Genomic DNA, 55,612 nt, shown 5'->3' with positions numbered 1-55,612 from the left:
TGCTCAATGCCAGGAAGAAACCGGCAATCGAGGCAGACATCAGGTTGGAGAGCGTGCCTGCCAGCACGGCTTTCACACCAAACCGGGCAATCTCCTTGCGGCGGGTCGGGGCAATGCTGCCCAGGCCACCGAGCAGAATGGCAATCGACGACAGGTTGGCAAAACCACACAAGGCAAATGACAGGATGGCCATGGTGTGAGGCGTCATCAATTGACCCGTGGCAGCCACCACCTGTTCCCCTTCAATGTAGGGAGCCAGGTTGATAAAGGCCACGAACTCGTTGACCACCAGCTTCTGGCCGATGAACGAGCCCGCCAGGGTGGCTTCTTCCCAGGGCACGCCCAGCAGGAAGGCCAGCGGGGCAAACAGCCAACCCAGAATCAGCTCCAGGCTCAATGCCTCGAAACCGAACCAACCGCCCACGCCGCCCAGAATACCGTTGACCAGCGCGATCAAGCCGATGAAGGCCAGCAGCATGGCACCCACGTTGGCTGCCAGCATCAGGCCGGAAGTCGCGCCAGAAGCCGCTGCATCCAGCACGTTGGCGGGCTTGTCGTCCTGCTCTTTCAGCTCTTCATCGACCTTGGAAACGCTGTCGCTATCTTCCACGTTCTGGGTTTCCGGCATGATCAGCTTGGCGAACAGCAGGCCGCCAGGCGCCGCCATGAACGAGGCCGCCACCAGATACTCCATGGGAATGCCCAGCGCGGCATAGCCCGCCAGCACCGAACCCGCCACGGAAGCCAGGCCACCACACATCACCGCAAACAGCTGCGAAGGGGTCATGCGGGCAATGAACGGACGTACCACCAGCGGTGCCTCGGTCTGGCCCACGAAGATGTTGGCCGTGGCCGAAAGCGACTCGGTGCGCGAGGTGCCCAGTGCTTTCTGCAATGCGCCACCCAGAATCCGGATGACCCACTGCATGATGCCGACATAGTAGAGCACGGCAATCAGCGAGGAGAAAAAGATGATGACCGGCAGGACTTTGATGGCGAAGACGAAGCCGACATTGTCCACGTCAGCCAGCCCGCCAAACAAAAAGCCGATACCGTCATTGGCGTAAACCAGCACCTGGCTGACGCCTGCCGAAATGGCCTGCAGAACGGCCTGGCCAAACGGTACGTAGAGCACGAACGCACCGATACCCGCCTGGATCGCGAAGGCACCCAGCACGGTACGCAGGCGAATCGCCTTGCGGTCATAGGAGAAAACAAGCGCAATGGCCACCAGAGTGACCATGCCAACCAGGCTCATGATGAGGGTCATGGGAGTACCTTCGGAGCGTGAGGAGTGGGAGCGATTACAGCAAGTTTAGCTTGACTGAGTAAATCATCGCGTTCTGATAGGCGTCGGGTGTACCCAGCTTGTTCTCTGAGTAGCGATACTGCACGCCGGTGGTGATCAAGTCAGACGGGTGCCACCAAAGGCTCAATGCGCCGTTGGTCCCCACGCTCCCTGCGGTACCGTTGACGTAGTTCTGGGAAAGGTAGTCGCTGTCGCGACCGAAGGTCTGCTCGTGCCAGTTGGTCACACTGAAGTTCTGGTCCAGCGCGGTGAAGTCATAGCCCGCGACCCAGCCAGCCATGTAGCCGTTCATGCCCGTATAGCCATCACTTTGAACCCTGGCAGCACCGATGAAGGGCTTGAACCACAGGCCGTTGGCGAACGTCGTGCGGTAGCCCAGGCCGAGAATCTGGTCCTGCTCGCGGCCATTGAAGCCGTAGTCGCGGAAGTCATAAACGTGGGCGTAAAGCGACAGCGGGCTGTCACCCAGGTAAATGTGCGAGGTCACTTTGCCTGCGGTACGGAAGTTGTCCTTGCCGCCACTGGCTTCGTCGAACTGGTCGTTGGTCGGGTTCTCGAAATCGAAGAAGCCGTAGAACTCGCCCCAGCTAAAGCCGACGCCGCCTTCGATTTCAACGAACGTGAAGTCGCTCTTGGCGGCATTGCTCGCCGTGCGCGCTTCGGTGCCGTTGGACCAGTCCAGGTAGTTCAGGGAAACGTTGGCAAACGACCAGTGCGGGGTCATTGGGCCACTCGCTGCGTCATTGGCAACGGCCGGGGCTGCGGCCAGCGCACCAGCCAGGAAAACGCCAGCGCCAAGCGTGACGAGCGAAGAAACGTGAGAGGGGGATAAAGCGGTCATGAAAGCCTCAACAAAGGTTGTTACGGTGCCACGAGAGGTGGCATACCGACGTTGTGGGTCGTGCGGGCTGGCGTTGATGTTAAAATTATAACATCGAGTGTTATTTTTTTAACGTTGATTTGCAAGTATTGTCACATCAACGCTGCCAGGGTGTTTCATGCGCCTCATGGCGGCAAACAGAGTGGTAGGGGAGTGGAAATTCGCGGGGCGCTGGCTCAGCATAAGCGTTACCTGAGCGCTGAAACCCGATAACAAGATGAATCACAAGGAGATGCCTGTGAATGACCGGAGTGCCCAGCGCCTGGCCATGCTGCAAGAAGCCCTGGCAGGCGGGGGAACCCTGCACCTGCGCGATGCCGCCGAGCTGTGCGGAGTGTCGGAAATGACCATTCGCCGAGACCTCGCCACACAGCCATCTCCCTTGAGCCTGCTGGGGGGGCGGCTGGTGATGGCCAGCTACCCCGGCGTGACGCCGGTCTACGACCTCACCGAGCAGCAGGCCAGCCACTACCATGTCAAACATCGCCTGTGCCAGCGTGCCGCCAGTTTCATCGACGAAGGCGACACGCTATTCATCGACTGTGGCTCCACGCTGATTCCCTTGCTGAGCCAGCTCAGCCACTTCCGCGAGCTGACCGTGGTGACCTACGCGCTTAACGTGGCCAACACGGTCGCCGCGTTGCCCAACGTGCGGCTGGTGCTGCTGGGGGGGCTGTTTCACGCCTCGTCGCAATCCTTCGGCAGCGACGGCATGCGGGACGCCATCGAACGCCTGGGCATCAACAAGGCGCTGATTTCAGCGGCAGGGGTAGACTGCGAACGTGGAGTGAGCTGTTTTCACTTCCATGAAGTAGCCCCGAAGCAAGCGGCGATTGCTACCGCCATGCAGCGGTTGCTGGTGGTCGATGCCAGCAAGTTCGGCATCGTGCGGCCCGCCTATTTTGCCTCGCTGGCCGATTTCGACGTGGTGATCACCGACGACGAACGCGCCCCTGGCCTGCTGGAAAACCATCCCGCCAGCTCCCTCAGCATCAGCGTTGCCTAAAGCGTTGCTTAACACATTTGGCCGCACCTGGGGTGCGGCAAAGCGCCTCTTTCTGATTGACGGAGATCAATAGAAAATACTTTAGTCTTAATTTATACACGCAACGTGTGGTTAAGACTCGCTACCTACCCCTCCCGGTAGCGCATACCTTTCCCGGAGCACGTCAACCCTCGACGGTTTTGGGAAATGTATGGGGTAATAGTTAGCTTGCTACTTAGCTGGCTAGTTAGCCAGCCAGCAGCAGGCTGTATCAGCCACTCTCTCACGAGACTACACCCATGCAATTACCTACCCTTTGGCGCAGACGAGGCATTCTTGTGCTCGTTGTGCTGTGCCTGCTGTTGGCGGGCTGCAGTTCTGCATTGCTGGACCCAAAGGGGCAGATTGGCGTCGAGCAGCGCTCGCTGATTCTGACCTCCTTTGGGCTGATGCTGATTGTGGTGATCCCGGTGATCGTCATGACGCTGCTGTTTGGCTGGCGTTACCGGCGCAGCAACAGCGTTGCCAAGTACCTGCCTGACTGGGCCCACTCCAATGCCATCGAGGCAGCGGTGTGGAGCGTGCCTTGCGTGATCATCGCCGTTCTCGCCTTTCTTACCTGGAAAACCTCGCACTCCCTTGACCCCCACAAGCCCATCGAAAGCAGCGTAGCGCCCATGGAAATACAGGCGGTGGCGCTGGACTGGAAATGGCTGTTCATCTACCCCGAGCAGGGCATTGCCAGTGTCAATGAAGTGGCTTTCCCGGTGGATACGCCGGTGCGCTTCAGGGTCAGCTCTGGTTCGGTGATGAATGCGTTCTTCATTCCCCACCTGGGTAGCCAGATTTACGCCATGGCGGGCATGGACAACGACGTGCACCTGATCGCCGATGAAGAGGGCGTCTACCCAGGCCGCTCCACCAACTACAGCGGAGCCGGTTTCTCCGGCATGACCTTCGACGCCCACGTGACCTCGCCAGCCGACTTCGATGCCTGGGTGGCCAACGTGCGTGAAGCAGGTCAGACCCTGAGCTACCCCGAGGGCTACAACGCCCTGGCGGCCCCCAGTGAATACCACCCGGTCGAACACTACTCGGCAGTGGCACCCGCCCTGTACGAAACGATTCTGACCAGCTTCCACGGGGGTGGCGAAGGCCACGGCGGCCATGGTGGCCACAGTGACCATGCGGCACATAGCGACGCCCTAGGTGAAGCCCACGACAGCCATGGCGAAAGCGGTGAACTCGAGAGTGCCCAGGTGGCCTCCCATCACGCTGCCTATGGCCACGTTACCAATCAGCACGCTAGCGATGAGCACGCCATGGGCGGCCATCCTGACAGCGTAGAAGCCGGGGGTTGAACATGTTTGGAAAATTGACGCTCGACGCCATTCCGTATCACGAACCGATCATCATGGTCGTGGCGGCGTTCATGGCGATTGGCGGTGCGGCGCTGCTTGGCGCGCTCACCTATTACCGCAAGTGGGGCTGGCTGTGGAACGAGTGGTTCACCTCCGTCGACCACAAGAAGCTCGGTATCATGTATTTTGTGGTGGCCCTGGTCATGCTGCTGCGTGGCTTTGCCGATGCCATCATGATGCGTACCCAACTGGCCATGGCGGCCGGGGGTGCCGCAGGTTATCTCCCTCCTGAACATTACGATCAGATCTTTACCGCCCACGGTGTGATCATGATCTTCTTCGTTGCGATGCCCATGGTCATCGGCCTGATGAACCTGGTGGTGCCACTCCAGATAGGCGCCCGCGACGTGGCTTTTCCGTTTCTCAACAACTTGAGCTTCTGGCTGTTTGCGGTCTCTGCAGTGCTGGTGAACATCTCACTGGTGGTGGGGGAGTTCGCCAAGACCGGCTGGCTCGCGTATGCGCCTTTATCGGGGATAGAGTTCAGCCCTGGGGTGGGGGTCGATTACTGGATATGGGCCTTGCAGATATCCGGGATAGGCACGACGCTCACCGGCATCAACTTCTTCGTCACGATCCTGAAAATGCGCACCAAAGGCATGACCCTGTTCCGCATGCCGATCTTCACCTGGACATCGCTGTGCGCCAATATCCTGATCATTGCCTCGTTCCCCATTCTGACCGCGACCATTGCCCTGCTGACGCTGGATCGCTACTTCGGCATGCACTTCTTCACCAATGACTTTGGCGGCAACATGATGATGTACGTCAACCTCATCTGGGCCTGGGGCCACCCGGAAGTGTACATTCTGATCCTGCCCGCCTTTGGCGTGTTCTCGGAAGTCATCGCGACCTTCGCCCGTAAGCGCCTGTTCGGTTACAAGACCATGGTGTGGGCCACCGTGGCCATCACGCTGCTGTCGTTCATCGTCTGGTTGCACCACTTCTTCACCATGGGCGCCGGGGCCAACGTCAATGCCTTCTTCGGCATCATGACCATGGTCATCGCCATCCCCACCGGGGTGAAAGTGTTCAACTGGCTGTTCACCATCTTCCGTGGCAGCCTGGAGCTGACCTCGCCGGTGCTATGGACCCTGGGGTTCATCATCACCTTTACCCTGGGCGGCATGACCGGCGTGATGCTGGCGCTGCCAGCAGCCAACTTCGTCCTGCACAACAGCCTGTTCGTGATTGCCCACTTCCACAACGTCATCATCGGCGGCGTGGTGTTCGGCATGATGGCGGGCCTGACCTACTGGTTCCCCAAAGCGTTCGGCTTCACGCTGAGCGAAAAGTGGGGCAAGCGCTCGTTCTGGTGCTGGTTCATCGGTTTCTACGTCGCCTTCATGCCGCTTTACGTGCTGAGCTTCTTCGGTGCCGTGCGTCGCATGCAGTCCTACGCCAACCCCGAATGGCAGCCCTGGATGATTCTGGCCTGGGTGGGTGCCGTGATCATCATGATGGGCATTGCCTGTACCGTGATTCAGTTCTGGGTCAGCGTGCGCGACCGCAAGCTCAATGCCGACCTGACCGGCGACCCCTGGGATGGCCGTACGCTGGAGTGGTCCACGTCTTCCCCCGCGCCGTTCTACAACTTTGCCCGTTTGCCGGCAGTGGGCGACATCGACAGCTTCTGGTCGCAAAAACAGCGCAGTAACGAACAGCTCGAAGACGCGCCCTACACCGATATCCACATGCCCCGTAATACGGTGGCAGGCCCAGTGATCAGCCTCTTCGCACTGGTGCTGGGTTTTGCGCTGGTGTGGCACATCTGGTGGCTGGCGGGCGTCGGTGCGCTGGGCGTGGTGGTGAGTTTCCTCGCCCGTGTGTTCAACGATGACATCGACTACTACGTGCCCGCTGCCGAAGTGGAGCGTATCGAGCGTGAACATCAGCGCCGCAAAACCTCGGCACCCAGCAGTGCTGTCGATAGCGAACAAACCAACTATGTGGAGGCGCGAGCGTAATGGCCACGGATACCTTGCATCACGGGGCCACTGCAGAGCCCCACGAACACCACGATGCCGCAGGCACCAAGGTCTTCGGCTTCTGGGTCTACCTGATGAGCGACCTGGTGATCTTCGGGTCACTGTTTGCCACTTATGCCGTGCTCATGAAGGGCACGGCGGCGGGGCCTACGGCTGCCGATATTTTCGAGCTGCCGTTCGTGCTGGTCGAAACCTTTCTGCTGCTGTTCAGCAGTTTCACTTTTGGCATGGGCGTTTTGGCCATGAATGCCGAGCGGGTGGGGCAGGTCAAGGCGTGGCTGGCGGTCACCTTTGCCCTGGGGGCTGCCTTCGTCGGCATGGAAGTGTATGAGTTTCATCACCTGATTCATCAAGGGTATGGGCCAGACCAGAGCGCGTTTCTGTCGTCTTTCTTTACCCTGGTGGGCACCCATGGCCTGCACGTCACGGTGGGGCTGGTATGGATTCTGGTGATGCTGGTGCAGCTTTCCACCAAAGGCCTGACGCCCATGACGCGCCCGCGTATCCTGTGTCTCAGCCTGTTCTGGCACTTCCTGGATATCGTGTGGATCTGTGTGTTCTCGTTCGTCTACCTGATGGGGGTGCTTTGACATGAGCCAATCGTCATCACATTCAGCAGCGCATTCAACGACTTCCCATGGAAGCGTTAAATCGTATGTTGTCGGGCTTCTGCTATCTTTAGTGCTAACCGTGATTCCGTTTGCGGTTGTCATGAGCGGTGCGCTAAGCACCGCCACGACGGTGGTGGTCATCGCTGTAACAGCCGTGCTGCAGATTCTGGTCCAGCTGGTCATGTTTATGCATATGAATACCAAAGCCGACGAGGGGTGGAATCTGATGTCCTTCGTTTTCACACTGACGATACTCGTCCTGGTGGTAGGGGGCTCTTTATGGATCATGCAGCATCTGCATCTCAACATGATGATCGGCTGAACGTGGCACCGAGCCGCTGGCGAGACCTGCTGGCGCTCACCAAGCCGGGCATCATTGGCGGTAACTTGATCGCCACGCTGGGGGGCTATTTTCTGGCCGCCCACGGCACCTTCGATATCGTCACGTTTGCCTCGGTGATGCTGGGCATTGCGCTGGTCATTGCCTCGGGCTGTGCCTGCAACAACGTCATCGACCGGGATATCGATGCACTGATGGCGCGTACGCGCCATCGCCCGCTGGCCAAGGGCCGCATCTCGATCACCCAGGCGCTGGGGATTTCAGCGCTGTTGGGGGTGGCCGGCGTGGTCTGTTTGGCGCTAGGTACTAACGGTTTGACGGTGGCGCTGGCAGTAATCGGTTGGGGCGTGTATGTGGGGGTGTATAGCCTTTATATGAAGCGCCACTCCGAGTACGGCACGCTGGTGGGCAGCCTTTCCGGCGCGATGCCGCCGGTGGTGGGCTACTGCGCGGTCACGGGGCAGTTCGACAGCGGCGCGTTTATGCTGCTAGTGATTTTCTGCTTGTGGCAGATGCCGCACTCCTACGCTATCGCGATTTTCCGCTATGCGGATTACCGTCGCGCCTCCATCCCGGTGCTGCCGGTGGTGCACGGCATTAAGCGGGCCAAGCACCATATTCTGGGCTATATCGTGGCGTTTATTCCTGCGTCACTGGCGCTGGTGCTGGCTAGCCAAGCAGGCGCAGGCTACCTATGTGTAGCGCTGACCATGGGCGGCTACTGGCTTTATCTGGCGCTATGCGGCTACCGGTTAGAGGACGACGTGCGCTGGGCGAAGAAGGTGTTCGGCGTCTCGATTCTGACCATTACCGCCATGAGCTTAGTGATGGTGCTGGAAGCCATGGTGCCCATGTGGGCGTAATACATCCTAACGATTCAACCTGACGCAAAACCTAAAACGCCCCGAACAGTTCACTGTTCGGGGCGTTGCTTTTAGCGCGTATAGCACGCGGCGAGTGGCTAGCTTTCCCGCTGGCTGGCCTGAATCGCGGTGAGGGCGATGGTGTAGACGATGTCATCCACCAGTGCCCCGCGGGACAGGTCGTTCACCGGCTTGTTCAAACCTTGCAGCATCGGGCCCACGCTGACCACTCGGGCGCTACGCTGAACGGCCTTGTAGGTCGTGTTGCCGGTATTGAGGTCGGGGAACACGAACACGGTGGCCTTGCCCGCCACGGGGGAATCGGGAGCTTTCTGCTTGCCCACGCTTTCGATGGCGGCGGCGTCGTACTGCAGCGGGCCGTCGATGGCCAGGTGCGGCGCGCGCTCCTTGGCGATGCGGGTCGCTTCGCGGACTTTATCCACGTCGGCGCCGGTGCCGGAGTCGCCGGTGGAGTAGCTAATCATCGCCACCCGGGGCTCGATACCGAAGGCCTCGGCAGAGCGCGCGCTCTGCAGGGCGATTTCCGCCAGGGTTTCGGCGTCCGGGTCCGGGTTCACCGCGCAGTCGCCGTATACCACCACCTGCTCGGGCAGCAGCATGAAGAAGATCGACGAGACCTGATTGTACTCCGGGGCCGTCTTGATCAGCTGAAACGCCGGGCGAACGGTGTTGGCCGTGGTGTGTACTGCGCCCGACACCAGGCCGTCCACCTCATCCAGCTGCAGCATCATGGTGCCCAGCACCACGTTGTCCTGAAGCTGCGCTTCGGCGGTCAGCTCGTTGAGCTTGCCTCGGCGGCGCTCGACCATGGGGTCGATGTAGCTGGCGCGGGTGCTTTCCGGGTCGATGATGGTCAGCGTATCCGGCAGCGTCAGGCCACGGTGATGGGCCACGCTTTCGATGTCTTCCCGCTTGCCCAGCAGGACGCAGTCGGCAATGCCACGGCGCTGGCAGATGATGGCGGCTTCGATGGTACGCGGCTCGTCGCCTTCCGGCAGCACGATGCGCTTTTTGGCCTGTTGGGCCAGCTTCACCAACTGATGGCGGAACGCCGACGGCGAGAGGCGGCGGGTGTAGCCACGGCTCAGCTTGGCTTTCAGCCACTCCAGGTCCATGTGTGCCGCTACGTAGCGTGCCACCTGCTCGGCGCGCTCGAAGTCGTCCATGGGAATTTCGCTGCTGAGCTGGCTGAGGTTCTGGGCCGTGGTCAGGCTGTCGGTTTCCACCGCCAGCACCGGCAGGCCGGTCTTCAGCGCTGGGCGGCACATCTCGATCATGCCGTCGTTGGGAAGGAACCCATTGGTGAGCAGCACGCCCGCCAGCTGGGTGCCGTTCATGGTGGCCAGCGCCGAGGCCAGCACCACGTCGTCACGGTCGCCGGAGGCCACCACCAGGCTGCCGGGCGTGAAAATATGCAGCGCGTTGGCGGCGCTGCGGGCACACAGGCTGGTCGACAGCACGCGGCGCTGTGCGGCGTCACCTTCGTTGAGCACCTTGGCGTTCAGTGCCCGCGCTACGTCCAGTGTGCGCGGGGCGCTCAGGGTCTTGCTGTAGGGCACCACGCCAATCAGGTGGAAGCTGTCGGTGGCCAGCGCCGGGGAGTAGCGGCGCAGCTCGTTGAGTACCGGCTCTTCCAGCTGCGGCTTGATGGTGCCGGGGGCGGCGGAAAGGTCGTCCTCCTGCCCATAGGGCAGGTTTTTCATGCGCATCAGAATGCCGCCCAGGGTGCGGCTGGAGCTGACGCCGCCAAAGCTGCGGGCGTGCATGTCCAGCTCTTCCGCCAGGTGCTGGGGCTCGTTCAAGTCGCCGGTGCCCACCAGGATGATGCGGGCGTTCAGGGCATGCGCCAACTGCGCGTTGGTCTGGGTCGCGTAGGTGGTGTGCTGAGTCGGCACGACGCCTTCCACCACCACCAGGTCCAGAGCGCTGCCGTCACGGTACGCCTGCTGGGTGACCTGCTCGTAAAGCTCGACGACGTTTTCCATCAGCTCGTCGGTCTGGTCGTCGCGTAGCAGCCGCTCCAGGCGTGCCTGGGAAATAGGCGAGGGCGGGCGCTGGTTCAGCGTCCGCGAGACCAGCGCCGTCGAGCGGTCAAGGCCCGGGCCGTTCAGCTCGTTCTGCATGAACGGCTTCAGAAAGCCGGCTTTCAGGCCAATGGTGTCCAGCGCCTGAATCAGGCCCAGACAGGCCGAGGTCAAGCCTGCCCCCATGCTGGTAGGGACAAGCAGAATGGCTTGGGGTTGCTCGGAAGAGCTGTTCATTCAAGGGGTCTCCACGCAGTAGCGGGTTTCCATGGCAATGCGGCCCTCTTCGTCGGTGGGGATCACCCACACTTCAGGGCCGTTATGGCTCGCGGTGTCCAATTTGCCTTCCTTGCCGCGAATGGTCGCTTCGTTGGCGGCTTCGTCCATGCTGAAACCGAAGTGGGGCAGCAGCGCCAGCACTTCACGACGTACGATAGGCGAGTTTTCGCCAATACCGCCAGTGAAGATCACGCCGTCTAACTTAGGTAATGCACAGGACAGCGCCGCCAGCGACTTGGCGATGCGGTAGCAGAACACGTCCAGCGCCAGCTTGGCACCGGGGTGGCCAGCCACGGCCTGGTCTTCCACTTCACGCATGTCGTTGGTCAGGCCGGAAAGGCCCAGCAGGCCGCTTTGCTTGTTCAGGACGTTATCGATCTCTTCCACCGACCAGCCCAGTTGGCGATGCAGGTGGGCATGCAGGCCGGGGTCGACGTCACCGCTGCGGGTGCCCATCACCAGGCCTTCCAGCGGGGTAAGGCCCATGCTGGTATCCAGGCTCTGGTTGTTCCACACGGCGCTGGTGGAGCAGCCGTTGCCCAGGTGGGCGGTCAGCCAGCCGCCTGCACCACGGCTGCTCAGTTCCCCGGCGCGCTGGCTGACGAACGCATGGCTGGTGCCGTGAAAGCCGTAGCGGCGAATGCCATGTTCGGTATACAGCGCTTCCGGCAGCGCGTAGCGGTAAGCGCGGGGCGGCAGTGTCTGATGGAAGGCGGTGTCGAAGACGGCCACCTGGGGCAGCTCGGGAAACACCTTGCGCGTGGCGGCAATACCCGCCAGATTGGCAGGGTTGTGCAAAGGGGCCAGGGCTGCGGTGGTTTCGATGGCGGCAATCACGCTGTCGTCGATCAGTGCCGCCTGGGTGAAGTGCTCTCCTCCATGCACGATACGGTGGCCCACAGCACCGGGAACGCGGCCTTCCAGGCGCTCCAGAATGGCGCTTAACGCTTCGCCGTGGTCGGCGCCGGGCAGCGGCTGGGTGAAGCTCTCACCGGCGCTGTTCTTGCCTTTCAGGCGAGCGTCGTTGCTGCCCAGGCGTTCTGCCAAACCGGCTAGACGCGGTGCCTGAGGGTCTGAATCAATCAAAGCGTATTTAATGGAAGAAGAGCCACAGTTGATAACCAGCACCGGTGCGTTCATAACAACCTTTGTAAAGTAGTCAGGAGGAAAGGGGGATAGACTTTAGTTTAACATGCAGAGACTGAGAAAATCAGCGAAGAATTTAGTTAGCCTTCTATGTAAAATGTCGTCATCCTGTTCCTTATATAACCTAACGTGAGCCGTTTTGTTCCTATGTCGTCGATTTCCAGCCCCGCGCTTTTGCCCCGTCATCTCGCCATTCTGCTGATGATGTGTGTGGCCACCATGTTCGCCGCCAACCACGTGTCGGCGCGCCTGGCCTTCGATAACGGTACGGGGCTGCTGCTGGCGGTATTGATGCGTTCAGGGGTGGCCTGCGTGATCCTGCTGAGCCTGTTCGTGCTGCAGAAAAAGCGTTTCTGGCTGCCGCCCGGTGCCTGGCGCTGGCAGCTGGTGGTGGGGTTGTTGATCACTCTGCAAAGCGTCAGCCTGTATTCCGCCGTGGCTCGCCTGCCGGTGGTCATTGCCCTGCTGCTGGTCAACACCTTTCCCATTCAACTGGCGCTGCTTAGCTGGGCGCTGGGTGGCCCCAGACCTTCGCTGCGCAGCTGCCTGATCATGGGCACCATACTGATTGGCCTGCTGGTGGTGCTGGATATTCCCAGCTGGTTGGCCAACGCCGATGCCATGGGACCCGAGTGGTTGGCAGGCATTGGCTTTGGGCTGCTGGCCGCCTTTGCGTTTGCCTGTGCGCTATGGATCACTGAGCACCGCCTGGCAGGCGTAGGCAGTACCCTGCGTAGCCTGCTCACCATGCAGACCGTATTCGTGGCCATGATTCTTGGCGGGCTACTGGGGGCAGTGCCTGGCGGCATGAGCCTGCCCGACAACAGTAGCGGCTGGGCAGGGCTCATCATGCTGGCACTGCTTTACGGCAGTGCGTTTTCGGTGCTGTTCATCTTCGTGCCCCGCCTGGATATGGCGCGCAACGCCCCCGTGATGAACTTCGAGCCGGTGGCTTCGCTGCTGATCGGCTACTTGGTGCTGGGACAAATGCTCAGCCCCAGCCAACTGCTGGGCGGTGCGGTGGTGGTGGGGGGCATCGTGGTCCTCAGCCTGTCGAAAGGCCGCTAGCACCCGCCACCGAACGCCGAAAAAAGGAAATTATATGCAAAGCATGGGGCGACATTTGCGTTCTCTCGGGGGTTGAGCCACACTTGCTCAGCGTAAGGAAACACTGTTTCTTAACTGAGGTGAACCCCATGAAAACGTCCGTTCTTTCCCTTGCCTCTGCGGCACTGCTGGTAGGCGCCGGTACTTTTGCGGCATCAGCTCAGGCCCAACAATCTTTCCAATACCCACAAGGATACGTGGGTGGCGATGCCATGTTCTGGAGCCTGGATCCCGACCGCGGCTCATCCCGCGACGATGTAGGCCTGCGCCTGCGCGGTGGTGCTCAGTTCAACGAGTTTTTCGCTCTGGAAGGCCACCTGGGCACAGGCGGCTCTGATGGCAACGTAGAGCTCGATTATCTGGCCGGTGTCTACGCCAAGGGTATCCTGCCCGTCTCGCCGGATGTACGCCTTTACGGCCTGGCCGGTGTCACCGAGGTCGATTTCGACCGTGACCGTGAAAGCGGCTTCTCCTATGGCGCTGGCGCGGAAGTGGACATTGCCGACAACCTGGCACTGGGCGCCGACTACATGCGCTACCTGGACAAATCCGCGTATGACTTCGATGCCGCCAGCATCGGCCTACGCTATCGTTTCTGACGCTACGGCTGCTGGCATCACCATGTACAGGTAACGACCTGACAAACTCGTATCAAGGGAACCCCGCCCCGCTGATCTGCCGACACAGGCAGACAGCGGGGCTTTTTGTTGGTGGATAGCCACTTTGCTGAGTATGGGCACAGTTTTTCAGAGTTTCGGCCAAATGCTGCACCTGCGTAAATGATAAGGTCAAAATAAAGACAACAACGAAAATGGCCAGCGAACAAACCCATAACGCTCCATTGCAGAGGAAACATCATGAATAAAATCAGTAAATTGGCTTTGGTCGTAGGCCTTAACGCAGGGTTGGTGATGACGGCCGGAGCGGCTGAGATGAACTGGCGCATGGCGACCCCCTGGAGTGGTGGCCCTTGGCTCGAACGTGACGCCCAGATGTTTGCAGATCGCGTCAGTGAGCTTTCCAACGGCGAGATCGCCATCGAAGTGTATCCTGGCGGTACTCTGGGAAGCGCCTTGCGCGTCACCAATACGGTCAAGTCCGGCGTGGCTCAAATTAGCCATAACTACATCAACTATGACTACGGCACTGACCCCACGACGGCGCTGTTGGCCGGACACTCCAGCGGCCTGACGCCGGAAGAGTTCATGCTGTGGATGTATGAAGGGGGCGGGGTAGAGCTTTACGAAGAGTACCGCAGAGACGTGTTCGATGTAGTGGCCTTCCCCTGCGCCATCCTGGGTACCGAAATTTTCCTTCACTCGAACAAGCCAGTGCGTACTCTCGAAGATTTCCAGGGCCTACGCCTGAGAACCTCTGGCGCCTGGGCCGAGATCGCCTCCAGGCTGGGGGCTTCCACGGTGGTCATGGCCGGTAGCGATATCTACAGCTCTCTGGAGCGTGGCGTGATCGATGCTGCCGAGTGGGGTAGCCCGGAGATGAACCGGCCGACGGGTTTTCAGGAAGTTGCCCAGTACGTGGTCATTCCTGGTGTTCATCAGTCGGGAGGCTTCCTGGAGTGCCAGGTAAACAGCAATACCTGGGAAAGCTTGAGCGAGCAGCAGCAACAGATGCTGCGGCTGGCGGGCAAGATGTCCGTGTTCGAAACATGGTTGGCCAGCTCTTTTGCTGACCTGGATGCCTACCAGGAACTGGTCGATGGGCCGAACGAGATCATCGAGCTGGATCAATCGTTCATCGATGCCATCTATGCCGAAACAGAGCTTTGGGAAGATGAATACGCCGCCGAAAACGAATGGTTTGCCCGCGTTCTCGAATCCCAGCGCGACTTCAAGAATGACATGAACAACTGGTCCCAGTATCGCCTGCCAATTGGTGTGATGGGCCGCTGATCCCTTGGCACATGGATGAAACAAGGAGGCCTGACCAGGCCTCCCTTTTCGTTTGGCTGCCTATACGCTGAGAGTTGGTCATGAAACTGATTAAAGCAATCGAAGCGCTGACCCGCCTGTCGGGATGGTTGGGCGCATTACTGGTGTTTCCTCTTATCGGTGCCCTGATCGTGGAAGTGTTCAGCCGATATGTGGCGGGCAGGCCCACGCTCTGGGCATTCGAGGTGAGTTACATGGTCATGGGGGCCATGTTCATGCTGGGCATGGCCAATGCCCTGAGAATTGGCCAACACGTCAGTGTCGATATCATGGCGCTGAAGCTGAGCCCCAAGGCCAATGCGGCAATACGTGCGGTTGGCTACGTCATGTTCTTGCCCGTGCTGGCGTGGCTGGTGTGGGAGCTATCGAAATACGCGCTGGGTGCGTTTGAAGGCAACGAGCGCTCAGGCCGTTCGGCCTGGAACCCGGTGGTATGGCCAATCTTCACCGTCTGGTTCATTGGCTTTGCCATCCTGGCCCTGCAAGTGGTTGCCGAGTTTCTGAAATCCGTCTGCTTGATCAGTGGCAAGGCACCCGTGGAGGGCGGCAACCATGAGTAGTTATCTCGCGCTGCTAATGTTTCCGGCGCTGATGGCGCTGATTATCTCGGGCTTTCCCATCGCCTTTTCCATGATCCTGGTAGCCACCGGGTTCGGGATCGTTCAGTTTGGTGATGTGGCTGCCTACCAGCTGTTGACCAAAATCGAAGATACCGCTTCGAACTCCATTCTGGCGGCGGTGCCTCTGTTCATCTTCATGGGCGCCATGCTGGAAAGGTCGGGAATCGCCGAGCGGCTGTTCGAAGCCATTCACATGTGGACCCGGCGGCTGCCCGGCGGGCTGGGCGTCGGTGCCATCATCATGGGCACCCTGTTTGCCGCATCAAGCGGTGTGGTCGGCGCCACGGAAGCCGTCATCGGCATGCTGGCCATTCCCGTCATGCTCAAGCATCACTACAGTAAAAGCCTCATATCGGGCACCATTTGTGCCAGTGGCTCTTTGGGAACGGCGATTCCGCCATCCATCACCGTGGTCGTGCTGGGCCCCGTGGCAGGCGTATCGGTGGGGTCGCTGTTCAGTGGCCTGTTGATTCCCGGCTTCTTGATGGCGGTGATGTTCCTGGTCTACATCGTCGGGGTGGCCTATCTGAAGCCTGACATGGCCCCCAGGGTGCAAGAGCAGGAGCCTGACGTGGCTTGGGGGGAAAAGATCAAGGTCACCCTGGTGGCGTTGGTGCCGACCATGCTGCTGATCTTCATCGTGCTGGGCACCATCCTGATGGGGCTGGCAACGCCCACGGAAGCCGCTGCATGCGGGGCGCTGGGGTCCATCGTGCTGGCGGCGGCGTATCGCAACCTGACGCTGGAAGTGCTGTGGAACTCCGCAATCAAGACGGTCAATATCTCGGCCATGATTCTCCTGATCGTTCTGGGGGGAAGCATGTTCGCAGGCGTGTTCTTCGCTTCTGGGGGGATGGCGACCGTACAAGCCTTGCTGATGGACACGGGACTCAGCCCATGGATGATTTTGGGCCTGATTCTGCTTATCGCGTTCATCGCCGGTTTCGTTCTCGACCTGATTTCCGTGGTGCTCATCATCATTCCCGTGGCCATGCCGATCGTGCGGATGCTTGGGTTCGATGAAATATGGTTCTGCGTTGCGTTCCTGGTCGTGTTGCAGACCAGCTACCTGACGCCACCGCTGGCGCCTGCCATCTTTTACTTGAGAGCCATTACGCCGCCGGAGGTCACCCTCAGGCACATGTACATAGGGGTCGTGCCATTCATTCTGGCGCAACTGGTCGTGTTGGCGCTGGTGTTGGCCTTCCCGCAGCTGGCGCTATGGCTGCCGGATGTCATGGGTGGACCCTCCTGGCGCTGAACGTTTGGCGCTGACCAAGCCACCTGCCATTGACTGCCGCCGTAAGGCGGCAGTGTCGTTGTGGGGCACCTGTATTCTGCCCGCATAGCTGTGTTGTTAGCCTGCTAATTATTTTGTTAGACTAAAGTATTCCTTCTGATGCTTTCCTTGGGGCTTCCCGAGGGGCAGTGAGTGAGTACGCCAATGACTCCTGATCAACGTTTCAGCCGCTGGGTACGTATTGCGCTGGCGGCGTTTGCGGTGCTGTTCGTCTATTTTCTGGTGGCTGACAGCTTCATGCCGATGACCCCAGAGGCACGGGTAATGCGGCCGGTGACCCAGATAGCCCCGGAACTGGGGGCGCCCGTGGAGGCGGTGCTGGTGAACGACCACCAGCGGGTAGCCGCAGGGGACGTGCTGTTCCGGCTGGAGCCCGCGCCGTTCGAGCTGGCCCGGCAGCAGGCCTTGCTGAACCGCGAGCAGGCCGAGCAAGAGAACGCGCGGCTGCGGGCAGAGCTGGCGGCGGCCAGGGCATCGCTGGTGTCTGCCCAGGCGACTCTGGAGGAGCGTAGCGGTGAGCGTCGCCGCGCCGAGGCGCTGCTGGGGCGGCAGGGCATCTCCCGCCAGCAGTACGACCAGCAGGTGGCCGCCGAGCATACCGCCCAGGCGGCCGTGACCTCTGCCCAAGCACAAATCGATAGCCTGGAGGTGCAGTTGGGAGAGGTGGGCGAGGCCAATCTTCGCCTGCGCCAGGCCAACAATGCGCTGGCCCGCGCCGAGCTGGATCTGGAAAGAACCCAGGTACGCGCCCGCGAGGCGGGCGTGGTGGCCAACCTGCAGCTTCAGCCGGGAGATTATGTGCCAGCGGGGCAGCCGGTGATTGCGCTGGTGGCCGACCGAGCAGAGATCGTCGCGGACTTTCGTGAAAAGAGCCTGCGCCATGTGAACGTGGGCGACGAGGCCCAGGTCGTGTTCGATGCCTTGCCAGGGCACATTGCCAAGGGCCGCGTTACCGCCCTGGAGGCGGGCGTGCGCGAAGGGCAGCTGGCAGCCGATGGTCAGTTGACCAGCATTCCTACCTCCGACCGCTGGGTAAGAGACGCCCAGCGCATGCGCCTGCACATCGCGCTGGACGATCCCTTGACCACTGCCCTGGCCTCACTACCCCCCAGCGGAGCACGGGCCACGGTGCAGCTATGGCCGGGCCAGCATGCCCTGGCGGCGCCCTTCGCCTGGCTGCAAGCGCACCTGGTGAGCTGGCTGCACTATGTCTACTGATATGTCTACTGACATGTCTACTGATACGCCTAGGGGCAGGTCTATGGATCGGTTTACCAAACGGCTGACTCACCGATTCAAACAGCGTTTCCGTCATCCGCCCAAGGCGCGGCCCGCGAGCCGCCTGGACCAGAACGGCTTGCGCCAGTGCGTGCGCGTGGCTGGGGGCGGGCTGCTGGGGTTCGTGGTCAGCCAGTTGATGGGCTGGAACTACGGGGTGTTTTTCACCGTGTTCCCGATGTTCCTGCTGGGCATGGTGCCTGTATTGAATGCTGGCATCATCCGTCAGTTTCTGGCCAATGGCAGCCTCAACGCGCTGGAGGTCAGTGTGGTGGTGGGGCTGTTGAAGCACATGCCGGTGGTGATGACGCTGGTGGTGCTGGGGCTGTTTCTGCTGCGCTTCTCCTTGATGGCCAGAGGGCCGCTGTTTCTGTTCGGTGCCAACGGCGTCTTGACGCTGAGCATACTGCTGCACTTTGCCAGCTACCCCAGCGTAGACCTGGGCGATTTGCTGGCCAGCAACCTGATGGCCAGCGTGCTGGCCGTGTTCATCGCCATGCTGATGCATACCCTGTTCCCCGATACCGAGCCCCGCCAGCCGCCGCCCAGGGTGGCCAAGCCGCTTGCCCAGGTGCGCCATGAAACCCTGCTGGGCGGGATCACGGCCACGCTCTCGTTCGTGGTGTTCCAGGTGTTCGACTTGCAGGGGTCGCTGTCGGCGCAAATGGCCACCATCCTGATTCTGTTCACGCTGGGGTATCAGGGCGCTCGGGTGTCGGCGGCCAAGCGCGCCGTGGGCACCTTGCTGGGATGCAACCTGGCGCTGGCCATGCAGCTCGTCCTCTATACCCAAAGCCACCATTTCCTGCTGGTGGTACTGCTCTATTGGCTGGGCCTGATGCTGTTCGCCCGCGAGCACATTCTGGAAGGCGGCGGCTCTGGCATCGGGTTTGGCGGCTTGACCACGCTGGGCATTCTGTTCGGGCAGTCGCTGGGGCCTCAGCAGGACCTGGTGTACAGCGCGCTGTACCGCTTCTCTTCCATGAGCGTGGCGCTGGTGGCAACGCTGGTGGTGATGGCGTGCGTGCAGCGGGTGCTGAACCGCTTTGCGGCCACTCGGCTTGCTTGAAGGCCGCTTGAACAGGCACCAGGCCTTTGCAAAAAAGAAAATGGGCAACTTTGGCAATACCCGCTACGCTGATAACAGGCCGCACGGTCAGGTAGACCCGCAGTACAGCGGCCGCTTCCCTACTAACGGATTAGAGGTGTTCGTCATGGCAGGTACTTCAGATAAAGCAAAAGGCACAGCCAACAAGGCAGCAGGCAAAGTGAAAGAGGCGGCTGGCAAGGCGACGGGTAGCACCAAAACCGAAGCCAAAGGCAAAGCGCAGCAGGCCAAGGGCGAACTGCAAAAAGGCAAGGGAGAAGCCAAGGACAAGCTCAAGAAGTAATACGACAGCCACCGAGTATGTATTCGTTGCCGGATGGCTAGCCCCAGGGCCAACCGTTCAGGCTATCGATCCGGCGGCCAATACTCTTTCAATAACAACACCGGAGCCCTTGGGCTCCGGTGTTGTTTTGTGCGAGTCATAAAAGGGGCCAGCAGGCTTAGTGCCCGTGAGAGACGCCGGTGCCGCCCACCGCGACGATATTGAACGGCTTGCCTTCCAGGGCCATCTCATCGACCTTTTCGAAGGTTTCCGCACTGACGAAGTGCAGCGTTTCGGTAGCAGGGTCGGTGACCACGATATGCTCACCCGCCACGGCAATGCGTGGGCGCGGGTCGTTCCAGTGGCCATCCATGGAGTAGGGCTCGGTCAGGCGCAGCGACTGGGTCAGCTCGCCGTTCAGCACATCCAGTTGATGCAGCTGGCCATCTTCGGTGAACACGTAGGCGTAGCGGGCGCGAATCGGGTCCACCGCAAAGTGCACGCGACGGGTAGGCAGTTGCACCAGCTGGAAGCCTTCTTCACCTTCGGTGGGGTCGACCAGCAGCACGCGGTCTGGCCCGTAGTTACCCAGGAAGTACTGTAGCCCGGTGCCGCCCAGCAGGGTGGAAGCACTGCCTTCCGGCAGGGAGCTAGGGTAGGGCAGGTGGGTGATCTGGGGCGTGCCGTCTTCCGTGGCGATCAGCAGCAGGCCGGTGTGGCAAGCCAACGCATAGAGGCTGCCAGAGCCCGCCGAACCGTGCAGCCCAGGGCAGGCCACTTCATCGCCGACCAGGTGGCCGTCGCTATCCAGCACCTTGGCACCGACCGGGCGTTGAGACGCATCTTCCGGGTTGACCACCGTCACTACCGCATGCTGGTGGAAAGGCACGGCCACCCCGTGGTGCGCCGCCTCCACCGGCACCGTACGGACCTCGGGGGAGTCTGCCAACAGGCTGCTTTCGGTGAACAGGCGGGCTTCGTCTTCACCATCGAACCACTGGGCAATGTAGCCCTGGCGCTCGACGAAGTGGGCGGGGCGCTCTCCTTCCAGAACCGTGCTCAGCAGCGCCGGGGCGGCCACCTCGATATCGGCGTGGTCGCCGTGGTCATGGAAAGCGATGCCGGTATTGATCACCGACACCGTGTTTGCCGCCCCTTGCACGGCAAATACCGCCTCGCCGCTACGGGTGCGATGCAGCGCCGCCGGGCCTTCCAGCTCGAAGGTGTCCAGCAGCGACTTCTCCGTGGCGTCGATGACGTGGACCACGGCATCCTGCTGGTCGGCGACCACCAGCCGCCAGGCCGTGACGTTTTCATCGTCGCCATGGCTGTGGCTATGGCTATGGGAGTGGTCGTGGGCCTGCACGGCGGCACTGCCTACCGCGAAAGCGAGCGCGGTCAACGCTTTGCCTACAAACATCGGGGTCATCGTTTCTCTCTCCTTGAGCCCAGAAGGGGCGTGGTTAATCACCTGGGTGGCTACTGCAGCGCCGTCACAAGGGTGTCGACGTTATGGCGCATCATGTCGAGGTAGCTGGCCGCCGGGCCATCCTCCCGCGACAGCGCGTCCGAGTAGAGGGTGCCGCTGAGCGACAGGCCGGCCTCCTGAGCGATTTGCTCGACCAGCCGAGGGTTGGAAATATTTTCGGCAAATACCGCCACGGCGCTCTGCTGCTCGATGGCATCGATCAGCTTCGCCACATGAGCGGCTGTGGCTTCGGACTCGGTGGAGACCCCCTGCGGGGCCAGAAAGCGCACGCCGTAGGCCTCTTCGAAGTAGCGAAAGGCATGGTGTGCCACCACCACGGTACGCCGGGATTCGGGAATCCTGGCGATGCGCTCATGGATTTCCTGATCCAGCGCTTCCAGGTCCTGTTCGTAGCGCTGCTGGTTGGTGCGGTAGGCGTCACAGCCTTCCGGGTCCGCCTCGCAGAAGGCGTCGGCAATGCGCACTACATACGCCCTGGCATTGGGCACCGACTGCCACGCGTGGGGGTCGTAGGGCGCTTCATGGAACACCGCCCGGTCGCCATAAAAGTGGTAGTGCCCGCCCATGGGGTCTTCGAGATGCACCGCGTGCTCCGAGACGGTGACCACGCTGGCCTCGGTACCGCTGGCCTCGATCAGGCGAGTAAGAAAGCCCTCGAACATCAGGCCATTGATGAGCACCACGTCTGCCTGCGCCACCTGGCGAACGTCGGCGGGGGTGGGCTCGTAAACGTGGGCGTCGTCGTTGGCGCCCACGATGCTGGTAAGCGCGATGCGTTCGCCGCCGACCTGGCGGGCCAGGTCTTCGATGATCGAGAACGAGGCCACCACGTTCAGGGCGGGCTCATCGGCCATGGCGTTCAGGCTGCCCAGCGCCAACATGCCCGCCGCCAGCAGAGAAGGTACGCGTTTCAACAGACCCACGGTGAGGCTCCTTGATTAAATGTATATGTTATAACATAACAAAAAAGAAGCCGAACATCAAAGGGGCCGAACATCCAGTGGGTTGCTCCCCCCGCCCGCAGGCGGGGGGAGAGCGGTCACACCTCCTGGTACAGCTCGCTGCCTTCCCGGCGGAATTTCTCCGCCTGCTCCTGCATGCCCCGCTTCACCGCCTCAGCGTCGCTTTCAGCGGCGTTTTCCGGGGTGCGGTCGCGGTAGGTGTCGCGCACTTCCTGGCTGATCTTCATCGAGCAGAACTTCGGCCCGCACATGGAGCAGAAGTGGGCCACCTTGGCGGAATCCTTCGGCAGGGTTTCATCGTGGAATTCCCGGGCGGTGTCCGGGTCCAGGCCCAGGTTGAACTGGTCTTCCCAGCGGAACTCGAAGCGCGCCTTGGAAAGGGCGTTATCGCGCCGCTGCGCCGCTGGGTGGCCCTTGGCCAAATCCGCCGCGTGGGCGGCAATCTTGTAGGTGATGATGCCGGTTTTCACGTCATCCTTGTTGGGCAGGCCAAGGTGCTCTTTCGGCGTTACGTAGCAGAGCATGGCGCAGCCAAACCAGCCAATCATCGCCGCCCCAATGCCGGAGGTAATGTGGTCGTAGCCGGGGGCGATATCCGTCACCAGCGGGCCGAGGGTATAGAAGGGCGCTTCGTCGCAGTACTCCAGCTGCTTGTCCATGTTCTCTTTCACCAGGTGCATGGGCACGTGGCCGGGGCCTTCGATCATCACCTGCACGTCGTGTTTCCAGGCAATGTGGGTGAGTTCGCCCAGGGTTTTCAGCTCCGCCATTTGCGCTTCGTCGTTGGCATCCGCAATGGAGCCGGGGCGCAGGCCGTCGCCCAGCGAGAACGCCACATCGTACTGCTTGCAGATCTCGCAGATCTCCTCGAAATGGGTGTACAGGAAGCTCTCCTGATGGTGATACAGGCACCACTTCGCCATGATGGAACCGCCACGGCTGACAATGCCGGTGACGCGGTTGGCGGTGAGCGGCACGTAGCGCAGTAGTACCCCCGCGTGGATGGTGAAGTAATCCACCCCCTGTTCCGCCTGCTCGATCAGCGTATCGCGGAAGATCTCCCAGGTGAGGTTTTCGGCAATGCCGTTGACCTTCTCCAGCGCCTGATAGATGGGCACCGTGCCAATCGGCACCGGCGAGTTGCGGATGATCCACTCGCGGGTTTCATGGATGTTCTGGCCGGTTGAGAGATCCATGATGGTATCCGCACCCCAGCGGATGCCCCAGGTCATCTTGTCCACTTCCTCTTCGATGGAAGAGGTGACCGCCGAGTTGCCCAGGTTGCCGTTGATCTTCACCAGGAAGTTGCGGCCAATGATCATCGGCTCGCTTTCCGGGTGGTTGATGTTGTTGGGAATGATCGCCCGGCCACGGGCCACCTCATCGCGCACGAACTCCGGGGTGATCTCCTTGGGCAGGCTGGCGCCGAAGCTCTGGCCCGCATGCTGATGGCCCAGAATGCGCTCTACCTCTGCCGTACCCAACGCCTGGCGGCGCTGGTTTTCACGCAGGGCGATGAACTCCATTTCCGGCGTGATGATGCCCTGGCGGGCGTAGTGCAGCTGGGTCACGTTCTTGCCCGCTTTCGCGCGGCGGGGTGTGCGGGTCAAATCAAAGCGCAGCTGGGCAAGGGTGGGGTCGTTGGCGCGGCGCTGGCCGTACTGACTGGTGGGGCCATCCAAAAACTCGGTGTCGTTGCGCTCTTCGATCCAGGCCCGGCGCAGCTCCGGCAGGCCCTGGCGCAAATCGATGCGGGCGTTGGGGTCGGTGTAGGGGCCGGAAGTGTCGTACACCAGCAGCGGCGGGTTCTGTTCATCCACGCCGCTGGTTTTGGTGGGCGAGAGGGTGATTTCCCGAAACGGCACGCGAATATCCGGCCGCGAGCCTTCCACGTACACCTTGCGTGAGCCGGGCAGGGGTGCCACGGCGGCGGCATCGACCTGGGCGGTTTCGGCTAAAAAGTGCGCGGTTCTGCTTTTGACGGTCTTGGTCATGACGGTTGCTCTGTGTTGTAGGAGGTTATTCAGAAAGGTCGAGACCCATCTGCCAGAAGTCGATTTCCAGGCGGGTGGCATCGCGGAAGATCTTGCTCAGCTCAGCAAAACGGGCAGGGGTGACATCCGCCAGGCGGGCATCGAGCCACGCAAGCTCGGCCTGCATGGCGGCCTGGAACTCCTCGCCTTCGTACATGGCGATCCAGGCATCGAAGGGGTTTTGCGCGCCGCGCAGCGTAGAAGGTTGCGCGTTCAGCCAGTTGGCGATTTCGCCGTAGCCCACCAGGCACGGGGCCAGCGCCACGTGCAAATCGAGCAGGTCGCCGCGGTTGCCGGTATCCAACACGTAACGGGTGTAGGCCAGCGTGGCACGGGCTTCGGGGAGTTCGGCAAGCGCTTGCTCGCTGATGCCCCACTCCTGGCAAAAGCCCACGTGCAGGCCCAACTCCACATCCACAATGGCTTTTAAACCTTCGTGGGCCTGGCGCAAATCCGCCAGGGTGGGGCTTTTGTAGGCGGCCAGCGCGTAGGCGCGGGCGAAGTGGATCAAGAACAGGTAATCCTGCTTCAGGTAGTGGCGAAACGACGCCTCAGGCAGCGTGGCGTTGCCCAGCTGACGCACGAAATCGTGCTCGATGTAAGCGCGCCAATCGTTCTGGCAAGCGGTAGTGAGATCGGTAAAGCGGTAGCCCATATTGGATGCCTCCGGTGGTACAGCGAACCGGCGCACGGGCGAAAGGAGAGTGAGTTGGGGCAAGGAATCAGGTGAACATGGCGCACCCCAACCACCGCTTGATTCCTACGCCGGTACTAGCCGGATCAGGTTCAACGGGCCCCGCCGTGACGACTTGCTGCAGCAGCCAGCCGTATAGCGATCTCAGCCGGTTCCACCGGCACCCCGTCAAGCAGTATTCAGCGCAGTGTAGGAGGCGGGTGGGGGAGATGCAAGGGGGCGTTAACTTGATCGACCACGGGCTTCATGGAAGCATAACTGCCCTTCACTAACCCAATGGACTTCTGACACCCGCAAATCCATTGCCTAGCACATGGGTGTATATTTGGGTGGTTTCGATACTTTTATGGCCCAGCAGCTCTTGAACAGTGCGAATGTCAGTACCTTGGCTTAGTAGCTGAGTGGCGAAACTGTGCCGCAAAGAGTGGCATGAGCCAGGGCGTGTTAAAGAAGATGAGCGCATGGCATATTTGACGGATTTTTGGACGGCAGAGGCATGAATGTGATGTAGAACGACGCGCCCCCTCTCATCGAAGCAAGGCCTGGAGGAAGGGAAAAGCCACTGCCATGCAAGTGAAATACCCGCGTTCGGGTATTTACGGTCCAGAGCATATGGCAGTGACACAGGAATAGCGTTGGCTTCAAGGCGAGCGTTCAGTTGTTGTTCTGCCATTTGTATATGCGTATGTAATGGCTGGACGCAAGAAGGCGGCAGTAGCGTGGTGCGGTCTTTGTTGCCTTTGCCTGCATACACCGTGATGACTTGCCTTGAGAAATCAAAATCTTTGACGCGAAGCCGACAGGCTTCGGAGACACGTAAACCTGAGCCGTACATCAGTGAGGCCATGAGAAGCATAGAGCCAGACAAGTGCTGAAATACCTCCATTACTTCCTGATGAGAAAGCACCACTGGTAAGCGCTGAGGGCGCTTGGCTCGGCTAAATTGACCAATCTCGCCAAGCGGCTGGTCCAGCACATGGCGATAAAGGAAGACGATGGCATTGAGTGCTTGATTCTGTGTAGCCGCTGCCACGTGCCTTTCGATTGCCAGATACTCCAAAAATTGCCGTACTTCATGACCTGTTAGCGTGGCAGGGTGACGTAAATTATTAAACCGAATGTAAAATCGAATCCAGTAACAATAGGTTTTTTCGGTGCGTAAGCTATAGCGCTTGACCCTCATGGTTGCCTTGACGCGTTCCATCAGTTTCATGGGAGAATGCCTCAATAATGCTGTATGTAAAAACAGTATTATTGAGGCGAGCAAAACGCGCAAGCCCGCGAATTCTGGCTACATCGCCAAAATTCTCTTTGCACGCTGTAGAATCAATGAGGTAGATTCAATTTGGTGGCTATGAAACCTCAGTCATTGTGATGTCACGTTCATTGAGGTTTCATGGCAGGGCGTATAATCACTGTTAGAAGGTAAAGAAAATGCAGCGTACTTTCCCAAACATGTTGTTGCCACCAGAAATAGCGTACGAATTTCTTGGGACTTTTGCGCGCTGCGAGTACGCCCTCAAGGGTTCTGGGTTTGCACGCGGAAATGAAAACTCTGTAGATGCAAACTGGGATGCCTTTGCCATAAGTATAGATCAGAGCTTTCAATCCTTGGCAGATCCTGAGTTCCGTGAGGCGGTTGAATACCTCTTGACAGAACCACCGAGGAAGCAAATTCTTAATAATGGTCGGGTTGATTGGAAAGAATCTCCACCCGATAGAAATTTACCGCAGGCGCAACAAGTATTACTAATGGTTCGAAGGGTCAGGAACAACCTCTTTCATGGCGCTAAAATTTGGTCTCCTGAGTATAGTAATCGTGAGCGCGATATAAAACTTGTAAGAGCTGGGCTATTGGTTATGAAACGGTGTATTAACTTCAGCGACGAAGTTCATATGGCATACGAAGTAGGTGTCTTCTAACAATGCAAATCAGGCTGACGGCATTTCCGTTTCTTGTTTTGCGGTTCAACGCTACGCTACCGCAAAACAATCCACTTCAAAGCCGCAGCTGTTTGCGGCGTTAAATTTTTTGCCTACCCTCGCAGACTATGCTGTAATACATTGTAGTCACTAGGTATGAGGGGCATAATCATGAGCGTCACCACGGTTCGCCTTCAGGCAGAAGTTGAACAGCGTTTGGAAGCAATCGCCAGCAGGCTGCACCGTAGCAAAAGCTGGGTGATCAACCAGGCATTGTCGGAATACATAGAAAAGCAGCAGCTTGAGCAAGAGCGTTGGAAACAAACGCTAGATGCAATGGAGTCTGCTGCCCAAGGCAAGGTCGTTGATGCCAGCGAGGTTCACAATTGGCTTAATAGCTGGGGAACCGAAAACGAGCAGGATGCGCCGAGGTCAGGTAAGTGAAGCTGGTTTACACGGATGAAGCCATTGATGATTTGAAACGCCTCAGGGAGTTCGTTGCTGTGCACAACCCGTCGGCGGCAGCCAGGATTGCTACCGAACTGGTTGGCAAAATCGAATTACTTCCCGACTTCCCCAGAATGGGCACACCAGTTGAAATGGCACCGGTGCCTGACTCTGTTCGAGATATGGTTTTCGGAAAATACGTTGTTCGATATTCAGTTCATGCCAGTGCCATCATTATTCTCCGGGTGTGGCATGGCCTTGAGGGCGAACGATAGCAATTTAACCAAACGCGGCACTTGGACGCCCTTGTCTCCGCTTCGCTACGTCCTGGTCACGGGGGCACTTTGGGGTTAGCCCATCATATTGAGGGTTGTGTTCACGTGATATTGCGCATCGCTGTTGGTTTCTTGATCCTGTTCTCGGCATCTGGCTCGGCGAGCGAGCCGCATGCCCCGGCGCAGCCCAGCGAATCGGATGTTCGTTTGGAAACCGCCACCGGCACCCTTTTTGGTTCTTTGCTCCTGCCGCCCTCTACCGGGCCACATCCGCTTGTGTTGCTGCATGCCGGTTCCGGTCCCACGGATCGCAATGGCAACAGTGCTATTTTACCGGGGGCAAATGACAGCCTGAAGCTGCTTGCCGAGGCGCTTGCTGTGCGGGGGATCGCCTCGGTCCGCTATGACAAGCGGGGAGTGGCGGCCAGTGCAGCCGCTGCACCTTTGGAGAATGAGCTTCGCTTCGACACCTACGTAGAGGATGCCGCCGCATGGGTTCGTCAGCTTCGGACGGATTCTCGCTTTGGCACGATCACCCTGCTCGGGCACAGTGAGGGGGCGCTGATCGGTATGCTCGCAGCAAAGCAAGCGCGTGCGGATGCCTTCATCTCGGTTGCTGCACCGGCACGTTCCGCGCCAGAGATTATCCGCGATCAGTTGCGCCCGCAGCTTTCGGATGAGCTGTGGCAGGACAGTGAGCGCATTCTCTCCGAGCTGGAGCAAGGTCGCACGACAGAGGGCGTGCCGCCAGCGTTGGCCTCGTTGTTCCGTTCTAGCGTGCAACCTTACCTGATCTCGTGGTTTCGGTACGTGCCGACCGAGGAGATCCAGCATGCCCCCGGCCCGGTGCTGATCGTCCACGGCACCACGGACGTACAGGTCAGTCCGAGCGAAGCGGAGCCGCTCAAGCAAGCGCGTCCAAATGCAGAACTGTTGCTCGTGGAGGGAATGAACCACGTGCTCAAGATGGTTTCGACCAATCCGGCGCAGCAAAGCGCTTCGTACTCAGACGCGTCGCTGCCTGTAGCCCCACTGTTGGTGGAGCGCATCGTCGAATTCACCGACCGTGTGCAGCGTCTACCTTAGAAGCCCAACCAGCCTTATCGCCATTAAGGCGCTCCTGCCCTGGGCCGCTGGGGGCTGATATGTTAGGCCTTAAGTGGCTTATCCTAACAGCATCTGTTTGAAAAGCTGGTTGGTGATCTTACGAGGGCCTATCCACATTGAGGGAAAGCTCAGCGTTAAATCAGTAGTGATACCGCAGTTGGGCTACAAGCAAAGCGTCGTCCGTGAGCTTGTAAACGATGCGGTGCTCTTCGTTGATTCGCCGAGACCAGTAACCCGCGAGGCTGTGTTTAAGGGGTTCTGGCTTGCCGACTCCTTCAAATGGCGCTCGCTTGATTTCTTTGATTAGCTTGTTGATTCGGTTGAGAATCTTTTTGTCAGTTTTCTGCCAGTACAAATAGTCTTCCCAGGCGTTCTCGGAAAAGATGAGCTTCATTCAAGAAGCTCCTTTTCCTGACCGCCCCCTTGCTCCAACTCGGCAACGGATTCCAGTAAACGGCGGGCGTTTTTGGGCGCGCGCAGGAGGTAGGCTGTCTCTTGCAGTGCTTCATAGTCTTCGAGAGAGATCATGACCACGGATTGCGCCTTGTTGCGGGTGATGATCACAGGGGAATGGTCTTCACAGACCTGCTCCATGGTTTTTGCTAGGTTGGTTCTAGCGGCGGTGTAGCTGATGGCATCCATAAAGGGTACTCCTGTACGCGATCTTGTTAATGTACAGAATAGCGTACAGGGTTGGGTTTGCCAATTGGCTTCGCCGCGTTCGGTTTTCTCCGCTTTAAAACAGCGGTTGAGCCGGTGATGCCCACGAATCGTATCCCACGCTAAGCCGTTGATAGGCGATTGCTCACACCATCATTAAGCCCTGCTTGCGTGTTGGCGGCGGATAGGCGGCATCCATCTGTGCCAGGTCCTCGTCATCGAGCCGGACCTTATCTGCATCAGCGTTCTGTTTGAGGTGGTCCAGGCTCACGGCTTTAGGAATCGCGATCACGCCGGGGTGGCGCAGTGCCCAGGCAAGCGCGATTTGCGCGGGAGTGGCGCTGTGTTTGTCGGCGATGCGTTGCAGGGTGCGGTCTCGAAGTAGTGCGCCGCCTTGCCCGATGGGGCAGTAGGCCATAAGCGGCATGTTTTGCTGGGCTTGCCAGGGCAGCAGGTCGTACTCGATGCCCCGTGCTTCGGGGTTGTAGAGGACTTGGTTAGTGGCGCACGCAGGCGCGTTTAGCTCTTCCAGGTCGTCAACGTCGAAGTTCGACACGCCCCAGCGCAGGATCTTGCCCTGCTCGCGTAGCCGCTCAAACGCTTCCACGGTGTCGCTCAGCGGGTATTGGCCGCGCCAGTGCAGCAGATAGAGATCAATCGTATCGGTGCCCAATCGGCGCAGGCTGCGTTCGCAGGCGGCTTGAACACCTTGGGCGCTGGCGTTGTGGGGGTAAACCTTGCTGACCAGATACGCCTGCTCGCGCCGCCCACGAATGGCTTCACCCACGATTTCTTCAGCCCCGCCCTCGGCATACATCTCGGCGGTATCGATCAGCGTCATCCCCCAATCCAGGCCTTCTCGCAGCGCCCTGACCTCAGCCTGCCGCTGCATGGCATCCTCGCCCATGTGCCAGGTGCCCTGACCAATACGGGGTACGCTGGTGCCGCCTAGCTCAATCGTCTGCATATCTTGCTCTCCTGGTGGCATTTCTGTTGCGATGTGGTTCTGACTGCCCTAGGCCATCGCCGTTCATGCACCCAGCGTAGACTATCCGTGTCGAAAGCGGTCTTCATTTGAAAGACCAACGCATGAGCTTGCAAAAATAGGGCAGGTGGTGACCCGTGAGAGATCATCGAGGTAAATTCTGAGATCATTGTAGATACTGGCTATGCCACCTTTGGTGGCAACTCTCTATGAAACCCGAGGAACCCTCATGGCCGAATACACCGCTTCCATTCACTGGGCCCGTGGGGCCGATGAAGCCTTTGTCGATCAGCGCTATAGCCGTGGGCACGAGTGGGTGTTCGATGGTGGCGTCCGCGTGGCGGCGTCGTCATCGCCCCATGTGGTGCCATTGCCCCACTCGGTGGAGGCCAACGTCGACCCGGAAGAGGCGTTCGTGGCTTCGCTTTCCAGCTGCCACATGTTGTTCTTCCTGGCCCTTGCCGCTCAGCAGGGCTTGGTGGTGGAAAGCTACGTGGACCACGCCGTGGGGGTAATGGAGAAGGGCAGCGACGGGAAAATTGCCATGACCAGGGTGACACTGCGGCCCAAAGCGCTGTTTGCAGCGCAAGCACCTTCAGTCGAGACGCTCGAACAGCTCCATCACGCCGCCCATGAAAAGTGCTTTATCGCCAACTCCGTCAAGACCGAGGTCGTGACCGAAATTCAGCGTTGAAGCGGGGCTGTAGGGGCTGTACAGGATGGCAAAACGTCCTGGCAGCGGTTAGCCTAAGCGGTTGATGGATACTCTCGGTAAGCGGATAGGCACTGCCATGGAACACTCCTCTAACGTCACGTTGGCGCTGGCCGACGCTTCGACATTCGATGCATTCAAGCAAGAACTCAAGGCCTCGTTCAGCGTGGCCGTGGAAGAGGCCTTTGGTGCGGTAGAGCCGGGTCTGATTCCATCGGATGATGATATCGACCAATCCCTGACCGCCCCCGATGCCGTGGTGCATCACATCCTTCTGGATGGTGAGAAAGTGGGCGGTGCAATTGTCACCCTGGAGGCATCGACCCAGCGCAATACTCTGGATCTGTTCTACCTCTTGCCCAACTCCCTCGGGCGTGGGGTGGGCTACCGTGCCTGGCAGGCTATCGAGCAGGCGTACCCCGCCACGCGGGTATGGGTGACCCACACGCCGTACTTCGAAAAGCGCAACATCCACTTTTATGTCAACAAGAGTGGTTTCAAGATCGTCTCTTTTTACCACCGTGACTACCCCGCTCCAGGCGACGAAGCGCGGGGCAGCAAGGTACACAGGCTAGAGTTTTTTGGTTTTGAAAAAGTCATGATGTAAGCCCGCAAGAAAAGGATTTTAAAGTGACCGTAAGAGCAGCAGAAAGAAGCGATATTGCCGCCATGGCCGAGGTGTATCAGGCCTGTTTCCCACGCGAGAAGAACCATGCCCAGTGGATCGAGGCATCGTTTAACGCCTACCCGCGGGGAGTGTACTACGTGGTAGAAGTAGCGGGCGTGGTGCGTGGCTATATCCTGTGGTGCGTAAAGAACGGCTTTCGGGAAAAAAGCATCATCGAGCTGGAGCAGATCGGCATTCATCCCGACGCGGCGGGCCAGGGGCTGGGTAAGCGGCTCATCGTGGAGTCATTGGCTCCGTTCAAGGCCCACGTGCGTGGCCTGGGCTGCGGTGTCGGGGCGGTGATGGTGACCACCTCGGAAGGCAACTTCGCGGAAAAACTGTATCAATCGACCCTGGGGGTTTCCCGCGCGGCGGTGGTCAGCGGTTATGGTGCCGGGGATGAGGTGATTCTGTATAACCCCAGCATGGCGTAGCCAGCGATGGCGTGCGGAGAATTTTCAAGGAGCAGAACATGAAGGGCGAGTGCCTGTGTGGGGAAGTGGCGTTCACGATCGAGGGTGAGCTACCTCACCTGTACCAGTGCCACTGTTCGTTATGTCGCAAGGCCACCGGCGCGGCGGCCAATGCGGCCACCTTCGTGCCGGGGGAGCAGTTTCAGTGGCGCTCAGGGCAGGGGAATGTTCGCTCGTATCAGCGGGAAAGCGGCTATCGCAGCGACTTTTGCGCCACCTGCGGTAGTCCGGTGCCGAATCAACTGCGCGGCAGCGACTGGATGTGGGTGCCTGCTGGGCTGTTGGAAGGCGAGACCGATGCCAGGGTGGCGGTGCATTTGCATGTAACCTCGGCGGCTACCTGGGAGCAAGAAACCAACCACTGCCAGCGTATCCAGGGCTCTCCCGAGAGCCTTCAGGCACTTCACGCTCTGCTTCAGTAGGCGTGCGGATGAGTGGCCAGTGTCCTGGCTATCATCGTACCTTGCAAAAGTCGCGCTACACTCATGTTGTCTATTTTCGCTTACTGCCCAGGAAGGTTACCCATGAATCACCGCCAACCACGCTGGATGCGTGCTGCGCTGTCGGCGTGCGTGCTGTTTGCTTCGTCTGTTGCGATGGCGCAAGACGAACCCATTACCGCCGAGCTGGCGCGTATCGAACAGGCGCTGGACGCGCGCATTGGCTTTGCGGCGCATGATCTGGCCACGGGCCAGCGCTGGGAGGTGAACGCGGATGAGCGCTTTGCCATGTCCAGCACGTTCAAAACGCTGGCGTGTGGCGCGCTGCTGGAGCAGGTGGATGAAGGGCAGCTAGCGCTGGATACCGAGGTCAGTTTCGATGAGTCGGCGCTGGTGACTTACTCGCCGGTGACCGAGCAGTATGCGGGGCACCAGCCAATGACGCTGTTCGAGCTGTGCGATGCCACCATGACCACTAGCGACAACACGGCGGCCAACCTGATACTGGAAGCCCTGGGCGGGCCGGGAGCCATCACGGCTTTTGCGCGCCGCCTGGACGATTCCGTTACGCGGCTCGACCGTTTCGAGACCGAGCTGAACGAAGCCACGCCCGGAGACGAGCGCGACACCACCACGCCCAATGCCATGTTGGCCACCCTGGAAACGCTGGTGCTGGGCGATGTGCTCACCCCGGAATCTCGGCAGCAGTTGCAAGACTGGATGAAGGGCAACGCCGTGGCCGATGGGCTGTTTCGTGCCGCCATGCCTTTCGATTGGGTGATCGCCGATAGAACCGGTGCAGGTGGCTATGGCTCTCGTTCCATCACGGCCATCATCTGGCCTCCTGAGCAGGCGCCCACCGTGGCCGTGTTCTACCTCACCGAAACAGACGCAACGTTCGAAGCGCGCAACGAAGCCATTGCGTCGTTGGGGGAAGTGGTGCAAGCGTATCTGGATGAGCGCTGAACATCGCTCCTGAGCACCCGCAGGGTGGCTCATGGCTACCCTGCGGGTGATGTACATGAGGCTACGCAGGTTACAGTGCCTGTAGCATATCAGTAACGCCACCGCCGGTATGCTCTATCAGCACCATCACTCCAATCCCGATCAATACCACCCCGCCCATCAGCTCTGCCCAGTGGCCCACGTAGCGCCCCAGTTTGTGGCCGAGCAAGGTGCCCATCGAGGCCATGACGGTGGTCGCCAGGCCGATGGCCAAGCTGGTGGTAATGATATCTACGTCGATAAACGCCAGGCTGGCGCCGACGGCCATGGCATCCAGGCTGGTGGCAATGGCGGTCAGTACCAGCAGCCAGAGCGTTTGCTTGCGGTGGGCTACCTGCTCTTCTTTTTTGAGCCCTTCGTACATCATGTGCAGGCCAATGGCGGTCAGCAGTACAAATGCGACCCAGTGGTCCCAGGCTTCCACGTACTGTTGAGAAGCCTTGCCTGCTACCCAGCCCAGCACTGGGGTGATCGCTTCGATGGTGCCGAAAATCAGGCCAATGCCCAGGGCATGTCGCCAGCGGGGTTTGGTCAGTTCGGCCCCTTTGCTGAGTGACGCAGCAAAGGCATCCGCCGACATGGAAACCGCTAAAAAGAGCAGGGCTACAGGTGTCATCGCAAACGGCTCACGTTATCTGAAGAACCAGTGAATACCTATACCCGAGTATGTGGGTCGGGTATTTGAATGGACGGAATCCTATCAGGTTTTAGAGTGATAACAAGCGCGTGATTAAAAAATAAAGTTTGCGTTAAGTAATAAATATAGCCTTGGCTAAGAATATGAATGTCAGCTTATTTTGTTGGTGTTTATTAATCTTGCAGGCAGGTTGAAACGAAGAAAAGGCCAAGCACGATGAACAGTCCGCTCTCATCGTGCTTGGTTCAGGGCTGAGCGTGTCAGATTAGCCCGCTAACCCCCACTCAATGGTGGGAAGTGCAGAGGCAAAGAAGGGGCGATCACCTTTTATCGTCACTCGCTCACCGCGACGTGCTTGCCCAGCGTAGTCGAAAATAGCGCGGTGCTGAGTGCAACGATTATCCCAGATGGCCAGGCTGTTGGGTGTCCAGTTCAAACGCACGGTCCATTCGGGGGCCTCTTGATGCTGGTAGAGAAACGCCAGCAAGGCTTGGCTTTCGGCATGGCCAAGCTCCACGATTTCCCGGGTGAAGCCACGGTTGACGAACAGGCTTTTGCGGCCTGTTTCCGGGTGTGTCCGTACCACGGGGTGAATGGCCTCCGGGTAGGTGGCCCCATTGTTGAAGCCGAACTGGCTACGGTCTTTGGCCGCTTGATTGCCATAGTGCAGGCGGTAGGTTGCCTCTCCTGAGTGAACAGCGGTGAGGCCCTCCAGAAAACGCTGCAGGGCGGGAGAAAGCGCTTCGTAAGCAGCATAGCCACTGCTGAACAGAGTGTCTCCACCTCGTGCGGGAACTTCGCGCAGGTATAACAAACTGCCCAGCGGCGGCTCTTCGTCGCAGGAAACATCCGAGTGCCAGTGCCCGCCGTTGACAGCACGCTTGCCGCTGCGAATGGCTTTGGGGTCATTCGAGGAGTTGGCATCGGCTTCGATGGGGAATATCTCTGGGTATCCCTCGGGAGCCTTGGCCATGGGGTGAATATGCAACTCGCCAAAGCGCTTGCCCAAGGCAATATGCTGGTCTCGGGTAAGCACTTGATTGCGCAGTATCAAGACCTGGTACTCCAGAAACAGCGCTTTGAGTGTGGAAAATCCCTCTTGGTCGAGGTGTGCTGCGTCGAGCCCTTCGACTTCTGCGCCAATATGACCACTGAGTGGGCGTACCGACAGGCCAGTGTTTTTATTTCGATTAGTCAGCATGTGGTTAGTCTCCTGGCGTAGGTGGCCGAGCCTTTTTTTGAAAAGCATCGTTTTGAAAAGCGTCATTTTGAAAAGCGTCGTTTTGAAAAGAGTTGCGTTGCTGTCGTGACACTATTGAAGACCCTTGAAGAGATTTCCAAATAACAAAATCGGCTAACGTTTTTATACGACGCACATGGCGTTTTTTTGAATAACGTTTTCAGCCAGGGAGTGATAAGCGTGCTTAAAAGAGTCATTTCTGATGATGCCAGCCGCTCGTTAAGGTGGTGCCATCCATCACTTGGCTTGGAGCACTTTCATGAAACAACGACTGTTTTCTGCCGTTGGCGTATCACGCACCCTATTGGCCGCCTCCTTGGCAACGGCGTCTCCGGTGTTTGCCGCCGAACCGCTGCGTATTGCCGAGCAGTTCGGCATTACCTACCTCTTGCTGCATGTTGCCCGTGACCAGTCGCTGATCGAAAAATACGCTGCCGAGCGAGGGGTAGACGTAGACGTTGAGTGGCTGCAGCTGTCAGGGGGGGCAGCGGTCAACGATGCGCTGTTGTCGGGCAGTATCGATATTGCCGGGGCGGGCGTTGGGCCGCTGTTGACCGTGTGGGACCGAACCCATGGCAATCAGAATGTCAAAGGCGTGGCGTCGCTGGGCGAGTTTCCCAATTTCCTGATCACCAACAACCCTGAGATACGCACGCTGGCCGACATTAGCGAGCGAGACCGCATTGCCGTGCCTGCCGTCGGCGTATCGGTGCAGTCACGTTTTTTGCAAAAGGCGGTGGTGGATGCCTTCGGCAATGATCAGTTCGATCGGTTGGAAGGCAACACCGTGGCGTTACCCAATCCCGATGCCACGGCTGCCTTGATTAGCGGTGGCACTGAAATCAACACCCACTTCTCAGCGATCCCTTTCCAGTATCAAGCGCTCGAACATGAAGGCGTGCACAAGATCACCGATTCGTACGAGATCATGGGCGGGCCGATTTCACCTACCGTTCTGTATGCCACGGAGGCATTTCGCGCTGACAACCCTGAGGTCTACGCAGCGTTTCTGGAGGCCCTGGAAGAGGCCAGAACCTTCATAGAAGAAGACCCTCGCGAAGCGGCGCACATCTATCAGCGCTTGAGCGGCACGCAGCTGGATATCGACTTTCTGGAATCGATCATTACCGATGAGCAAGTGAGTTTCTCGCTGGTGCCCCACAACACCTTCCCTCTGGCAGAGTTTCTGTTTGAGGTCGGCGCGATACGTAATGAGCCCACCTCATGGCAGGACTACTTCTTCGATGATATCCACGCTTGGGAGGGGAGCTGATGTCGATTGCACTGCGTAAACGCCATGTGCTGGGTGAGGCCTCTCTGGGTCGTGAGGCTTACTCCCCAACGAAAACACCTGTTGCCGCTGCAGCCCCCAGGCTGGAAGTCGATAACGTCACTTTGGAATACCGCACGCGTCAGCATGTCGTGAAAGCCACACAGCAGGTGAGCTTCAACGTGCAGGAAGGTGACCGGTTCGTACTGCTGGGGCCTTCGGGCTGTGGCAAGTCTACGCTGCTCAAGGCCATCGCGGGCTTTCTTACCCCTGTGGAGGGCAGTATTCGCCTGGATGGTCATACCTTGCATGGCCCTGGCCCCGACCGCATCGTGGTGTTTCAGGAGTTTGATCAGCTACCGCCCTGGAAGACCGTCAAACAGAACGTCATGTTCCCACTGCTGGCCTCTCGCACGTTGGGCCGCAAGGCGGCGGAGTCACGTTCGCTGGAAACACTGGATAAAGTCGGACTGAGGCAGTTTGCCGATGCCTACCCGCACACGCTTTCCGGTGGCATGAAACAGCGCGTGGCCATTGCCCGTGCGCTGGCCATGCGGCCACGGATATTGCTGATGGATGAACCCTTTGCAGCGCTCGATGCGCTCACTCGGCGCAAGATGCAGGAAGAGTTGCTGGCCCTGTGGGAGCAAGAGGGCTTTACGCTGCTGTTCGTGACCCATTCAATCGAAGAGGCACAAGTCATTGGCAACCGAGTGTTGCTGTTGTCGCCCCATCCCGGTCGAGTGCGCGCCGAGCTGGGCTGCGCTGACGATAGCTTGCACAGCCTGGGCAGCGAAGCCACGAAAGCGCGCACGCAAACCATTCATCGGCTGCTATTCGAACATGAGGTGGCGCCATGAGTGTGTTAGCCAATCCTGTGGAAGAGACCCAGGTCACGTCTTCCACGACCGTGCGTTACAGCTATGTGGAAGGGCTTTACTGCCCGCGCTGCGCGGCCGAGTACGCCCATCAGCACGTTCAACAGCTTTGCCAGTGTGGCTCGCCGCTACTGGTGCGCTATGACCTCGAGGCGCTTGGGCGTTCATGGTCGAAGGAGGCGCTTGCCCTGCGCCCCTGGAACCTGTGGCGTTATCACGAGCTGCTGCCCGTGACGACACCAAGTGCCATCGTCAGTTTGGGGGAAGTGGTCACACCGCTGATCGAGTTGCCTTCACTGGGTGCCGACATGCGCCTGAATAATCTGGTCATGAAAGACGAAGGCTTGTTACCCACGGGGTCGTTCAAGGCGCGAGGGGCGGCGGTGGGCATTTCCCGCGCCAAAGAATTGGGGGTGACGCACCTGGCCATGCCAACCAATGGCAATGCGGGTGCCGCGTGGTCGTTATATGCCGCTCGGGCAGGCATCAAGGCCACCATCAGCATGCCACTGGATGCCCCCTTTATTACGCGCCAGGAGTGCGCTGCAGCAGGCGCCCGTCTAACGCTGGTCGATGGCGTGATCAGTGATTCGGGCAAACAAATTGCGGAGTGGGTAAACGCCACCGGTCATTACGATGCTTCCACGCTCAAAGAGCCGTATCGCATCGAGGGCAAGAAAACCATGGGCCTGGAGTTGGCCGAGCAGCTCGGTTGGCAACTGCCCGATGTGATTCTGTACCCCACGGGCGGTGGCGTTGGGCTCATCGGTATCTATAAAGCCTTGCAGGAGCTTCAAGCACTGGGTTGGGTGACCGGCAAGCTGCCGCGCTTGATTGCCGTGCAAGCCAGTGGCTGTGCGCCCATCGTCAAGGCGTGGCAAGAAGGCGCTCGGGTATCCGAGTTCTGGGAGCGCAGCCATACCCATGCGTTTGGTATCAACGTACCGAAGGCGTTGGGGGATTTTCTGGTGTTGGATGCCCTGTATGCCACTGGTGGGCGTGCCATTGCGGTGAGTGAAACGGCCATTCGCTGGGAGCAAACCCGAGCAGCTCAATTGGAGGGCACCTTCGTATGTCCCGAGGGCGCTGCCGTGCTTGCCGCTGCCAGGGAGTTGAGCACGCTCGGCGAGATCGGCACTCATGAACGCGTGGTGGCGCTGAATACGGGCGCGGGCATCAAATACCCCGATAGCCAATCATTTCAAGTCGACGTACTGGGTAAAGAAAGTGCTATTCCCGTTCTGGGAGAGACGACGGCCTCAGGAGATCCACATGAGCGTACATGACCTGCGTGGTTCCATCGACCCACATGCTGATCGCTTCTTTGACTTGCCGCCTGTCGATGAACGCGATTTGAAAGTCACGCGCAGCGCTGGTCAACGACTATGGGATCAGAGCGTGGTGCGTAAAACCGTCATTCTGCTGTTATTGGTGGCCGCTTGGGAGGTGGTGGCCAGGGTGCAGAACAATCCGCTGATGCTTCCCAGTGCCATGGAAACCGCGAGTGCCCTTTGGCATGGATTGGCATCAGGCGTGTTGCTGGCAAGGGTGGGGGCATCGCTGAGCGTACTGCTGAAAGGCTTTGCGCTAGGCGCATTTCTGGCCTTGGCGTTGACGACATTGGCGGTGTCCACCCGTATTGGTCGCGACTTGCTGACCACCTTGACGTCCATGTTTAGCCCGCTGCCCGCCATTGCCCTGTTGCCGCTGGCGCTGCTCTGGTTCGGCCTGGGCGAGGCCAGCTTGATTTTCGTGTTGGTGCACTCGGTGCTGTGGGCCATGGCGATCAATATTCACGCAGGCTTTCAAGGTGTGTCAGAAACGCTACGCATGGCCGGGCGCAATTATGGTCTCAAGGGATTGCGCTATGTGGCGTTCATTCTGATTCCCGCGGCGCTGCCTGCCTTGCTGGCCGGGTTGAAAATTGGCTGGGCGTTTGCCTGGCGTACCCTGATCGCCGCCGAGCTGGTGTTTGGTGCGTCGTCAGGCAAAGGTGGCCTTGGCTGGTACATTTTCCAGAACCGTAACGAGCTTTACACCGATAACGTCTTCGCAGGTTTGGTCGTCGTCATTGTGATTGGCCTGCTGGTGGAAAACATCTTCTTCGATAACGTCGAGCGCCTGACGGTGAAGCGCTGGGGCATGGTGCGCTGACATGTCTACCTAGCGAGCTGTTGGCTTTCCATATCCCTTCAACGGCTGCCTTGAGCTATTGTATGTTTGGCCATTTCCATCAGGCGACATATATGAAAGACAGCAGCAACAGCATGACATCGCGCGGTGAGAACGTCGTATTGACGCTTCGCGAGTTCAGTGGCGCCCTGGGGGACATGGGAACGCTGCTGCCGCTGATGTTGGGTGCGATTGCGATTGCGGGCATGGCCCCTGGGCCAGTGCTGCTGGGCTTTGCTCTCTTTTACCTGTTCACTGCCGGTTATTATCGGCTTCCCATCCCTGTTCAGCCCATGAAAGCAGTGGCGGCGGCCCTGTTGACGGCAGGCTTGGCGCCGTCCAGCCTGGCGGCTGCCGGTGTCATCATGGGCATCACGCTATTGGTGTTAGGGTTGACGGGCTGGATCAGCAAAGTGGCTCGCCTGGTGCCTCAATCTGTGTTGGCGGGTTTGCAGCTGGGCCTTGGGATCATGTTGGGCACGATGAGTCTGGGCTTGATGGCGTCAGCACCCTGGGTGGCTGGGGCCACGCTAGTGTTACTCGTCGGGCTGATGACGTTCACCCGTTGGCCAGCCGTGTTCATCGCGCTTTTGGCCGCTACGGGGTTGGCATACCTGCTGGGGGAATCGGGAGTCATGATCGAGCCTGATGGCATGGGCTGGGTGGCTGTACCTTCACTGCCTTCCATGTCGGAGTTGCACGAAGCGCTCTTTAGCCTCGTACTGCCGCAGCTATCCCTGACGTTTACAAATGCCATTCTGTTGACGGCCTTGTTGGCTAGCGATCATTTTGGTGATCGTGCTGCTCATGTGACTCCTGCACGTTTGTCGGTGACCAGTGGGTTGGCCAATACACTGTTGACGCCACTGGGTGCTTTTCCCATGTGCCACGGTGCCGGCGGCGTAACTGCGCATTACCGTTTTGGGGCGCGCAGTGGGGGAGCGCCATTGATGCTTGGTTTGCTGCTGTTGGGGTTGGTGGTGCTGCCGGGCAATGTGGGCCTGACATTACTGTCCTCCATACCGATGGCAGGTTTGGGGGCATTGCTGCTGGTGACTGCCTGGCAGTTGGCCATCACAAAGCGTTTGTTTGACTGTAGAGCGTCGTGTGTGCCGGTCATCGTGGTGACGGCTGCACTGACGGTGTGGGTCAATCCTTTCTGGGGGCTGCTTGCGGGGGGAGTGACGGAGTGGGGGCGCAAAATGGTGCTTCGTCGCTTGAGCGAACGCACTGCCTGACGCCGTTATGGCCCATCGATCCAGTCCATGATGTCCCGTGGGCCGAACCATGATGCACGCGGTGGCTTGGGAGGCCGCGAATGGGCTGACACGCGAAGTGTCGTTCGCGGGGGTTTGAGCCACCCGCGAACGCACTGATTTGCCAGGCGCTTAACCGTTTGAAACACGTTCATCAGGCAGGAACACGCGGCTGTAAGTAGGACGGATCCAGGCATCGCCCCCCTGTTGAAGGCCCAGCGAGCGGTAGCGGTGTTTGCTGAGTTCGGCATGTACGAGGGTTTCGCTGTTATCCGTGCGTAGTTCAAGCCGCACGGTGGGCCCCACGACCGATACCAGTTCTATCTTGGCATGCAGGGCGTCTGCATGTTCCGATCCCGCGAACACCTCGATTTCGTGTGGCCGAACGTAGGCTTGCCCCTGCTCGTTTTTGTACCCTTCGAACTCTGGAGCGGGCAGGTGTACCTCCCCGATCTTGGCGATGCCATCATGCACACGTGCATGGAACAAGTTGACGTTGCCCAGGAACTGATAGACGAACGGATTGGCCGGGTGGTCGTACACGTCTTCTGGTGAACCATCCTGCTCTACGCGGCCTTTGTTCATTACAACAACCCGGTCTGAGACTTCCAGCGCCTCTTCCTGGTCATGGGTCACGAACACGCTGGTCACGTGGATATCGTCGTGTAATCGACGCAGCCAGCGGCGCAGCTCGGCGCGCACTTTGGCATCCAGGGCGCCAAACGGTTCATCGAGTAGCAGTACTTTAGGCTCTACCGCCAGAGCACGCGCCAGTGCAATCCGCTGGCGCTGGCCACCCGAGAGCTGATGAGGATAGCGGTGTGCCGTCCAATCGAGCTGTACCAGCTCAAGCAACCGCATGACTTTCTGTTTGATCTCGGCTTTGTTGGGTCGCGTTTTCCGAGGGCGTACCGTCAAGCCATAGGCAACGTTTTGAAACACGGTCATGTGCTTGAACAGGGCGTAGTGCTGGAAAACAAAGCCTACGCCTCGTTCACTGACGTGCAGGTCTGTGGTGTCTTCACCGTGAAAGCGGATTCTGCCGGTGTCTGGCTGCTCCAGTCCTGCAATGATCCGCAGCAGGGTGGTCTTGCCCGAACCCGAAGGGCCCAGCAGGGCGGTCAGCTCACCATCGCGAAAGGTCAGGCTGACGTTGTCTACGGCCACGAAGTCGCGAAAGTGCTTGTTGACGTGATCGATCTCTATGCTCATGTGTCGTCTCTTGTAACGTAAGCGTTCGTGGTTCAGGCGGCGGCAAGCCGCTGCCGACGTTCTTCTTGCCACTCCACCGCGCTCTTGATCGCAATGGTGACCAGGGCCAGGCCCGTGAGCAGAGAAGAGACGGCAAAGGCCGCGGTGAACATGTATTCGTTGTAAAGCACTTCGATATGCAGCGGCATGGTGTTGGTTTCACCACGGATGCGTCCCGACACCACCGCGACAGCGCCAAATTCGCCCATGGCGCGTGCATTACACAGAATCACGCCATAAATAAGGCCCCATTTGATATTGGGCAGTGTCACGTGCCAGAAGGTTTGCCAACCGTTGGCTCCCAGCGTCAGGGAGGCTTCTTCTTCCTCTTTTCCCTGCTGTTGCATGAGCGGAATCAGCTCGCGTGCGATGAAGGGCAGGGTGCCAAAGGCAATCACGATCACGATGCCGGGGACGGCAAAGATGATGCGCAGGTCATGGGCTGACAGCCACGGCCCCAGCCAGCCCTGTGAACCAAACAGGATGACGAAGATCAACCCGACCACCACGGGTGAAATGGCAAAAGGCATATCGATCAGCGAGATCAGGATGGGCTTGCCTCTGAACTCGAATTTGGCAATGGCCCAAGCGGCCGCCACGCCAAACAGCGTATTGAGGGGCACCACGATCGCGACGATCAACAGGGTCAGGCGGATGGCTGACATGGCATCGGGATCGCGAATGGCGTCGTACCACACGCTGATGCCTCGCTCGAAGGCGCCATAAAGCACGACCGAGAGAGGCAGCAACAGAAATAGCGCCACGAAGATCAGCGAGATCGTGATCAAGGTGACACGTATCCAGGCAGGCTCTTCGGTGGCTCTGCGCCAGCGTTTGGCAATGGTGTCGTTGGTATCTATTACAGTGCTTGATGTGGCCACGTCGTAGGCTCCTTTATCCATGGCGTCGGCTTGTCCACCACTGCAGGCCGTTGATGACCAGCAGCATCAGAAAAGCGGCCACCAGCATTACCGTGCCGATGGCAGCAGCGCCGTGGTAGTCGTACTGTTCGGTTTTCGCGACGATGAGAAGCGGTGTGATTTCAGTGCGAAAGGGGATGTTCCCCGAAATGAACACGACGGAACCGTACTCTCCCAAGGCGCGTGCAAACGCCAGCGCGTAGCCGGTCAACAGGGCTGGAAACAGCGCGGGGAAGATCACGCGACGAATCGTGGTGAGCCGGTCGGCCCCCAGGCTCGCTGATGCTTCTTCCAACTCGGCTTCCAGGTCCTCCAGCACGGGCTGCACCGTACGCACCACGAAGGGCAAGCCGATATAGGTCAATGCAATGATGACCCCCAGCTGCGTGTAGGCAACGCGAATACCGAACACGTCCAGGTATTGGCCCACCCAGCCGGTACTGGCATAGAGGGTGACGAGTGCGATGCCTGCAACCGCCGTCGGCAGAGCGAAAGGCAGGTCGACCAGGGCATCGATGAGCCGTTTGCCTGGAAAGCGGTAGCGTACCAATACCCAGGCAAGAAGCGCCCCGAAGACCAGATTGATGGTCGCGGCAATGAGTGATCCACCAAACGAAAGTTTGTAGGAGGCCACGACCTGGCGCTGGGTAATGGCGCTCCAGAAGGTGTCCCAGCTCATGGTCGTGGTGTATAACAAAAAGGCACCTACGGGGATCAGAAACACCAGGCCCATATAGAGCAGGGTGAACCCCATGGTAATACCGAACCCGGGAATGACTCGGCGTTTAACTACGGTGATCGACATATAGGCTTCCCACTAAAATGCCAGGAGGCATAAACCCCCTGGCAGATTGGTCAAACGCGATTATTGGGTGTTGATCGCTGCAAGAATGTCGTCGAAGACACCGCCATCGTTAAAGAAGCGTGGTTGGGCTTCTTGCCAGCCACCAAAGACGTCATCAATCGTGAAAAGCTCTAGCCCTGGGAATTCTTCGCTGTACTCGGCCAAAATTTCCTGATTGCTAGGGCGATAATAATGTTTAGCCGCTAGGTGCTGCGCTTCATCCGAATAGAGATGTTCCAAATAAGCCTCAGCGACTTCTCGTGTGCCCTTTCGGTCCACATTGGTGTCAATGATGGTGACAGGTGGTTCTGCCAAAATACTTAAGGATGGCACGATAATTTCGTAATCACCTGCGCCCAACTGCTCTACAGATAGGATGGCCTCGTTTTCCCAAGCGATGAAAACGTCCCCCAAACGACGTTGTACGAAGGTGTTAGTTGCGCCACGGGCACCAGGATCCAGCACGGGAACGTTTTCGTAAACTTGACGAACGAACTCGTAAGTCTGCTCTTCATCACCATCGAACTGCGCTAATCCATAACCCCATAGCGCCAGGAAGTTCCACCGTGCACCACCTGATGTTTTCGGATTAGGGGTAATGACCTCTACGTCTTCACGTGCTAGGTCATCCCAATCCTGGATGTTCTTTGGGTTGCCATCACGAACCAGCAACACAATGGTGGAGGTGTAGGGCGAGCTGTTATTGGGTAGGCGCGACTGCCAATCCTGCGGTATCAGATTTCCGCGCTCATGAAGTGCATCGATATCGTAGGCAAGAGCAAGTGTTGCAACATCTGCATCAATACCATCAATAATGGCACGGCCTTGTGAGCCTGAGCCGCCGTGGGATTGGCGAACCGTGACAGTCTGGTCGTGCTCGGTTTGCCAATACGTATTGAATAAATCGTTGTACTCGCGATAGAACTCGCGGGTAGGGTCATAAGAGACGTTGAGCAGCTCGACGCGGTCGCTTTGCGCATGGCTGGGGCTGCTGACCATCACGCCGGCGACCACTGCACTGCTGAACAGTACAGCGGCGGCCAGTTTGGTCAGCGGGTGTGCGTTGGAAAACGTTTGACGGAATGACAAGGTTGGCATGTTTGCGGCTCCCAGGATGATCATGATGATCGTTTGTTGTGTCGATCAATGGTGTTGATGAACACAGCGTAAGGGAGAGTCGTTATGCAAATTAACCAATAAAAAACGGATTGCTTATATTTTTTTGTGATTAAAGGGGCCGCCCTGCCAACACGCGCTGAACCGTCTCTTCGTCCAGGTTTTCGCGGCAGAGTTTCAAGAACTGATAGGCATATCCACGCAGGAAGTGGCCACGGCGCAGGGCCAGGTAGGTGGTATTGCGAGGGAAGAGGGCGCTTGCATCCAGGAGTTTCAATCCTTGATCGCGCTGCTCGTGGTACGCCATGGAGGCAATGAGCCCAACGCCCATTCCCAGCTCTACGTAAGTTTTGATGACGTCTGCATCCAGCGCGGTAAGCACGATGTCCGGGTACACATCCGCTGCAGAAAAGGCGGTATCAATGCGTGCTCGGCCAGTGAAGCCTTCATGGTAGGTCACGATCGGGTGCTCGGTAATGCGTGCCAGGGTGAGCGGCAGGCCATCGTTGAGGGGGTGTTCCTCAGGCACCACGACTCCATGGTACCAATGGTAGAACGGGAAACAGGCAAACAGCTGCCCCTCCTCGTGCAGTGCCTCTGTGGCGATACCGATATCCACCTTGCCCGCTTTGAGCAGCGAGACGATCTCTTCCGGACTGCACTGATGAAGCTCGAGATGCACTTTGGGAAAGGCCTGTTTGAAACGGGCAATGATCGGTGGTAACGCATAGCGTGCCTGGGTGTGGGTCGTGGCAATGGCCAGGCTGCCCTGGTCTTCGTGGGTGAGCTGATGGGCCGAGCGCTTGAGGTTTTCGACATCGAGCAGGATACGCTCGATGAAGTCCATCAGCGTACTGCCCGCAATGGTAAGCCCAAGAATGCGTTTGCCACGGCGCTCGAAAAGCTCGACGCCGAGCTCTTCTTCCAGATCCCGAATATGTTTACTGGCACCAGATTGCGAGGTGAAAAGGGCGTTGGAAGCCTCGGTCAGGTTGAAATGCTGGCGTACCGTCTCACGCACGATGCGCAGTTGCTGTAAGTTCATAGCGAGCGTTACCCAGTCCATATGTGATTTGATATTCGTGAAAAGAATATTAAATCAATGCTCTTATTCCATAATTATATTTTGCGATATCTTTATCGCTCGCAGCGGAATGGCGCCGCATGGCAATCAGCCCGTGGTCGTGCGGCGCCGTCGATACAGCCACCATACGTCTACCCCAAAGGAGTAAGCCAGGCTGAGCAGGGCTCCCAGGGCCAGCAGGCTGGCGTAAAGGGGGGAGGTGAAGGGAGTCAGTGCCAACAGGAGTGCCGTGACCTGCCAGACACAGATCAGTTTACGGCGGAAGCTGTCGTACAACGGCGCCTCTAGCCAAGGCAGCAGCCATCCTGCTGCCACGAAGCCATAGCGCATTGCGCCAATCAGCAATACCCAGGAGCCCAGGGCTTCTGCGCGCATCAGGGCCAGGCATAATAGCAGGATCAGCAGGGCATCCAGCTCCATGTCAAAGCGTGCGCCAAAGGGCGAGTGGCTGTGGGTGCGGCGGGCAATCCAGCCGTCCACGCCGTCCAGCAGCAGGGCAATCACGGCGACACCCAGCCATAGCCCAATGGCCTGTTGAAAGGCGCCGCCCACCAGGGCGCCAGCCACCAGTGCCACCAGTACACCACGCCCGAGGGTGACTCTATTCGCCCAGCCCAGCGCACCGTAGGGCCAAAACAACAGCACTAGCGCGCTCATCACGGCATATAAGCCGACGGCTGACCACCAGTTGGCGGCACTCGCCATGAGCGGACCCATGAGCCATCCCAAACCGCCCAGTAACAGGCCCCCCAGCAGCAGCTCCAGGCCGCTATGAAGCCGATTGAAGCGTGGCGATTCCGAAGTGTGTGAGGCTGGGGGCATGAAGGCTCTCGAAGCGGCATCGTCATCCGCAGTTGAAATTAGTGGTGCAATAATTTATCAATGTATCATTGTTGTATAGATATGGTGCGCTGCTTGTGCTTTCGTGGTCGGCTGTCGAGCCGCGTCACGAAGGTTAATAAACGTTAATAGACCGTTTTCTTTTCTAAGCTAAGCTATAGGTTAGCCCTTGAAAAGTCGCCAACTCTTGCAAAGGCTTGGGTCAACGCAGGGAACTTGCGCTTCAACGATAAGGAAATGTCATGTCAGTGCCTGATACCGCTCAGGCCTTTTGGGTCACCCGCCCAGGCCACGGTGCAATCCAGTCCGAATCTCTCCCTGCCATGGGCCAGAACGATGTGCGTGTGCGTGCGCTTTACAGCGGCGTCAGTCGAGGCACCGAGTCGCTGGTGTTTCATGGCCGTGTGCCGAGCAGCGAGACCCAGCGTATGCGCGCGCCCTTTCAGGTGGGGGAGTTCCCTGGCCCTGTCAAATATGGTTATTGCAGTGTAGGCCGCGTGACCCATGGCCCTCAGGCGCTGGTCGACCAGACCGTATTTTGTCTTCACCCCCACCAGGACCGCTATATCGTCCCGGCCACCATGGTGGTGCCGGTGCCCGCTGACGTACCGGCTTACCGGGCGGTGCTGGCCGCCAACATGGAAACCGCCATCAACGGCGTATGGGATGCCAACCCCATGCTGGGTGAACGGGTATGTGTCGTGGGCGGCGGCGTCGTGGGTGCGCTGGTGGCTTACCTGTGCGCGCGTATTGCTGGGGTGCAGGTGCAGCTCATCGATATCAATGGCGAGCGTGAGGCGTTGGCCGATGCCCTGGGGGTGCCGTTTGCCCTGCCGGAGCAGGCCCCTGCGGATCAGGATTGCGTGATTCATGCCAGCGGTCATCCTGAGGGCCTTCGCCTGGCCATGTCATTGGTGGGCCAGGAAGGGCGCGTGATCGAAATGAGCTGGTTCGGGGAGGGTGACGTGGCGCTGCCCCTGGGCGGCGCGTTCCATTCCCAACGTTTGACCCTGCGCGCCAGCCAGGTGGGCCAGCTGCCTGCCAAGCTGCAACCTCGCTGGAACTACCAGCGTCGCCTGGCCCTGGCGTTGCGCCTGCTGGCTGATCCGACGCTGGATGTCTTGATCAGCGGTGAGAGCAATTTCATGGACTTGCCTGCCTTGGCGCCGGCGTTGTTTGGCCCGGGCAGCAAGGCATTGTGCCATCGCATTCGTTACCCCGTTCAGGATGAACCTGAATAACCCAAGGAGTTGCCATGTACCGTTTATGTGTTCGCGACCATTTCATGATTGCCCATAGCTTCAAAGGGGATATCTTCGGCCCTGCGCAGCGTACCCATGGGGCAACGTATGTGGTGGATGTCATCTTTCAGCGCCCTGCGCTGGATGAGGATGGGCTGGTCATCGATATCGGGCTGGCCAGTGAAACCGTCAAGGAAGTGTTGGCGGGATACAACTACCGCAACCTGGACGAGGTGAGCGAGTTTACCGGCCAGAACACCACCACCGAATTCATGGCCAAGGTGATTTTCGATCAGCTGGCCGAAGCGATTCGTGGCGGCAGGATGGGAGAGACCGCCAAGGGGCTGACCCGCATGGAAATCAAGCTGCATGAATCCCATGTGGCCTGGGCAAGCTACGAAGGCGAGCTATGAGCCAACGATTTACCCTGATCGTGGCCGGCGACCCTGGTCAGCGTACCGGCGGTTATCTTTATGATGCCCGCATCGTGGAGGCGCTGCGCGAGCAGGGCCTCCAGGTGACGGTGGTGGGCCTGGAAGGGCGCTTCCCGCTGGCCGATGAGGTCGCGGCGAGCGCCCTGGCCCACGCGCTGGAGCAGCAGGCGTCAGGCGCCCGAGTGATTCTAGATGGCCTGGCCGTAGGCGCGCTGCCCGACGTGGTCGCACGACATGCCGACAGGCTGGACCTGACCGCGCTGCTGCATCACCCGCTGGGGGATGAGCAGGGGCTGTCCAGCGATGAGCAGCAGCATCTGCACCGCAGTGAGCTGACGGGGCTTGGCTGCGTGGCGCGTATCATCGTGACCAGCCGTTTCACCGCGCGGCGCTTGAAGGCGCTGGCCGAGCAGTACGCCGTGCCGCTCACTGCGCCGATCAGCGTGGTGGAGCCTGGCGTGGCGCATGCCCCTATCAGCCCGGCGCCGCGTGAGGGTGACCCCCTGCGCTTGCTGTGCGTTGCCACCCTGACGCCGCGCAAAGGGCAGGATGTGCTGGTGAAGGCGCTGGCAGGGCTGACCCATCTGCCCTGGCAGTGTGACTGCTATGGTGCCGAGCGAGACGCCGAGTTCAGCGCCAGCGTCCGCCAGCGCGTGGAAGAGCACCACCTGGGCGAGCGCATCGCGCTGCACGGTGAGTGTGATGCCGCCACCCTGGAAGCTGCCTATCACCGGGCTCACGCGCTGGTACTGCCTTCCTGGTACGAAGGTTACGGCATGGTGGTGACCGAAGCTTTGGCCCATGGCCTGCCCGTGATCACCACCACCGGTGGCGCCCTGAGCGATACGCTACCCGAAGGCGCTGGCTTGAGCGTTGCGCCTGGCGATGTGCCCGCATTGCAGGCGGCGCTGGAGCAGTTCTGTCGCGACCAGACGCTACGCACGGCGCTGCGGGCAGGCGCTGCGGTCGCACGCGGAGAACTCAATGACTGGCAGGCGGCGGGTGCCCAGTTTGCCAGCGCGCTGAACATGGGAGCCGCGCCGAACATGCCCGCAGGCAGCCAGTTTGCATCCAGTTGGCTCAGCCAGCGCGAGCGTGTGGATAGCCAGTCGCGCAGCAGCGCGCTGGTGGCAGGTTTGAATGCCTGGCTGGCCAACCGTGACAGCGTCACCCTGGCAGATTTGGGCTGTGGGCGGGGCAGCAACGTACAGTTTTTGGTGCCCCGGCTGAGCGTTCCTCAGCGCTGGGCATTGTTCGACCACGACCCTGAATTGCTCGAGGAAGCCCGTGGCCGTGCCATGCAGCTCCACGATGCCCGTGGCCAGCCCGTCCAGGTGGCAACCCACTGCACCTCGCTGGCGACGCTGGCGCACCCTGCCTTGCTGGAAGCCGATGTGGTCAGTGCCTCGGCGCTCATCGATCTGGTCTCCCAGCCGTGGCTCGATGCGCTGGCCGCCCAGTGCGCCGAGCAGCGGCAGGCGCTGCTGGTCAGTCTCAGCGTGACGGGGGAGTGGCGCTTCATCGATGCGGAGCACCAGCCACTCGATCACCCCGAAGATCGCTTCGTACGCGGCCTGTTCAATGCCCACCAGCAGCGTGACAAGGGGCTGGGCGAGGCGCTGGGAGGCCACGCCCATGCGGCGCTCGCGGAGGCGCTCAAGCGCCAGGGGTATAGCCTTGAAGAGGCTGCCACGCCCTGGCAACTGGCCGCAGGAGACACCACCCATGAGCCGCTGATTCGCTCGCTGATAGAGGGCTGGGCCGCCGCCGCCACGGAGCAGGCGCCGGAAGCGGCCACGCGTATTGCCGAATGGCGCACGGCCAGGCTGGACGCCGTGGAGCGTGGCCAATGGGGTGTGTGGGTAGGCCATCACGATCTGCTGGCACTGCCAGCGGTGGCGGGGTAGCAAGGTGTTCGCGCGCGGCTGGCGTGCGCCCTGGGTACGACGTTGCCTGGTCAGCGGCATGCTGCTGCTGGCGGTTGCCTTGTGGGTCGAACCTGCCGATATCATGGCCGAAGTGCAGCGCTTCTCGCTGGGCTGGATGGTTCTGGCGCTGGCCATCAGCGTGCTGCAGGTCATGCTCAGTGCGTGGCGCTGGCAGCTTACGGCGGGGCTGATCGGCGTGCCGCTGCGTTTTGGCTACGCCCTGCGTGAATACTACCTGGCGCTGTTGGTCAATCAGTTGCTGCCAGGCGGGGTGCTGGGAGATGCCGGGCGCGCGCATCGCCATGCGGGCCAGGCCACTTCCCGTGGCAGCGCCTGGCGAGCGGTGGTGATCGAGCGCGCGTCTGGTCAGGTGGCCGTGGCGCTGCTCACGCTGGCAGCACTGCTGGCATCGCCAATGTGGCACGCTGCGCTGGGGCCTGTGGTGTTGATGTCATTGGCGGCTGGTGCCCTGCTGGGCATGGCGGGGCTTGCGCTATTGATACATTGGGTGCGTCGCCAACGGCTGGCGCTACCGCGCTGGTGCCAAAGCCTGGGGCGCGACCTGCGTCGTGGGCTGTTTCAGCGTCGCGTATGGCCCCTGCAACTGAGCTCGTCGCTGACCATCGTGATCAGCTATGGCGTGGTCATGCTGTGCGCGGCCAGGGCCATTGGCAGTCCGATACCTGCCTTTGAACTGCTGGCGTTGGCACCGGTGCTGCTGCTTTCCATGCTGGTGCCGCTCTCGGTAGCCGGGTGGGGCGTACGCGAAGGCGCCGCAGCAGGTTTATGGATGCTGGTGGGCATGCCGCCTGCGCAGGGCGTGGCCATTTCGCTGGCGTATGGCGTGCTGGTGCTGCTGTCCAGCCTGCCGGGTATTCCCGTGGCACTGGCTCGGCGCGGCCAAGCGAGCCCGGCAAGCTCCCCGGCCTCTTCGAGTGAAGGGGCCATGGGGGCTGCCGCGTCAGGAGCGGCGCAGCTCGACGTCGAACAGCGTGTCGGCGCCGCATCGGAACGAGCGCATCGTGGGGCGCAGCGCCTGCTCCAGGGTGTCGATGGGGGTCATCACCAGCCCGGGCCGCCCCGAACCAATCAACAGCGGGGCCACCAGCAGGTGCAGGCGATCCACGGCCTGGGCTTCGATGAACTGGGAAATGGTGATGCCGCCACCTTCCACCAGAACGCGGTGCAATCCGCGCTCTGCCAGCAGCGCAATGACATCGTGGGGCTGAAATTGACCATGGGCATTCAGCGGCAGGCAGCACTGCTCGGCAGCGCTATTCAGCGGGGCTACCTGAGGCCCGGTGATGTGCAGCGTCGCCACGTCGCCTGGTTGAAACAGCGCCAAGGTGGTGGGCACGCGACCGCGCGGGTCCAGCACCACGCGAACCGGGTTGGGCCCATTGACATGGCGCACGGTGAGCTGGGGGTTGTCGGCCGCAGCGGTGCCGGCGCCCACCACCACGGCATCGGCCAGGGCGCGCAGCCGGTGCAGGTGCACCAGGCTTTCAGGGCCGTTGATGTAGTGGGAATGGCCGCTTTCCGTGGCGATACGCCCATCCAGGCTCTGGCCCAGCTGCGCGACCACCCATTGGGGCCTGGCGGCCAGCGGGGTCAGGCAATCGAGCCACTGCTGAACGTCCGGCCCAGCGGCCTGTGGCGTCTGGGCCTCAGGGGGAAGAGTAGACGCCTCGGTCATGCGCCGTGCCGTGGCACTCAACGCGATCAACCATTCCCAGGCCGCCTCATCATTGAGGGCCGGGGAGTATCGAGCAGAAGAACTGGAGTCGGGCATAACGCTTCCCTATTGGATACACCCATTGATCATGCGGGGCCAGGTAGCGCAACGCAAGTGACCTTTGTTCAGACGACTAGGCAATCCGGAGGCCTACATGTATCACATTGAACGCGCCATTTTTGATATTCGCCGTGGTTTACCTGTCGTGATTCGCAGTGGTGAGCAGCGCTTGCTGGTGCAGGCGCTGGAGGGTAGCCGCTCGGTAGCGGCGCTGGCGGCGCTATCGGGCTCGCGTACGGCCATGGTGTTGACCCGCCATCGGCTGGAAGCCATGGGGTTGTCGCTCAAGGCCGACGCTGCCTGCCTGCCACTGGCCGAACAGATCGGCGAGCATGAGCTGCACCAGCTGGCCCTGGCGCCTGGTCAGGCGCGTTCGAGCGCGCTGCTGAGCGGCTTGAAACCCGCAGGCGCGGCCGAGCGCGGTGCCGTCACCCTGATGCGCCGGGCGCTGCTGGTGCCTGCAGCCCTCACCGCTGACGTGAGCGAGCAGGCCAGCCATGCCGTGGCCGAGCAGGTGCGCCAGGGGCAGCTGCTGGAAGTCAGTGCCGAAGAAGCCCTGCAGTGCCTGGCCGGTGCGCCCGGCATGCTCAAGCGGGTCAGTGAAGCCAGCATACCGCTGGAAGACGCGCCGCATAGCCGCTTCGTGCTGTTTCGCGAGCCCGATGGCCTGCGCGAGCACGTGGCAGTGGTGATCGGCCAGCCCGAAGCCCAGCAAGGCCCCGTGCCGCTACGCATGCACTCTGCCTGTTTGACCGGTGACCTGTTCGGTAGCTTGCGCTGTGACTGCGGTGAGCAGTTGCGTAATGCCGTGGCCGATATCCAGGGGATGGGCGGTGGCGTGCTGCTGTATCTGGCGCAGGAAGGGCGGGGTATCGGCCTGGCCAACAAGCTGCGCGCCTATACCCTGCAAGACAGTGGCCTGGATACCGTGGACGCCGACCAGGTGTTGGGATTTGGCGATGATGAGCGGCAATACGCGGTGGCGGTGGATATGCTCAATGCGCTGTCGATTCATCAGGTACAGCTATTGACCAACAACCCGCTGAAAATGGCGGCCCTGCGGGAAGGGGGGATCGAGGTCGTCTCGCGTCAGGCCCTGTATGGCAGCGTGACCGATCACAACCATCGCTACCTGAGTGCCAAGGCCAACCGGGCCGGACATTTTCTGGACGACGTGCTGGAGAGCCGTGGCCACTGAAGCATCAGGCGTCAACCGCTGAACACTTAATCGTTGCCGCTGAGCCAGCACCCGGCCAGCGGCATTTTATGGTCAAGAGAGTCAGTTCAGGGAGGGCAGTCGAGCGGTTTCTTCCACTACGCGGGCCAGCAGGCCCGCATAGTGGCGCACCAATCGTTCGCCCAGGTCGGCGCTGGCGCCACGGGCATCGCCCGCCACTCCGTGGGGGCTCAGGTCTTCTGCCAACCAGGCATAGGCCGCGCTGCCTTCGGCGCCCAGCAGGCCACCTTCGGGAGGCGTGGCGGGGGGCGTGGGCGTATACCCTTCGGTGTCTACCCATTGGGGGGCCAGGTGCAGCATCATCGAGGTCTCCAGCAGCCCTCCGTGCAGCCCATGACGCAGCTCATCGGCGGCCAGGGCACCTTCCAGCGGCGGCAGCCGAGTATAGGTCGCCTTGACCACGCGCATGGCGTGGCGCTGGCGCAGAGTCAGGGCCGCCAAGTCCATCACGGCCTTGTTGCCGCCATGGCTGTTGATCATCACCAGCTTGTGGATGCCCGCCCGGGCAATGCTGTCGCCGTAGGCTTCCAACGTCTCGATGGCCAGCCTGGCGGGCAGGCTCAGGGTGCCTGAAAAGCTGGCGTGCTCATCGCTGGCTCCGATGGCCATTGGGGGCAGACAAAGCACCTCGATGTCGTTGGGGAGCTGCGCCAGCATGGCCGCCTGCAGGCCCTCGCCGATCATTAGGTCGGTGCCCAGGGGCAGGTGGGTGCCGTGCTGCTCGATGGCGCCCAGCGTGATGAGGGCGATGGGCTGGCGCTGGGCCAGGGCCTGAAGTTTGGGCGCGGTCAGGTGTTGCCATTCATGAACCATAACAGTCTCTTCAAGGGTGATCGGTACGGCTGAGTGCTAGGCGTCGGTGAGTATCGGATGGTCGTGGCGGCAGGCGTAGATATCCCCCGACGCCAACTGTCCCGCTCCCTGGGCGAGCCATTGTTGCATGGCCTCTGGGGTTAGCCACTGCTCGAAGAGGAATCGGCGGCGCTCGCCTGCAATGGCGTTGAAGCGATACTCCCCCAGCCGCTGTATCTCTTCCAGGCAGGCGTGGCTGACCTCCAGCATGCCCGCCACGAACTCCACGGAGAGGGCCGCAACGGGGTGATGGAGCCCCTGCAGTACCTCGGCCTCGAAGCCTTCCACGTCGATCTTGATAAAGCGCGGGGTGCCATAACGTTCGATCAGTGCGTCCAGAGTGGTCATGTCGACCTGGAGAGTCTGCTCCCAGCGCACGTGATGAAAGCCGGGGTTGCGCTCGCCTACCTGATGGCGCCAGTCGTTGGCCAGCGTGGACAGGGTGGGGTTGCCTTCGCTGATAGCGATCTCGGCGACGCCGAGCTGAGGCCCCACGGCCAGCGGCAGCAGGGTGATGTCAGGGCGTTTCAGCAAGCGCTGAAACCACTTGGCTAGCGCTGGCTGGGGTTCCAGAGCAATGACCCTGGCCCCCAGGGCTTGAAATGCCGCGCTGCGATCTCCCAGATGTGCACCCACATCGAAGGCAATGTCGCCAGGCGCGATGAAGGGGCGATAAAGGCGTTGCAGGCTGCGCTGCCGCCCCGGCCGCCAGTAAATGAACAGCGAGCGAGCCATGCCGCCTGCACGGCGCAGCGGTGCCAGGGTCAATGAAGGCATTTAATGAGGCTCCTTGGCACGGGAAGCGGCGTTTCGGCGCGAGGACAAGGCCTTCAACGGTTGGCTGGGCATGTCACCGAACTGCTCCCGTGGCGGCTGGTTGGGGGTGGCCGAGCCACTGACGATCAGACTTTGGGAGTGACGTGCGCACAGGTCGGCGAAGTCTTGCAGCAGGGGTGGGGTCGGGCAGCCGGTGGGGATATGCAGCAACCCCAGCCGTTGGCTGGCCACCCCGCCCCAAGTGCCGCTGCTGGAGTACTTCACCAGCGGAGCTGCCGCGACCAGGCCAAGCCAGGCAGGTGTCAGCCAGCCAAAGGCCGAGGGTGAAAAAAGGATCATCAAGCCTGCCCAGAGGCTGCCGCACAGCGTCATCCAGCCAGTGTGCCGCCAGCTTTCCCGCCAGCTCAGCGAGCGCTCGCCCCGATGCTGGGTCTGCCAATCGATGGCGCGCCCGATCAACACATTGATGATGAACAG

General features: G+C 59.9%; 56 protein-coding genes, 1 pseudogene and 1 riboswitch (2 of these 58 running past the window's edge). Of the genes and pseudogenes, 33 read left to right on the top strand and 24 right to left on the bottom strand.

From position 1 onward, the window contains the following. A protein-coding gene (locus FEU76_RS07745) for a NupC/NupG family nucleoside CNT transporter (protein WP_039176713.1) crosses the window boundary here: on the bottom strand, window positions 1–1,270 show its 5' portion. The gene continues 14 nt to the left of window position 1, outside the view; the window shows 1,270 of its 1,284 coding nt (coding positions 1–1,270); it begins with the start codon at window positions 1,268–1,270; its stop codon lies off the left edge, out of view. Between the two features lie 34 nt (window positions 1,271–1,304). Next, a complete protein-coding gene (locus FEU76_RS07740) occupies window positions 1,305–2,150 on the bottom strand; it encodes an outer membrane protein OmpK (RefSeq protein WP_144981874.1) in 846 nt (281 codons plus the stop codon). A gap of 277 nt (window positions 2,151–2,427) precedes the next feature. Between FEU76_RS07740 and FEU76_RS07735 the strand changes: the two genes are divergently transcribed. The 6 genes from FEU76_RS07735 to cyoE all read left to right on the top strand — a co-directional run bounded on the left by FEU76_RS07735 (window position 2,428) and on the right by cyoE (window position 8,397). Then, window positions 2,428–3,195 (top strand): DeoR/GlpR family DNA-binding transcription regulator, encoded by a 768-nt coding sequence (locus FEU76_RS07735; protein ID WP_144981871.1) that lies wholly within the window; start codon window positions 2,428–2,430, stop codon window positions 3,193–3,195. 278 nt (window positions 3,196–3,473) lie between these two features. Then, window positions 3,474–4,535 carry a ubiquinol oxidase subunit II gene (gene cyoA, locus FEU76_RS07730; protein ID WP_144981868.1) on the top strand — a complete coding sequence of 354 codons (1,062 nt, stop codon included), beginning with the start codon at window positions 3,474–3,476 and terminating at the stop codon, window positions 4,533–4,535. Window positions 4,536–4,537: 2 nt separating this feature from the next. Then, window positions 4,538–6,562 carry a cytochrome o ubiquinol oxidase subunit I gene (gene cyoB / locus FEU76_RS07725; RefSeq protein WP_144981865.1) on the top strand — a complete coding sequence of 675 codons (2,025 nt, stop codon included), beginning with the start codon at window positions 4,538–4,540 and terminating at the stop codon, window positions 6,560–6,562. Further along, window positions 6,562–7,173, top strand: a complete 612-nt coding sequence (gene cyoC, locus FEU76_RS07720) for a cytochrome o ubiquinol oxidase subunit III (protein ID WP_039176704.1) — start codon at window positions 6,562–6,564, stop codon at window positions 7,171–7,173. Before cyoB ends, cyoC begins: the two co-directional genes overlap by 1 nt. A gap of 1 nt (window position 7,174) precedes the next feature. Then, the gene (gene cyoD, locus FEU76_RS07715) at window positions 7,175–7,516 is read left to right on the top strand and encodes a cytochrome o ubiquinol oxidase subunit IV (protein ID WP_096922473.1); all 342 of its coding nucleotides are present in this window, start codon (window positions 7,175–7,177) and stop codon (window positions 7,514–7,516) included. After that, on the top strand, window positions 7,474–8,397 hold the full coding sequence (gene cyoE, locus FEU76_RS07710) for a heme o synthase (RefSeq protein ID WP_144981862.1): 924 nt from the start codon (window positions 7,474–7,476) through the stop codon (window positions 8,395–8,397). The genes cyoD and cyoE overlap by 43 nt, the downstream gene beginning before the upstream one ends. 98 nt (window positions 8,398–8,495) lie before the next feature. On the opposite strand, the gene pta is transcribed toward cyoE, so the two are convergent. Beyond that, on the bottom strand, window positions 8,496–10,679 hold the full coding sequence (gene pta / locus FEU76_RS07705) for a phosphate acetyltransferase (protein WP_144981859.1): 2,184 nt from the start codon (window positions 10,677–10,679) through the stop codon (window positions 8,496–8,498). Continuing rightward, entirely contained in the window at window positions 10,680–11,861 is a 1,182-nt protein-coding gene (locus FEU76_RS07700; protein WP_144981857.1) for an acetate/propionate family kinase, read from the bottom strand. Between the two features lie 153 nt (window positions 11,862–12,014). On the opposite strand from FEU76_RS07700, the gene FEU76_RS07695 reads away from it, so the two are divergent. The 8 genes from FEU76_RS07695 to FEU76_RS18830 all read left to right on the top strand — a co-directional run bounded on the left by FEU76_RS07695 (window position 12,015) and on the right by FEU76_RS18830 (window position 19,512). Continuing rightward, complete coding sequence (locus tag FEU76_RS07695; RefSeq protein ID WP_016914665.1) at window positions 12,015–12,935, top strand: EamA family transporter; 921 nt, start codon at window positions 12,015–12,017, stop codon at window positions 12,933–12,935. Between the two features lie 128 nt (window positions 12,936–13,063). After that, window positions 13,064–13,573, top strand: a complete 510-nt coding sequence (locus FEU76_RS07690; RefSeq protein WP_039176693.1) for a porin family protein — start codon at window positions 13,064–13,066, stop codon at window positions 13,571–13,573. Between the two features lie 258 nt (window positions 13,574–13,831). Further along, entirely contained in the window at window positions 13,832–14,884 is a 1,053-nt protein-coding gene (gene dctP, locus FEU76_RS07685) for a TRAP transporter substrate-binding protein DctP (RefSeq protein WP_016914663.1), read from the top strand. A gap of 80 nt (window positions 14,885–14,964) precedes the next feature. Further along, window positions 14,965–15,483 carry a TRAP transporter small permease subunit gene (locus tag FEU76_RS07680; RefSeq protein WP_144981856.1) on the top strand — a complete coding sequence of 173 codons (519 nt, stop codon included), beginning with the start codon at window positions 14,965–14,967 and terminating at the stop codon, window positions 15,481–15,483. Next, window positions 15,476–16,804, top strand: a complete 1,329-nt coding sequence (locus FEU76_RS07675) for a TRAP transporter large permease (RefSeq protein ID WP_144981853.1) — start codon at window positions 15,476–15,478, stop codon at window positions 16,802–16,804. Before FEU76_RS07680 ends, FEU76_RS07675 begins: the two co-directional genes overlap by 8 nt. 183 nt (window positions 16,805–16,987) lie before the next feature. Then, window positions 16,988–18,061 carry an HlyD family secretion protein gene (locus tag FEU76_RS07670; protein WP_144981850.1) on the top strand — a complete coding sequence of 358 codons (1,074 nt, stop codon included), beginning with the start codon at window positions 16,988–16,990 and terminating at the stop codon, window positions 18,059–18,061. A 43-nt stretch (window positions 18,062–18,104) separates the two neighbouring features. After that, on the top strand, window positions 18,105–19,190 hold the full coding sequence (locus FEU76_RS07665; RefSeq protein WP_144981848.1) for a DUF2955 domain-containing protein: 1,086 nt from the start codon (window positions 18,105–18,107) through the stop codon (window positions 19,188–19,190). 7 nt (window positions 19,191–19,197) lie between these two features. After that, window positions 19,198–19,512 carry a CsbD family protein gene (locus tag FEU76_RS18830; RefSeq protein WP_373294923.1) on the top strand — a complete coding sequence of 105 codons (315 nt, stop codon included), beginning with the start codon at window positions 19,198–19,200 and terminating at the stop codon, window positions 19,510–19,512. A 157-nt stretch (window positions 19,513–19,669) separates the two neighbouring features. Here the strand turns inward: FEU76_RS18830 and aztD are convergent, their stop codons facing one another. The 5 genes from aztD to FEU76_RS07635 form a co-directional block, all read right to left on the bottom strand. Further along, entirely contained in the window at window positions 19,670–20,920 is a 1,251-nt protein-coding gene (gene aztD, locus FEU76_RS07655; protein ID WP_144981845.1) for a zinc metallochaperone AztD, read from the bottom strand. 50 nt (window positions 20,921–20,970) lie between these two features. Then, the gene (aztC, locus tag FEU76_RS07650) at window positions 20,971–21,903 is read right to left on the bottom strand and encodes a zinc ABC transporter substrate-binding protein AztC (RefSeq protein ID WP_144981842.1); all 933 of its coding nucleotides are present in this window, start codon (window positions 21,901–21,903) and stop codon (window positions 20,971–20,973) included. 116 nt (window positions 21,904–22,019) lie between these two features. Continuing rightward, window positions 22,020–23,936 (bottom strand): phosphomethylpyrimidine synthase ThiC, encoded by a 1,917-nt coding sequence (thiC, locus tag FEU76_RS07645; RefSeq protein ID WP_144981840.1) that lies wholly within the window; start codon window positions 23,934–23,936, stop codon window positions 22,020–22,022. A gap of 25 nt (window positions 23,937–23,961) precedes the next feature. Next, entirely contained in the window at window positions 23,962–24,630 is a 669-nt protein-coding gene (gene tenA / locus FEU76_RS07640) for a thiaminase II (protein WP_144981837.1), read from the bottom strand. An 85-nt stretch (window positions 24,631–24,715) separates the two neighbouring features. Continuing rightward, window positions 24,716–24,847, bottom strand: a riboswitch (TPP riboswitch). 90 nt (window positions 24,848–24,937) lie between these two features. After that, window positions 24,938–25,882 carry an integron integrase gene (locus FEU76_RS07635; protein ID WP_186299115.1) on the bottom strand — a complete coding sequence of 315 codons (945 nt, stop codon included), beginning with the start codon at window positions 25,880–25,882 and terminating at the stop codon, window positions 24,938–24,940. Window positions 25,883–26,103: 221 nt separating this feature from the next. On the opposite strand from FEU76_RS07635, the gene FEU76_RS07630 reads away from it, so the two are divergent. The 4 genes from FEU76_RS07630 to FEU76_RS07615 all read left to right on the top strand — a co-directional run bounded on the left by FEU76_RS07630 (window position 26,104) and on the right by FEU76_RS07615 (window position 28,400). After that, window positions 26,104–26,592, top strand: coding sequence for a hypothetical protein (locus FEU76_RS07630; protein ID WP_144981834.1), 489 nt, complete (start codon window positions 26,104–26,106; stop codon window positions 26,590–26,592). Window positions 26,593–26,763: 171 nt separating this feature from the next. After that, complete coding sequence (locus FEU76_RS07625; RefSeq protein WP_139525303.1) at window positions 26,764–27,036, top strand: CopG family ribbon-helix-helix protein; 273 nt, start codon at window positions 26,764–26,766, stop codon at window positions 27,034–27,036. Next, window positions 27,033–27,314 (top strand): type II toxin-antitoxin system RelE/ParE family toxin, encoded by a 282-nt coding sequence (locus FEU76_RS07620; RefSeq protein WP_139525304.1) that lies wholly within the window; start codon window positions 27,033–27,035, stop codon window positions 27,312–27,314. Before FEU76_RS07625 ends, FEU76_RS07620 begins: the two co-directional genes overlap by 4 nt. 105 nt (window positions 27,315–27,419) lie before the next feature. After that, window positions 27,420–28,400 carry an alpha/beta hydrolase gene (locus tag FEU76_RS07615; RefSeq protein WP_144981831.1) on the top strand — a complete coding sequence of 327 codons (981 nt, stop codon included), beginning with the start codon at window positions 27,420–27,422 and terminating at the stop codon, window positions 28,398–28,400. Window positions 28,401–28,560: 160 nt separating this feature from the next. On the opposite strand, the gene FEU76_RS07610 is transcribed toward FEU76_RS07615, so the two are convergent. The 3 genes from FEU76_RS07610 to FEU76_RS07600 form a co-directional block, all read right to left on the bottom strand. Next, window positions 28,561–28,815, bottom strand: a complete 255-nt coding sequence (locus tag FEU76_RS07610; RefSeq protein ID WP_144981828.1) for a Txe/YoeB family addiction module toxin — start codon at window positions 28,813–28,815, stop codon at window positions 28,561–28,563. Further along, window positions 28,812–29,063 (bottom strand): type II toxin-antitoxin system Phd/YefM family antitoxin, encoded by a 252-nt coding sequence (locus FEU76_RS07605; RefSeq protein ID WP_039176654.1) that lies wholly within the window; start codon window positions 29,061–29,063, stop codon window positions 28,812–28,814. The genes FEU76_RS07610 and FEU76_RS07605 overlap by 4 nt, the downstream gene beginning before the upstream one ends. A 163-nt stretch (window positions 29,064–29,226) precedes the next feature. Then, window positions 29,227–30,048, bottom strand: a complete 822-nt coding sequence (locus FEU76_RS07600) for an aldo/keto reductase (protein ID WP_144981825.1) — start codon at window positions 30,046–30,048, stop codon at window positions 29,227–29,229. A gap of 247 nt (window positions 30,049–30,295) precedes the next feature. Between FEU76_RS07600 and FEU76_RS07595 the strand changes: the two genes are divergently transcribed. From FEU76_RS07595 to bla, 5 genes are all read left to right on the top strand, one after another. Next, window positions 30,296–30,760 (top strand): OsmC family protein, encoded by a 465-nt coding sequence (locus FEU76_RS07595; RefSeq protein WP_144981822.1) that lies wholly within the window; start codon window positions 30,296–30,298, stop codon window positions 30,758–30,760. 97 nt (window positions 30,761–30,857) lie between these two features. Then, on the top strand, window positions 30,858–31,385 hold the full coding sequence (locus tag FEU76_RS07590; protein WP_144981819.1) for a GNAT family N-acetyltransferase: 528 nt from the start codon (window positions 30,858–30,860) through the stop codon (window positions 31,383–31,385). Window positions 31,386–31,408: 23 nt separating this feature from the next. Next, window positions 31,409–31,879, top strand: coding sequence for a GNAT family N-acetyltransferase (locus FEU76_RS07585; protein ID WP_039176635.1), 471 nt, complete (start codon window positions 31,409–31,411; stop codon window positions 31,877–31,879). A 38-nt stretch (window positions 31,880–31,917) separates the two neighbouring features. Continuing rightward, complete coding sequence (locus tag FEU76_RS07580) at window positions 31,918–32,340, top strand: GFA family protein (protein WP_144981816.1); 423 nt, start codon at window positions 31,918–31,920, stop codon at window positions 32,338–32,340. A 63-nt stretch (window positions 32,341–32,403) separates the two neighbouring features. Continuing rightward, window positions 32,404–33,324 (top strand): class A beta-lactamase, encoded by a 921-nt coding sequence (gene bla / locus FEU76_RS07575; protein WP_446718802.1) that lies wholly within the window; start codon window positions 32,404–32,406, stop codon window positions 33,322–33,324. Between the two features lie 70 nt (window positions 33,325–33,394). Here the strand turns inward: bla and FEU76_RS07570 are convergent, their stop codons facing one another. Further along, a complete protein-coding gene (locus FEU76_RS07570) occupies window positions 33,395–33,979 on the bottom strand; it encodes a manganese efflux pump MntP (protein ID WP_096922495.1) in 585 nt (194 codons plus the stop codon). A 286-nt stretch (window positions 33,980–34,265) separates the two neighbouring features. Then, window positions 34,266–35,201 carry a TauD/TfdA dioxygenase family protein gene (locus tag FEU76_RS07565; RefSeq protein WP_144981809.1) on the bottom strand — a complete coding sequence of 312 codons (936 nt, stop codon included), beginning with the start codon at window positions 35,199–35,201 and terminating at the stop codon, window positions 34,266–34,268. 298 nt (window positions 35,202–35,499) lie between these two features. Here FEU76_RS07565 and FEU76_RS07560 point away from each other — a divergent pair, with 298 nt between their 5' ends. The 5 genes from FEU76_RS07560 (at window position 35,500) to FEU76_RS07540 (ending at window position 40,798) form a co-directional block, all read left to right on the top strand. Further along, window positions 35,500–36,513: an ABC transporter substrate-binding protein gene (locus FEU76_RS07560; RefSeq protein WP_144981806.1), complete on the top strand. Its 1,014-nt coding sequence runs from the start codon at window positions 35,500–35,502 to the stop codon at window positions 36,511–36,513. Beyond that, window positions 36,513–37,370 (top strand): ABC transporter ATP-binding protein, encoded by an 858-nt coding sequence (locus FEU76_RS07555; RefSeq protein WP_144981803.1) that lies wholly within the window; start codon window positions 36,513–36,515, stop codon window positions 37,368–37,370. The genes FEU76_RS07560 and FEU76_RS07555 overlap by 1 nt, the downstream gene beginning before the upstream one ends. Then, window positions 37,367–38,674: a threonine synthase gene (locus FEU76_RS07550; RefSeq protein WP_222114793.1), complete on the top strand. Its 1,308-nt coding sequence runs from the start codon at window positions 37,367–37,369 to the stop codon at window positions 38,672–38,674. Before FEU76_RS07555 ends, FEU76_RS07550 begins: the two co-directional genes overlap by 4 nt. Beyond that, window positions 38,661–39,542, top strand: coding sequence for an ABC transporter permease (locus tag FEU76_RS07545; protein WP_144981800.1), 882 nt, complete (start codon window positions 38,661–38,663; stop codon window positions 39,540–39,542). Before FEU76_RS07550 ends, FEU76_RS07545 begins: the two co-directional genes overlap by 14 nt. 113 nt (window positions 39,543–39,655) lie before the next feature. After that, a complete protein-coding gene (locus tag FEU76_RS07540) occupies window positions 39,656–40,798 on the top strand; it encodes a molybdate transporter family protein (protein ID WP_144981797.1) in 1,143 nt (380 codons plus the stop codon). Between the two features lie 150 nt (window positions 40,799–40,948). Here the strand turns inward: FEU76_RS07540 and FEU76_RS07535 are convergent, their stop codons facing one another. From FEU76_RS07535 to FEU76_RS07510, 6 genes are all read right to left on the bottom strand, one after another. After that, window positions 40,949–42,028: a sulfate/molybdate ABC transporter ATP-binding protein gene (locus FEU76_RS07535; RefSeq protein ID WP_039176615.1), complete on the bottom strand. Its 1,080-nt coding sequence runs from the start codon at window positions 42,026–42,028 to the stop codon at window positions 40,949–40,951. A gap of 32 nt (window positions 42,029–42,060) precedes the next feature. Continuing rightward, window positions 42,061–42,948 (bottom strand): sulfate ABC transporter permease subunit CysW, encoded by an 888-nt coding sequence (cysW, locus tag FEU76_RS07530; protein WP_186299114.1) that lies wholly within the window; start codon window positions 42,946–42,948, stop codon window positions 42,061–42,063. Window positions 42,949–42,961: 13 nt separating this feature from the next. Beyond that, window positions 42,962–43,792 (bottom strand): sulfate ABC transporter permease subunit CysT, encoded by an 831-nt coding sequence (cysT, locus tag FEU76_RS07525; protein ID WP_039176611.1) that lies wholly within the window; start codon window positions 43,790–43,792, stop codon window positions 42,962–42,964. A 60-nt stretch (window positions 43,793–43,852) separates the two neighbouring features. Continuing rightward, window positions 43,853–44,953: a sulfate ABC transporter substrate-binding protein gene (locus FEU76_RS07520; RefSeq protein ID WP_144981794.1), complete on the bottom strand. Its 1,101-nt coding sequence runs from the start codon at window positions 44,951–44,953 to the stop codon at window positions 43,853–43,855. Between the two features lie 106 nt (window positions 44,954–45,059). After that, window positions 45,060–45,992: a CysB family HTH-type transcriptional regulator gene (locus FEU76_RS07515; protein WP_016914618.1), complete on the bottom strand. Its 933-nt coding sequence runs from the start codon at window positions 45,990–45,992 to the stop codon at window positions 45,060–45,062. Window positions 45,993–46,118: 126 nt separating this feature from the next. Further along, window positions 46,119–46,853, bottom strand: a complete 735-nt coding sequence (locus tag FEU76_RS07510) for a CDP-alcohol phosphatidyltransferase family protein (RefSeq protein ID WP_144981791.1) — start codon at window positions 46,851–46,853, stop codon at window positions 46,119–46,121. A 260-nt stretch (window positions 46,854–47,113) separates the two neighbouring features. Between FEU76_RS07510 and FEU76_RS07505 the strand changes: the two genes are divergently transcribed. From FEU76_RS07505 to FEU76_RS18710, 4 genes and pseudogenes are all read left to right on the top strand, one after another. Further along, window positions 47,114–48,112, top strand: a complete 999-nt coding sequence (locus FEU76_RS07505; RefSeq protein ID WP_144981788.1) for a zinc-dependent alcohol dehydrogenase — start codon at window positions 47,114–47,116, stop codon at window positions 48,110–48,112. Window positions 48,113–48,126: 14 nt separating this feature from the next. Next, window positions 48,127–48,525, top strand: coding sequence for a 6-pyruvoyl trahydropterin synthase family protein (locus tag FEU76_RS07500; protein ID WP_039176600.1), 399 nt, complete (start codon window positions 48,127–48,129; stop codon window positions 48,523–48,525). Then, a complete protein-coding gene (locus FEU76_RS07495) occupies window positions 48,522–50,453 on the top strand; it encodes a glycosyltransferase (protein WP_144981785.1) in 1,932 nt (643 codons plus the stop codon). The genes FEU76_RS07500 and FEU76_RS07495 overlap by 4 nt, the downstream gene beginning before the upstream one ends. A gap of 58 nt (window positions 50,454–50,511) precedes the next feature. Next, a pseudogene (locus FEU76_RS18710) lies at window positions 50,512–51,324 on the top strand (lysylphosphatidylglycerol synthase transmembrane domain-containing protein); the annotation flags it as partial. Window positions 51,325–51,435: 111 nt separating this feature from the next. Here FEU76_RS18710 and FEU76_RS18705 read toward each other — a convergent pair. Beyond that, window positions 51,436–52,170 (bottom strand): RibD family protein, encoded by a 735-nt coding sequence (locus tag FEU76_RS18705; protein WP_235263875.1) that lies wholly within the window; start codon window positions 52,168–52,170, stop codon window positions 51,436–51,438. 193 nt (window positions 52,171–52,363) lie between these two features. On the opposite strand from FEU76_RS18705, the gene ribA reads away from it, so the two are divergent. Further along, complete coding sequence (gene ribA / locus FEU76_RS07480; protein ID WP_144981782.1) at window positions 52,364–53,467, top strand: GTP cyclohydrolase II RibA; 1,104 nt, start codon at window positions 52,364–52,366, stop codon at window positions 53,465–53,467. Window positions 53,468–53,548: 81 nt separating this feature from the next. On the opposite strand, the gene FEU76_RS07475 is transcribed toward ribA, so the two are convergent. The 3 genes in view from FEU76_RS07475 to mdoH are tightly spaced (at most 36 nt apart) and all read right to left on the bottom strand, a layout consistent with a single transcriptional unit that may run on beyond the window. Continuing rightward, window positions 53,549–54,319, bottom strand: a complete 771-nt coding sequence (locus FEU76_RS07475) for a creatininase family protein (RefSeq protein WP_144981779.1) — start codon at window positions 54,317–54,319, stop codon at window positions 53,549–53,551. 36 nt (window positions 54,320–54,355) lie between these two features. Beyond that, complete coding sequence (locus tag FEU76_RS07470; RefSeq protein ID WP_039176583.1) at window positions 54,356–55,135, bottom strand: FkbM family methyltransferase; 780 nt, start codon at window positions 55,133–55,135, stop codon at window positions 54,356–54,358. Next, window positions 55,136–55,612: the 3' portion of a glucans biosynthesis glucosyltransferase MdoH gene (gene mdoH, locus FEU76_RS07465; protein ID WP_144981776.1), read on the bottom strand. The gene runs 1,482 nt beyond the window's last position; the window shows 477 of its 1,959 coding nt (coding positions 1,483–1,959); its start codon lies off the right edge, out of view; its stop codon occupies window positions 55,136–55,138.

The sequence above is a fragment of the Halomonas sp. C22 genome (assembly GCF_007655045.1).
Lineage (GTDB): Bacteria > Pseudomonadota > Gammaproteobacteria > Pseudomonadales > Halomonadaceae > Vreelandella > Vreelandella hamiltonii.
Note: the sequence above shows the minus strand (reverse complement) of the source record. Positions and strands in the feature narration are given on the sequence as shown.

Excerpts from the sequence above, each read along its gene's own strand:
- FEU76_RS07740 (WP_144981874.1), bottom strand. The coding sequence starts at position 2,150 with ATGACCGCTTTATCCCCCTCTCACGTTTCTTCGCTCGTCACGCTTGGC.
- cyoA (WP_144981868.1), top strand. The coding sequence starts at position 3,474 with ATGCAATTACCTACCCTTTGGCGCAGACGAGGCATTCTTGTGCTCGTT.
- cyoB (WP_144981865.1), top strand. The coding sequence starts at position 4,538 with ATGTTTGGAAAATTGACGCTCGACGCCATTCCGTATCACGAACCGATC.
- cyoC (WP_039176704.1), top strand. The coding sequence starts at position 6,562 with ATGGCCACGGATACCTTGCATCACGGGGCCACTGCAGAGCCCCACGAA.
- cyoD (WP_096922473.1), top strand. The coding sequence starts at position 7,175 with ATGAGCCAATCGTCATCACATTCAGCAGCGCATTCAACGACTTCCCAT.
- cyoE (WP_144981862.1), top strand. The coding sequence starts at position 7,474 with ATGGATCATGCAGCATCTGCATCTCAACATGATGATCGGCTGAACGTG.
- pta (WP_144981859.1), bottom strand. The coding sequence starts at position 10,679 with ATGAACAGCTCTTCCGAGCAACCCCAAGCCATTCTGCTTGTCCCTACC.
- FEU76_RS07700 (WP_144981857.1), bottom strand. The coding sequence starts at position 11,861 with ATGAACGCACCGGTGCTGGTTATCAACTGTGGCTCTTCTTCCATTAAA.
- FEU76_RS07695 (WP_016914665.1), top strand. The coding sequence starts at position 12,015 with ATGTCGTCGATTTCCAGCCCCGCGCTTTTGCCCCGTCATCTCGCCATT.
- FEU76_RS07690 (WP_039176693.1), top strand. The coding sequence starts at position 13,064 with ATGAAAACGTCCGTTCTTTCCCTTGCCTCTGCGGCACTGCTGGTAGGC.
- dctP (WP_016914663.1), top strand. The coding sequence starts at position 13,832 with ATGAATAAAATCAGTAAATTGGCTTTGGTCGTAGGCCTTAACGCAGGG.
- FEU76_RS07680 (WP_144981856.1), top strand. The coding sequence starts at position 14,965 with ATGAAACTGATTAAAGCAATCGAAGCGCTGACCCGCCTGTCGGGATGG.
- FEU76_RS07675 (WP_144981853.1), top strand. The coding sequence starts at position 15,476 with ATGAGTAGTTATCTCGCGCTGCTAATGTTTCCGGCGCTGATGGCGCTG.
- FEU76_RS07670 (WP_144981850.1), top strand. The coding sequence starts at position 16,988 with ATGACTCCTGATCAACGTTTCAGCCGCTGGGTACGTATTGCGCTGGCG.
- FEU76_RS07665 (WP_144981848.1), top strand. The coding sequence starts at position 18,105 with ATGGATCGGTTTACCAAACGGCTGACTCACCGATTCAAACAGCGTTTC.
- aztD (WP_144981845.1), bottom strand. The coding sequence starts at position 20,920 with ATGACCCCGATGTTTGTAGGCAAAGCGTTGACCGCGCTCGCTTTCGCG.
- thiC (WP_144981840.1), bottom strand. The coding sequence starts at position 23,936 with ATGACCAAGACCGTCAAAAGCAGAACCGCGCACTTTTTAGCCGAAACC.
- tenA (WP_144981837.1), bottom strand. The coding sequence starts at position 24,630 with ATGGGCTACCGCTTTACCGATCTCACTACCGCTTGCCAGAACGATTGG.
- FEU76_RS07635 (WP_186299115.1), bottom strand. The coding sequence starts at position 25,882 with ATGAAACTGATGGAACGCGTCAAGGCAACCATGAGGGTCAAGCGCTAT.
- FEU76_RS07630 (WP_144981834.1), top strand. The coding sequence starts at position 26,104 with ATGCAGCGTACTTTCCCAAACATGTTGTTGCCACCAGAAATAGCGTAC.
- FEU76_RS07625 (WP_139525303.1), top strand. The coding sequence starts at position 26,764 with ATGAGCGTCACCACGGTTCGCCTTCAGGCAGAAGTTGAACAGCGTTTG.
- FEU76_RS07610 (WP_144981828.1), bottom strand. The coding sequence starts at position 28,815 with ATGAAGCTCATCTTTTCCGAGAACGCCTGGGAAGACTATTTGTACTGG.
- FEU76_RS07605 (WP_039176654.1), bottom strand. The coding sequence starts at position 29,063 with ATGGATGCCATCAGCTACACCGCCGCTAGAACCAACCTAGCAAAAACC.
- FEU76_RS07600 (WP_144981825.1), bottom strand. The coding sequence starts at position 30,048 with ATGCAGACGATTGAGCTAGGCGGCACCAGCGTACCCCGTATTGGTCAG.
- FEU76_RS07595 (WP_144981822.1), top strand. The coding sequence starts at position 30,296 with ATGGCCGAATACACCGCTTCCATTCACTGGGCCCGTGGGGCCGATGAA.
- FEU76_RS07590 (WP_144981819.1), top strand. The coding sequence starts at position 30,858 with ATGGAACACTCCTCTAACGTCACGTTGGCGCTGGCCGACGCTTCGACA.
- FEU76_RS07580 (WP_144981816.1), top strand. The coding sequence starts at position 31,918 with ATGAAGGGCGAGTGCCTGTGTGGGGAAGTGGCGTTCACGATCGAGGGT.
- bla (WP_446718802.1), top strand. The coding sequence starts at position 32,404 with ATGTTGTCTATTTTCGCTTACTGCCCAGGAAGGTTACCCATGAATCAC.
- FEU76_RS07570 (WP_096922495.1), bottom strand. The coding sequence starts at position 33,979 with ATGACACCTGTAGCCCTGCTCTTTTTAGCGGTTTCCATGTCGGCGGAT.
- FEU76_RS07565 (WP_144981809.1), bottom strand. The coding sequence starts at position 35,201 with ATGCTGACTAATCGAAATAAAAACACTGGCCTGTCGGTACGCCCACTC.
- FEU76_RS07560 (WP_144981806.1), top strand. The coding sequence starts at position 35,500 with ATGAAACAACGACTGTTTTCTGCCGTTGGCGTATCACGCACCCTATTG.
- FEU76_RS07555 (WP_144981803.1), top strand. The coding sequence starts at position 36,513 with ATGTCGATTGCACTGCGTAAACGCCATGTGCTGGGTGAGGCCTCTCTG.
- FEU76_RS07550 (WP_222114793.1), top strand. The coding sequence starts at position 37,367 with ATGAGTGTGTTAGCCAATCCTGTGGAAGAGACCCAGGTCACGTCTTCC.
- FEU76_RS07545 (WP_144981800.1), top strand. The coding sequence starts at position 38,661 with ATGAGCGTACATGACCTGCGTGGTTCCATCGACCCACATGCTGATCGC.
- FEU76_RS07540 (WP_144981797.1), top strand. The coding sequence starts at position 39,656 with ATGACATCGCGCGGTGAGAACGTCGTATTGACGCTTCGCGAGTTCAGT.
- FEU76_RS07535 (WP_039176615.1), bottom strand. The coding sequence starts at position 42,028 with ATGAGCATAGAGATCGATCACGTCAACAAGCACTTTCGCGACTTCGTG.
- cysT (WP_039176611.1), bottom strand. The coding sequence starts at position 43,792 with ATGTCGATCACCGTAGTTAAACGCCGAGTCATTCCCGGGTTCGGTATT.
- FEU76_RS07520 (WP_144981794.1), bottom strand. The coding sequence starts at position 44,953 with ATGATCATCCTGGGAGCCGCAAACATGCCAACCTTGTCATTCCGTCAA.
- FEU76_RS07515 (WP_016914618.1), bottom strand. The coding sequence starts at position 45,992 with ATGAACTTACAGCAACTGCGCATCGTGCGTGAGACGGTACGCCAGCAT.
- FEU76_RS07510 (WP_144981791.1), bottom strand. The coding sequence starts at position 46,853 with ATGCCCCCAGCCTCACACACTTCGGAATCGCCACGCTTCAATCGGCTT.
- FEU76_RS07505 (WP_144981788.1), top strand. The coding sequence starts at position 47,114 with ATGTCAGTGCCTGATACCGCTCAGGCCTTTTGGGTCACCCGCCCAGGC.
- FEU76_RS07500 (WP_039176600.1), top strand. The coding sequence starts at position 48,127 with ATGTACCGTTTATGTGTTCGCGACCATTTCATGATTGCCCATAGCTTC.
- FEU76_RS07495 (WP_144981785.1), top strand. The coding sequence starts at position 48,522 with ATGAGCCAACGATTTACCCTGATCGTGGCCGGCGACCCTGGTCAGCGT.
- FEU76_RS18705 (WP_235263875.1), bottom strand. The coding sequence starts at position 52,170 with ATGACCGAGGCGTCTACTCTTCCCCCTGAGGCCCAGACGCCACAGGCC.
- ribA (WP_144981782.1), top strand. The coding sequence starts at position 52,364 with ATGTATCACATTGAACGCGCCATTTTTGATATTCGCCGTGGTTTACCT.
- FEU76_RS07475 (WP_144981779.1), bottom strand. The coding sequence starts at position 54,319 with ATGGTTCATGAATGGCAACACCTGACCGCGCCCAAACTTCAGGCCCTG.
- FEU76_RS07470 (WP_039176583.1), bottom strand. The coding sequence starts at position 55,135 with ATGCCTTCATTGACCCTGGCACCGCTGCGCCGTGCAGGCGGCATGGCT.